General features: G+C 39.3%; 39 protein-coding genes, 3 tRNA genes and 1 rRNA gene. 12 read left to right on the top strand and 31 right to left on the bottom strand.

Annotated elements, in window-relative coordinates; all coding sequences use genetic code 11:
* Positions 1-350: 350 nt before the first annotated feature.
* The gene (locus tag BMX11_RS20125) at positions 351-1,562 is read right to left on the bottom strand and encodes a purple acid phosphatase family protein (protein WP_090887971.1); all 1,212 of its coding nucleotides are present in this window, start codon (positions 1,560-1,562) and stop codon (positions 351-353) included.
* 137 nt (positions 1,563-1,699) lie between these two features.
* Positions 1,700-3,724, bottom strand: coding sequence for an O-antigen ligase family protein (locus BMX11_RS20120; RefSeq protein WP_090887968.1), 2,025 nt, complete (start codon positions 3,722-3,724; stop codon positions 1,700-1,702).
* Positions 3,725-3,864: 140 nt separating this feature from the next.
* Here BMX11_RS20120 and nagA point away from each other — a divergent pair, with 140 nt between their 5' ends.
* From nagA to frr, 3 genes are all read left to right on the top strand, one after another.
* Positions 3,865-4,956, top strand: coding sequence for an N-acetylglucosamine-6-phosphate deacetylase (gene nagA, locus BMX11_RS20115; RefSeq protein WP_090887965.1), 1,092 nt, complete (start codon positions 3,865-3,867; stop codon positions 4,954-4,956).
* Positions 4,957-5,020: 64 nt separating this feature from the next.
* On the top strand, positions 5,021-5,725 hold the full coding sequence (gene pyrH / locus BMX11_RS20110) for a UMP kinase (RefSeq protein ID WP_090887962.1): 705 nt from the start codon (positions 5,021-5,023) through the stop codon (positions 5,723-5,725).
* Positions 5,726-5,766: 41 nt separating this feature from the next.
* On the top strand, positions 5,767-6,330 hold the full coding sequence (gene frr, locus BMX11_RS20105) for a ribosome recycling factor (RefSeq protein WP_090887959.1): 564 nt from the start codon (positions 5,767-5,769) through the stop codon (positions 6,328-6,330).
* A 58-nt stretch (positions 6,331-6,388) separates the two neighbouring features.
* Here the strand turns inward: frr and BMX11_RS20100 are convergent, their stop codons facing one another.
* The 3 genes from BMX11_RS20100 to BMX11_RS24420 form a co-directional block, all read right to left on the bottom strand.
* Complete coding sequence (locus BMX11_RS20100; protein ID WP_090887956.1) at positions 6,389-7,405, bottom strand: LacI family DNA-binding transcriptional regulator; 1,017 nt, start codon at positions 7,403-7,405, stop codon at positions 6,389-6,391.
* Between the two features lie 151 nt (positions 7,406-7,556).
* A tRNA-Asp gene (locus tag BMX11_RS24425) sits at positions 7,557-7,701 on the bottom strand.
* 72 nt (positions 7,702-7,773) lie between these two features.
* Positions 7,774-7,884 (bottom strand) — tRNA-Asp (locus BMX11_RS24420).
* A 160-nt stretch (positions 7,885-8,044) separates the two neighbouring features.
* Between BMX11_RS24420 and BMX11_RS20095 the strand changes: the two genes are divergently transcribed.
* Positions 8,045-8,521 carry an Lrp/AsnC ligand binding domain-containing protein gene (locus tag BMX11_RS20095; RefSeq protein ID WP_025145395.1) on the top strand — a complete coding sequence of 159 codons (477 nt, stop codon included), beginning with the start codon at positions 8,045-8,047 and terminating at the stop codon, positions 8,519-8,521.
* Between the two features lie 602 nt (positions 8,522-9,123).
* Here the strand turns inward: BMX11_RS20095 and feoB are convergent.
* From feoB to BMX11_RS19975, 23 genes are all read right to left on the bottom strand, one after another.
* The gene (feoB, locus tag BMX11_RS20090) at positions 9,124-11,232 is read right to left on the bottom strand and encodes a ferrous iron transport protein B (protein WP_090887953.1); all 2,109 of its coding nucleotides are present in this window, start codon (positions 11,230-11,232) and stop codon (positions 9,124-9,126) included.
* A gap of 10 nt (positions 11,233-11,242) precedes the next feature.
* Positions 11,243-11,458, bottom strand: coding sequence for a FeoA family protein (locus tag BMX11_RS20085; protein WP_090887950.1), 216 nt, complete (start codon positions 11,456-11,458; stop codon positions 11,243-11,245).
* 172 nt (positions 11,459-11,630) lie between these two features.
* The gene (locus BMX11_RS20080) at positions 11,631-14,399 is read right to left on the bottom strand and encodes a TonB-dependent receptor (protein WP_090887947.1); all 2,769 of its coding nucleotides are present in this window, start codon (positions 14,397-14,399) and stop codon (positions 11,631-11,633) included.
* A 168-nt stretch (positions 14,400-14,567) separates the two neighbouring features.
* On the bottom strand, positions 14,568-17,384 hold the full coding sequence (locus BMX11_RS20075) for an outer membrane beta-barrel family protein (protein ID WP_090887945.1): 2,817 nt from the start codon (positions 17,382-17,384) through the stop codon (positions 14,568-14,570).
* Positions 17,385-17,634: 250 nt separating this feature from the next.
* Complete coding sequence (locus BMX11_RS20070; protein ID WP_090887942.1) at positions 17,635-18,036, bottom strand: VanZ family protein; 402 nt, start codon at positions 18,034-18,036, stop codon at positions 17,635-17,637.
* A gap of 14 nt (positions 18,037-18,050) precedes the next feature.
* Positions 18,051-18,431, bottom strand: a complete 381-nt coding sequence (gene gcvH, locus BMX11_RS20065) for a glycine cleavage system protein GcvH (RefSeq protein ID WP_090887940.1) — start codon at positions 18,429-18,431, stop codon at positions 18,051-18,053.
* Positions 18,432-18,629: 198 nt separating this feature from the next.
* On the bottom strand, positions 18,630-25,805 hold the full coding sequence (sov, locus tag BMX11_RS20060) for a T9SS outer membrane translocon Sov/SprA (RefSeq protein WP_090887937.1): 7,176 nt from the start codon (positions 25,803-25,805) through the stop codon (positions 18,630-18,632).
* Between the two features lie 12 nt (positions 25,806-25,817).
* Positions 25,818-26,402, bottom strand: coding sequence for a Holliday junction branch migration protein RuvA (gene ruvA / locus BMX11_RS20055; RefSeq protein WP_090887933.1), 585 nt, complete (start codon positions 26,400-26,402; stop codon positions 25,818-25,820).
* Between the two features lie 6 nt (positions 26,403-26,408).
* Entirely contained in the window at positions 26,409-28,727 is a 2,319-nt protein-coding gene (locus BMX11_RS20050) for an NADP-dependent malic enzyme (RefSeq protein ID WP_090887930.1), read from the bottom strand.
* A gap of 839 nt (positions 28,728-29,566) precedes the next feature.
* Positions 29,567-30,256, bottom strand: coding sequence for a tetratricopeptide repeat protein (locus BMX11_RS20040; RefSeq protein WP_090887924.1), 690 nt, complete (start codon positions 30,254-30,256; stop codon positions 29,567-29,569).
* Positions 30,257-30,974: 718 nt separating this feature from the next.
* Entirely contained in the window at positions 30,975-32,372 is a 1,398-nt protein-coding gene (locus BMX11_RS20035) for a lytic transglycosylase domain-containing protein (protein WP_090887921.1), read from the bottom strand.
* Positions 32,373-32,485: 113 nt separating this feature from the next.
* Positions 32,486-33,904 carry an Asp-tRNA(Asn)/Glu-tRNA(Gln) amidotransferase subunit GatA gene (gatA, locus tag BMX11_RS20030; protein WP_090887918.1) on the bottom strand — a complete coding sequence of 473 codons (1,419 nt, stop codon included), beginning with the start codon at positions 33,902-33,904 and terminating at the stop codon, positions 32,486-32,488.
* 17 nt (positions 33,905-33,921) lie between these two features.
* Positions 33,922-34,122 (bottom strand): Sec-independent protein translocase subunit TatA/TatB, encoded by a 201-nt coding sequence (locus BMX11_RS20025; RefSeq protein WP_217643887.1) that lies wholly within the window; start codon positions 34,120-34,122, stop codon positions 33,922-33,924.
* 11 nt (positions 34,123-34,133) lie between these two features.
* Complete coding sequence (locus BMX11_RS20020) at positions 34,134-34,487, bottom strand: Sec-independent protein translocase subunit TatA/TatB (protein ID WP_090887916.1); 354 nt, start codon at positions 34,485-34,487, stop codon at positions 34,134-34,136.
* A 46-nt stretch (positions 34,488-34,533) separates the two neighbouring features.
* The gene (locus tag BMX11_RS20015) at positions 34,534-35,817 is read right to left on the bottom strand and encodes a murein hydrolase activator EnvC family protein (RefSeq protein ID WP_090887913.1); all 1,284 of its coding nucleotides are present in this window, start codon (positions 35,815-35,817) and stop codon (positions 34,534-34,536) included.
* Positions 35,818-35,943: 126 nt separating this feature from the next.
* On the bottom strand, positions 35,944-36,735 hold the full coding sequence (locus BMX11_RS20010; protein WP_090887910.1) for a lipoprotein insertase outer membrane protein LolB1: 792 nt from the start codon (positions 36,733-36,735) through the stop codon (positions 35,944-35,946).
* Positions 36,713-38,407 (bottom strand): tetratricopeptide repeat protein, encoded by a 1,695-nt coding sequence (locus tag BMX11_RS20005; protein WP_090887907.1) that lies wholly within the window; start codon positions 38,405-38,407, stop codon positions 36,713-36,715. The genes BMX11_RS20010 and BMX11_RS20005 overlap by 23 nt, the downstream gene beginning before the upstream one ends.
* Before the next feature lie 70 nt (positions 38,408-38,477).
* Positions 38,478-38,909: a dUTP diphosphatase gene (gene dut / locus BMX11_RS20000; RefSeq protein ID WP_090887904.1), complete on the bottom strand. Its 432-nt coding sequence runs from the start codon at positions 38,907-38,909 to the stop codon at positions 38,478-38,480.
* A 22-nt stretch (positions 38,910-38,931) separates the two neighbouring features.
* The gene (locus tag BMX11_RS19995) at positions 38,932-40,413 is read right to left on the bottom strand and encodes a lipopolysaccharide biosynthesis protein (protein ID WP_090887901.1); all 1,482 of its coding nucleotides are present in this window, start codon (positions 40,411-40,413) and stop codon (positions 38,932-38,934) included.
* A gap of 82 nt (positions 40,414-40,495) precedes the next feature.
* Positions 40,496-40,816 carry an acylphosphatase gene (locus tag BMX11_RS19990; RefSeq protein ID WP_090887897.1) on the bottom strand — a complete coding sequence of 107 codons (321 nt, stop codon included), beginning with the start codon at positions 40,814-40,816 and terminating at the stop codon, positions 40,496-40,498.
* Positions 40,817-40,899: 83 nt separating this feature from the next.
* Entirely contained in the window at positions 40,900-41,844 is a 945-nt protein-coding gene (locus tag BMX11_RS19985) for an NAD(P)H-dependent flavin oxidoreductase (protein WP_090887894.1), read from the bottom strand.
* 5 nt (positions 41,845-41,849) lie between these two features.
* Entirely contained in the window at positions 41,850-43,016 is a 1,167-nt protein-coding gene (locus tag BMX11_RS19980; protein ID WP_090887891.1) for an amidohydrolase family protein, read from the bottom strand.
* A gap of 107 nt (positions 43,017-43,123) precedes the next feature.
* A tRNA-Thr gene (locus BMX11_RS19975) sits at positions 43,124-43,196 on the bottom strand.
* 861 nt (positions 43,197-44,057) lie between these two features.
* Between BMX11_RS19975 and BMX11_RS19970 the strand changes: the two genes are divergently transcribed.
* The 3 genes from BMX11_RS19970 to BMX11_RS19960 all read left to right on the top strand — a co-directional run bounded on the left by BMX11_RS19970 (position 44,058) and on the right by BMX11_RS19960 (position 46,171).
* A complete protein-coding gene (locus tag BMX11_RS19970; protein WP_090887888.1) occupies positions 44,058-44,372 on the top strand; it encodes a hypothetical protein in 315 nt (104 codons plus the stop codon).
* A gap of 84 nt (positions 44,373-44,456) precedes the next feature.
* Complete coding sequence (locus tag BMX11_RS19965) at positions 44,457-44,771, top strand: hypothetical protein (RefSeq protein WP_090887886.1); 315 nt, start codon at positions 44,457-44,459, stop codon at positions 44,769-44,771.
* Between the two features lie 68 nt (positions 44,772-44,839).
* Positions 44,840-46,171: a sigma-54-dependent transcriptional regulator gene (locus BMX11_RS19960; RefSeq protein WP_090887883.1), complete on the top strand. Its 1,332-nt coding sequence runs from the start codon at positions 44,840-44,842 to the stop codon at positions 46,169-46,171.
* Between the two features lie 9 nt (positions 46,172-46,180).
* Here BMX11_RS19960 and BMX11_RS19955 read toward each other — a convergent pair whose 3' ends face one another.
* The gene (locus tag BMX11_RS19955) at positions 46,181-48,658 is read right to left on the bottom strand and encodes an ATP-binding protein (RefSeq protein ID WP_090887880.1); all 2,478 of its coding nucleotides are present in this window, start codon (positions 48,656-48,658) and stop codon (positions 46,181-46,183) included.
* Between the two features lie 161 nt (positions 48,659-48,819).
* Between BMX11_RS19955 and BMX11_RS19950 the strand changes: the two genes are divergently transcribed.
* From BMX11_RS19950 to rlmN, 5 genes are all read left to right on the top strand, one after another.
* Complete coding sequence (locus BMX11_RS19950) at positions 48,820-49,509, top strand: helix-turn-helix transcriptional regulator (RefSeq protein WP_090887877.1); 690 nt, start codon at positions 48,820-48,822, stop codon at positions 49,507-49,509.
* Positions 49,510-49,629: 120 nt separating this feature from the next.
* A complete protein-coding gene (locus BMX11_RS19945; protein WP_245738725.1) occupies positions 49,630-50,151 on the top strand; it encodes a DinB family protein in 522 nt (173 codons plus the stop codon).
* A gap of 321 nt (positions 50,152-50,472) precedes the next feature.
* On the top strand, positions 50,473-51,450 hold the full coding sequence (gene rluF, locus BMX11_RS19940) for a 23S rRNA pseudouridine(2604) synthase RluF (RefSeq protein ID WP_090887874.1): 978 nt from the start codon (positions 50,473-50,475) through the stop codon (positions 51,448-51,450).
* Positions 51,450-51,857 carry a DUF3995 domain-containing protein gene (locus BMX11_RS19935; protein ID WP_090887871.1) on the top strand — a complete coding sequence of 136 codons (408 nt, stop codon included), beginning with the start codon at positions 51,450-51,452 and terminating at the stop codon, positions 51,855-51,857. The genes rluF and BMX11_RS19935 overlap by 1 nt, the downstream gene beginning before the upstream one ends.
* A 78-nt stretch (positions 51,858-51,935) precedes the next feature.
* Complete coding sequence (rlmN, locus tag BMX11_RS19930; protein WP_090887868.1) at positions 51,936-52,982, top strand: dual-specificity RNA methyltransferase RlmN; 1,047 nt, start codon at positions 51,936-51,938, stop codon at positions 52,980-52,982.
* A 15-nt stretch (positions 52,983-52,997) separates the two neighbouring features.
* Here rlmN and BMX11_RS19925 read toward each other — a convergent pair whose 3' ends face one another.
* The gene (locus tag BMX11_RS19925; protein ID WP_090887864.1) at positions 52,998-54,302 is read right to left on the bottom strand and encodes a leucine-rich repeat-containing protein kinase family protein; all 1,305 of its coding nucleotides are present in this window, start codon (positions 54,300-54,302) and stop codon (positions 52,998-53,000) included.
* A gap of 293 nt (positions 54,303-54,595) precedes the next feature.
* Positions 54,596-54,707: ribosomal RNA gene (gene rrf, locus BMX11_RS19920) — 5S ribosomal RNA — on the bottom strand.
* Positions 54,708-54,904 lie beyond the last annotated feature (197 nt).

Genomic DNA, 54,904 nt, shown 5'->3' with positions numbered 1-54,904 from the left:
TGAGGCGAAAAATAGTGAATTGAAAAATGTTCATGGATATGACAGGGCAAACTCCTATGGCCTTGAAAGCATGAAAATGCAAGGTGCAATAGCGATATTCGTGGTAAATCTAAAAAGAATACTAAAATTCTAAAGCGGGATCACTTTTGCAAAAAAAAACATCTTGAAAAGGGTCCTAAAACGCTATAAATCGGGGAGAGATCTTAATAAATTGGAATCAGTAAAAATATAAAAACACTCAAAAACAAAAAGCGGATGGAGATCTTATGACCTACCCATCCGCTAATCTTTTTATAGACCATTTTAAGCCTACTTTTTCAGTGCCCTCCTTTTAAAGCTAACCGGCTTTTTTATTTTCTTATTGCCGTGTAAGTTCCCACTTCTGTTCCGGAATCGCCTATCATGCTCACTGTAATTTTATGCTGACTAGCTTTAATTGAGGTAATTGTTCTGGTTCCTGCTTTAGGACCACCCCCAATAATTAAAGGATAACGATTTAAATTTTTATCCGGCTGATGAACCATGTATTTATGGGTATGTCCGCTTAAAACCAAATCAACTTTGCCTTGGTTAAGCAAGGGCTCAAACAACTCGGTACAATGTTTTGGTCCATGTGCATCACCTGAAAAACGAGGTGGGATATGCATTAAAACAATCCTGAACGGCGCGTTCTTAAAGGCCTTGGTATTGATCTCATTTTTAAGCCATTCGGCCTGCTGGGCTCTGTAATCGTCAAAATTAACTATGCCTGCGTAAACAGGGTGAGCATCCTCTTTATCTTCTCCCGTATCTAAAATCACAAACCTTACTGGCCCCAGGGTAAATGCTGCATGGCCAACATGCATGTAGTATTGCGAAAACTCACGGGCAAACTTCCCCCTGGTTTCATGGTTACCTCTTACATAAACAAATGGGGTATGCCTGGCAAAACTATCCACACAGGGTTGCAGCATGTGATCTATAATTTGCTTTTCATCGGTTTGATAATCAAATATATCTCCATTAAAGAACACGAAATCCTGCTTTCCTTTCGGAGCAAGGTTTAACAAAAATGGAATAGATTCCGGACGATCATGAATATCGTTCATCATTAAAAAAGAAACCTCTTTCTTACTTACATCTGCATTTTCAAACTGATCTACCCCGCTACTAATGGTTTCACCATAGGTCAGTTTATAAGGCTGAAAATCTTTAATTTCTTTGGAAACAATTTTATAAAAATATTTCACCCCAGGCTTTAAGTTTTGGATCGTTACTGCATTTAACTTGGAATTGGCCTGCATTAAACCCAGTTCCTCCTTTCCATAAGCCTTTCTGTCTAAATTACCAGCTGTTTCTCCAAATTCTACCCAGCCTGCAGCGTTTTTGTTTGTGAGCCAAAGAATGGTTATCGAATTATTAAAGTTGCTTTGAAGATAAGGCCCTACGGCAATCTTAAATTCTTCTTCCTTTACATTTGCCGGCAAGCTCGCCATGGTAGCTGATGGGGCAACTAATGTTGCAGCACCAAGCGTAAGACTTGTTCTTAAAAAACTTCTTCTATTATTCTGATTTTCTGCCATTTATTGATTAGTCTATCTGATTAATCAAATATAAATCGACAATACGCTAATTTATTCGTGTAAGATTAAATTTACTCAAACGTTTGATATACATTCGATCATTATATTGCCAACTTATAAAATCAGTTTTGCGTTAATCATTTCGGCAATAAAGGTCTATAACTTAACATGATTGTATCCTGCGGAAAATATTTGAGCCCCGAATCTACCACTTTTTTAACCTCCGCCCTGTTGGCTTTAGAATAAAACATTGTTAAGGCATAATAAGACCACGACTGCTGGTCGTTACGGTAGGTATGATAGGTTTTAAATAACTTATGCACCCCATCAATATCATTGTTTACCCTGGCCAAATAACTGGCCATTCTGTAATAGTAAAAGTTACGGGGCTTAATAGATGCTGCTTTCTTCCCATACTTAAACGCACTATCCAATTGCTTCGTTTCCAGGTATATATTACACCTCAAGTCGTCGCTATATGGCAGGTACGGGCTTTGGTACTGAACACTATCCAGCAAATGTATAGCCTCTTGATATCGCTTTTCTACCCTCAGGTATTTGGCTTTCTTAAAGGCTATGATTTCAGAATTCTCTGCAATTTGCGGATAGTCGGGAAGCACGCTATTCACCTGAGCATACTTCAAATTAGGTATGGCTCCCGGTAGGTTATCAATACTGTTTAGGTCATTATCAACCACCCATTGCACTTTCATAGATTGAAACGCCAAAGTATGCACGTAAACCGTAACTATTCCGAATAAAATGGTGGGTACAATAAAGATAAGCTTTGATATCGGCCTATGGCTTTCCGAATGTCCGCCTGTTGAGGCAAAATAGTTAGTGAGAATCACACCTAAAATAAAGGCAAATAACACCTGGATATTAGGTCTTTCAGATGGGAAATTGAAAAACGCATCAATAAAATACCCCGCTAAGCTCCCCAAAATAATGATTGCAATCAACTTGATCTCCGGGTCTCGCTTAGACCTTATTATGCTTAGTGCAGAAAAGAATGCGCATATGAAGATGGATAAAAATATAATACTGTTTAAAATACCTGATTCGCCCGCAATCTCAATAAAGTCGTTGTGCGGATGTTTAGAAAACAGATTGTCGTTTATTAACGGCCCCGTGTACAGTGGGGAGTAAAGTTTCCAATTCCCATACCCTACCCCCGTTAAAGGTCGCTTTGAAATTAAATTAAAAGCGCCTTTCCAGTATTTCAAACGGATATTTGTTGCTTCATTATTTGTATCGACTACCGTTCCGAGCCGATCTCCAAACGTTCCATAAACAGTGGTTTGATTGAACAGCTTAGCCTTGTTTAGTGTATTCTGACTAATGAAAAATGCCAAGACATAGATACCCAATATGAGCAATGAATTGAGCTTAAACTGAGCCATCGCCTTGCTTTTAAGTTGCAAATAAATGGTCAGGCCACCTACAATCAGAAAACTTGATATTAATCCTAAATAGGCCGACCTTGCGTTGATAAAAAAAACAGGGAGAACAGCCAGAAAAAGGGTTAATAAGCCAAGGTATCTGAAAATCCCCTGCCGCTTCAGTATGCAATAAATGATCAATGGTATTTTAATCACCAAAGCAGCGGCGAAGATGTTTTTATTACCCGTAGTACTCTGTAGGCTATTAACCAATGTAGACAGGTCGATCTTTCCCAACCCGGCAAAAAACTGCATCACCCCATTAAATGATTGCGCAAGCACAATCAACATCACTACAACCACCAGGTCTTTAAGCAGATTTTTGCGATCATAAAAGAGGATACCAAAAATAAAAACGGTTATACAAATAGTGAGTAACCGAGCATAAATGACCAGGCCTTCGCTCTTATTTAAGGCAAAAAAAATGGAAATGCCTGAGATAGTCACAAAAGCCAGATAAAGCCAGGTAACCTTATTTTTGAATAATGACTTTATTCCGTTTAAGAATTCATTACTCTTCAAAATGAACAAGCCTGCAATCAAATTGAGTAGCGCAATCAATAGCCAGTGGATACCCATCTGATCAATAATTGCTACTTTTGGAACACAGTCTACCAGAAAATACAAACTAACAATAACCAAAATGATGTTATTGGTTATCGTGGATGGCTTGCTCGTTAAAACTTGGGATGATTTAACTTTTTGCTTTTCGCCCTGCATGAATAAAAAATATCTGTTAAAATAAACATTTCTCCTTAATAATTAAACCTCCGATATCTATTTGTATAGAATTGAACGAAATATCTCGTCACATTATCTAATTTTGAGTTTCAACCTATTGATTTAACTAAGTCTGCGATATGCCCGAATTACTCCGTAACATTTCCTATTACCAGAACGATGAATTAAAAACCAATCAAGAAATCGTAATCAGAGATTTTAATATTGCAGAAATAAATGAAGCAACCGGTACGGGCGAATACTTAGCTGTTCCGGGCTTTATTGATTTACAGATTTACGGTGCCGGAGATCGGCTTTTTTCTGCCCATCCTTCTGTTGAATCGCTTCAAATCATGGAAAATGATTTACTTAGAAAAGGTACTACAGGCTTTCTAGCCTGTATGGCAACCAATACGCCAGAAGTTTTCAACAATTGCATACAGGCAGCAAAAGAGCATCGTAAATACGCTAAAAACTGTCTTGGATTGCATTTGGAAGGACCATTTTTAAATCCTAAGCGTTTAGGTGCTCATGTTCCCGAATATGTGAGGAAAGCCAGCCTCGATGAAATCAAAGCATTGCTCGATTTTGGTGATGGGGTGATCAAAATGATGACCATTGCTCCCGAACTGCAGGATGATGAGGTAATTCAATACCTTTTAGATCATGATGTGGTGGTTTCACTGGGCCACAGCAACGCTACTTTCGAGGAAGCTACAGCAGCTTATAATAAAGGGATTCAAACCACTACGCATCTTTTTAATGCCATGAGCCCCATTCATCATCGTGAACCCGGCATTCCGACTGCAGTATTTAATCACGATAAAGCCATGGCGAGCATTATCGCAGATGGCAGGCACGTTGATTTTGAAGTGGTCAAATTTGCGCAAAGGCTTTTAAAGGAACGTCTTTTCTTAATTACTGATGCGGTTACGGCCTGCGATAGCGGTCCTTATCAACATCGCTTAAGCGGAGATAAGTTTGTAATGCCCGATGGAACTTTGTCTGGTTCATCTCTCACTATGCTCCAGGCGGTACAAAATTGTGTCACACATTGTGATATTAACTTAAGTCAGGCGCTGAAAATGGCAACTGTATATCCAGCAAGGCTTTTGGGCTTACCTCATTTACTGGGGGAAATAGCTCCTCGCCAACAGGCCAACCTGGTCATTCTGGATCAAAACCTCCAAATCTTGGAAGTCATTTTCAAGGGAGAAATAGTATCAAACTAAATATTTACATCAATTGTTAAAAAGCATAGTCGGTAAGTAAAAAATTGTTAATATTTTTGAGGTCATGAAATACAAACGCATCCTACTGAAGCTTAGCGGCGAGTCGCTAATGGGCGACAAACAATATGGCATTGATAATGAGCGTGTAAGACAATATGCAGAAGATATTAAAGCTGTACACGATAAAGGACTTGAAATTGCAATCGTTATCGGTGGAGGAAATATATTTAGAGGGTTAAGCGCCGAGAAAAGTGGGATGGATAGAGCCCAGGCAGATTACATGGGGATGTTGGCTACGGTAATTAACTCTATGGCATTGCAGGATGCATTAGAGAAAGTAGGAATTAAAACCCGTTTGTTAACGGCGATCAAGATGGAGCAAATTTGCGAACCATTTATTCGCAGAAGAGCTGTACGTCACTTAGAAAAAGGCCGTGTAGTTATTTTTGGTGCAGGTACAGGAAATCCTTATTTCACTACCGATTCTGCAGCTGCACTTCGTGCGATAGAAATTAAGGCCGATGCAGTGCTGAAAGGAACCCGTGTAGATGGTATTTACACTGCGGATCCGGAGAAAGACCCTTCAGCAACTAAGTTCGAGCAAATCTCATTTAAAGAAGTTTATGCTAAAAACTTAAACGTAATGGATATGACTGCCTTTACCCTTTGTGAAGAAAACCAGGTACCTATTATCGTTTTTGACATGAACAAGCCAGGCAATTTCATGAAAATTGCAGATGGGGAAACCATCGGTACACTCGTTAAATAAGCTTTAAAAATTTTATTATTTTTGTAGAAATACACGCAAATATGAATGACCTCATAAAGTTACAATTATTAGATTCTCAGGCTTCTATGGATAAAGCCATTGATCACTGCGAAGCTGAATTAACTAAAATTAGAGCAGGAAAAGCATCTGCAGGAATGCTTGATGGCATTTTTGTTGATTACTATGGCTCATCTACCGCTTTATCTCAAGTGGCTAGTATCAATACACCTGATGCCAGGACATTGGTGATCCAGCCTTGGGAAAAAACCCTTTTAACACCAATTGAAAAAGCCATCCAGGAAGCAAACATTGGTATCAACCCGCAAAATGATGGTATTGTTATCCGCTTGTTAGTACCTCCTCTTACAGAAGAGCGTCGTAAAGACCTGGTTAAGAAGGTAAAAGAGGAAGCAGAACGCGGAAGAATCACCGTTCGTAACATCCGTAAAGATGCCAACGAGAAGATCAAGAAATTGAAAGGCGAAGGCGTATCTGACGATGATATTAAAACTGGCGAAGGAGAAGTTCAAAAGTTAACTGATGCATATATCATCAAAGTTGATAAACACGCAGAAGCGAAAGAAAAAGATATCATGACTGTTTAATTAGAACAGCAGGAAATAAAAAAGGGGAATAGCTTTAAAACTGTTCCCCTTTTTTATATTATATCTTTTTTAGGCTCGAACCCCTTATCTTCAAATGAGCGGGTAGCTTTACCTGGGTGTTTCCGGTCGCTTGTCCGGCTTTATTTAATCTGGACAATAAAATCTTCATCACATTATCTGCTATGGCGTTCAGGGGCTGTACAATTGCCGTAACAGGTGGATCGCAAAACTCCAGCAACTCAAAATCATCAAAAGAAACAACAGCAATATCCTGATGTATCTTAATTCCCATTTTCTTAAATGTTCTTAAGCCATCCATACAAATATAGTTTGCTGCAAAAATAACAGCATCCAACTTCCGCTCCGTTTTAAAATAGGTAGTCATCTGGGCTATAGAATCTGCACCATTTTTATAATCTACTTCTTTAACAGAGGTAGAAAGGCCTGCTTCGGCCATCGCCACCTGGTAACCGGATAAGCGATCAATCATCTGACTTTGAGAAGTTTCAAGCGTTACAAAGCCAATTTTTTTGTAACCATTATCAATCAAGTGTTTTGTTGCCTGATAAACACTCTCCTGGTTATCAATAATAACGTAATCCGTTTTAACATCCGGCACATAACGATCGAAAAGCACAACTGGTGTTTCTGTTTTAATTAACTTTTTCACCTCCTCTTCTAATCCTTCAGGGAGAGCCATAATATAGCCATCCACGTGCCTGTCTTTCAGGATTTGCAGCAGTTCTATGGCCTTTTGAGTATTGTTTCTGGTACTGCTAAATAGAATCTTGTATCCTAAGTCGGATGCGATTTCATCCAGATGTCTGGCAATTGCAGCAAAAAAGGGCTCAGAAATATCGTCTACTAAAAAACCTAAGATTTGAGTTTTACCCGTACGCAAGCTCTTGGCAAGGGCATTGGGTTGATAATTGAGCTCTGCAACTAAATCCAATACCTTTTTGGTAAGCGACTCACTGATATTCTTTTCTTTGGCTTTGCCATTAATGACAAACGAAACAGTCGTAATAGAAATATTAAGCCGGCTCGCGATATCTTTTATGGAAGGTTTCTTCATTAATATTGATGCAGCATTTAATTAAATATCGTGAAAGATACGATATATCGATTCAATAAAAAAATATGCTTTAAATGGGAAAGGTGTAAAAATAAAAAGAGCAACCTATCCAGGATTGCTCAATTAACTAACTTATTATTCATAAAAAATGCTGTTGGGGAAGGAGTCGAACCTTCAAGGGGTAGTTAGCTACAGTTCAAAAAATTAATTTGTGGTCAACCCAATAAGCTGCGTTTATCCCATTATTCCCCACCACCGAGACAAGGAGGCGTGTCTGCCAATTTCACCACCCAACATTTCAAAAGTTAACAGTTTCAATCATATAGTTTTCAATTTTAAACTGCTAAACCGTACATTGCAAACTGAACTGGCTGTAGGGGAAGGAATCGAACCTTCAAGGAGTGGTTAGCCATTGCTGGTTTTCCATGATCTCCGCCACCGAGACAAGGAGGTGTGTCTGCCTGTTTCACCACCCTACATTATTAATGTTCAGCAATTGTGAAAGAACATTCCCTTTTTGTTAATTGCTTAATACAAATGTAAAAGAACAACCATTGCCTTGCAAATATTTTAAACATTTAATTTTATTTTTATAATATTGATAAATTTTACTAAATTCGCTTATCATAATTCAAAAATATGCTTAAAAAAGACAATTCCAATTTAGAAATTGACAACCTGGACATCGACATATTAAAACAATTGATGCAGGATGCTACAAAGCCTTACACTGAAATTGCTAAGGATTTGATCGTTTCTGGCGGAACTATACACGTTAGAATGAAGAAATTACAAGAAATGGGCATTATTAAGGGATCTCATTTAATCATCGATCCGCAGAAGGCTGGATATGACATTTGTGCTTTCTTAGGGATCTATTTAGAAAAAGGAATTCAATACAAAGATGCAGTAGCCCAGCTAAGTAAAATTAAGGAAGTGGTGGAACTTCATTATACAACAGGGGCCTATAGCATGTTTGCAAAAATAATTTGCAGGGATACTAACCACCTCAGACACGTTCTAAACGAAGAAATACAAGCCGTGAACGGAATCCAGCGTACAGAGACTTTAATCTCCTTAGAAGAGAGCATTAAGCGTCAGATTGAGCTAGGGTAAGTGGTTTGGAGTCTTCAGTCTGGAGTCCTTAGTCTCGAGTGTTGGTGTTAAGTTTGGAGTAGGGAGTTTGGAGTATTAAACGCACAACCCAACTCAGCAGCTCAACACCTCACCAACTAAACAAGCATGGAGTAGGGAGTTCGGAGCTTGGAATATTAAATGCATAACCCAACTCAGCAGCTCAACACCTCACCAAATGAACCAGTTCGGAGTTTGGAGTATTAAATGCAGAACTCAACTCAGCAACTAAACATCTCACCAACTAAACCAGTTGGGAGTTTGGAGCTGGGAATACAACTTACCACCTCACCAACTAAACCAATCGGAGTAGGGAGTTCGGAGCTTGGAGTATTAAACGCACAACCCAACTCAGCACCTCACCACCTTCACCAAATAAACCAGTTGGGAGTTTGGAGCTGGGAATACAACTTACCACCTCACCAACTAAACCAATCCGGAGTCCTGAGTCGGTAGTCATCAGTCCTGAGTCTTCAATGATAATTGAGTTCAGGCTGGAGGCTCTACATGATACGCACTCCATCTTGATACCTGGTACTAAATACTTGCTCCTCGATACTTGATACTAAATACTTGATACTAACTTACCTCAGCAACTGATAAGCTACGAGTGCTGCAACATAAGCCATGGCCGTCATGTATACCAATTGAATGACCGGCCATTTCCAACCTTTGGTTTCACGATATACAATGGCAACGGTACTCATGCATTGCATTGCAAAGGCGTAAAATAGCATCAGGGAAATCCCCGTAGCAAAGGTATAAACCGGCAAGCCTGTTTTATTATTTACCGATGCCGCCATGCGTTCGCGAATGGTTGCACTGTCTTCATCGCCACCATCCACACTGTAAATAGTGGCCATTGTACCTACAAAGGCTTCACGCGCTGCAAATGAAGTAATTAATCCTATCCCAATTTTCCAATCGTAACCCAAGGGGCGGATAGCAGGCTCAATAAAGTGTCCCAGAATCCCTACGTAAGAGTTCTCCAGTTTCTCTGTGGCCACAAGAGTTTCAATATGTGTAGTGTTTTGGGTCGTATCGGCTAATGCAGTGGCGTATTTCTGATCGATTTTCTCAAAGCGATTTCCAGGGCCAAAAGATGCCATTACCCAAAGGATAATTGATATCGCAATAATCACCTTTCCAGCTTCAAAAACAAAAGTCTTCGATTTTTCATACATGGTAAAAAGAACATTCTTCCATCTTGGCATACGATAAATCGGAAGTTCCATAATGAAATACGAACGCTCTTTCGTTTTGATAATGACCTTCATTACCCAGGCTACCGCAACCGCAGCAACTACCCCAACCAGATACATAATCATCAGGGCCAAACCCTGCTTACTAAAAATACCAAAAACTGTTTCTTGCGGAACAATTAATGAAATAATTAAAATATAAACCGGAAGGCGGGCACTACAGCTAATTAATGGCGTTACCATGATGGTAATCATCCTGTCTTTCCAGTTCTCGATGTTTCTCGCCGCCATAATAGAGGGAACGGCGCAAGCCAAACCACCAATCATGGGCACAACAGATTTGCCATTTAGGCCCACCTTACTCATGATTTTATCCATCATAAAGGTTACCCTGGCCATATAACCCGTATCTTCCAAAATGGAAATAAAGGCAAAAAGAATAGCAATTTGCGGGATGAATACGAAGATTCCGCCAAGCCCTGCAATTACACCATCCAACAATAAGTCGGTAAGCATACCCGCTGGCAAATGCTCATGTCCAAGGGCTGTTAACCATCCAAAAGTAGATTCAATTAAATCCATAGGATAGGATGACCAGGCAAATATGGCATTAAAAATGATGAAGAGAATCAATAAGAAAATGGCAAACCCCCAGATTTTATGGGTGAGAATACCGTCTAACTTATCGCTAAAAGAAAACTTTTTAGCTGTTCCTTTATCTACCACGACATCGGAAAGAATGGTGCTTAAATGTTTGTAACGGGCAATAGTTTCTGCCGCCTGAACCTTTGCAGATTCAAATCCATGAGATTGCTCAATCTCTTCAATCTCTTCTTGCTGCTGATCGCTAAAAAAAGTTAAGTGTTCGTGCTGATGCAACACCTGTAATGCATAATAATCATTGTCGGCATTAATATGGCGCTTAATGGCATTAATAGCCGCTGGTGCTAGAAAATTAACGTCTACTTCCAGATTTTGTGTTGCTATTTTATTCGTATTGGCAATCGCTTGTTTTAATTGATCAATACCGATATTATTTCTCGCTGAAATGGATACCACCTGTATTCCCAATTTTTCGGCCAGCCGATCAACATTAACTTCTATACCCTGCTTTGCTGCAACATCGACCATATTCAAAGCCAAAACCATCGGAATACCTAAATCTGCTACCTGCGAATAAAGTAGCATATTTCGTTTCAGATTGGAAGAATCGGTAACGAGTACAATGACATCGGGATGGCTGCTATTTTTTTTATCGGCTAAAACCTGGAAGACAATGCTTTCATCTTTACTTTTTGGATACAAGCTGTAGGTACCCGGCAAATCTATAATCTCAGCTTCTTTATGACTATCTAAACGGCTAAAACCTGTCTTCTTATCGACCGTTATACCCGGAAAGTTTCCAATTTTTTGATTCAACCCCGTTAAGCGGTTAAATAGAGTAGATTTACCTGTATTGGGATTACCAACTAACGCAACTTTAATATCCAAATCAGCCTAATTATTGTATGATAATGACATCAGCTTCGCTTTTTCTTAAGCATAACTGATAACCTGCAACACGAATAGCCATTGGATCGCCAAGAGGAGCAAAACGTTCAACTTCTACCACTTCACCTGGCAAACACCCCATCTCCATTAACTTCACAGATAAATCAAGATCCGTGAAGGCAACAATGGTGCCTGTTTCTCCTACTTTTAGATGCGAAAGTTTCATCTGTTTAATATTATTTTTTTAGTCAGACGAGCTTCAGATTTAAAATAAAAATCCTAAACCCAACTGGTTTCTCATGTGCTGAATTTGGTCGCAAGTTAACCTTTCTTTAGATTTATTCCAAATAACCTGACCCAGAGATTCTGTACAAAGCTAAGGATTACTTTAGTATGATTTAAAATCGTTGTCTGCCACCACCAAAGCCTCCGCCTCCCCTTCCTTCTCTTCCACCCTCACGACCTTCGCCTCCTCTATTCCTATTTTTACCTCCCATTCTGTTTAAGGAATAAGTAAAAGAGAACATAAAGTATCTTTTCAATACATTAAAGCTCACATCCTGTATGGTGTTGTTATTGGCTGTACGGCTTATGCCTTGATTTTCATTCAATAAATCATTCACTGCAGCCTTCAAAGTTCCTCTGTTTTTAAAGAATTGCTTGCTTACATACGAATTTACCAGGGTAAAATATGTATCATATCCCTCCCCTCTACCTGTATTTTGGTTATAATCTGCATCTACAGCAAAACGAATATCTCCCGGAAATAGATAACTCACACTAACATTGGGCGAAAAAGTATAATAACGGGTATTGGATTGTGGTTGAGCAGAATAGGTAGCGCGGTTAATGGTTGCATTAATACCGGCGGTGAGGTCTAATTTATCCAGATTGGATACTAAACGATAGCCATTGGATATAGACCAGCTATTGGTAATATTTTTTAAATCTCTTGTAAAGTTTACATCGCGGTCATAGCTACCTCCAACATTAATATGGAAGTTCAGTTTATTTTCTGCCATAATCGGAAGGCTAATGGATGATGAAATGGAACCTGAATACACGCCGTTAACATTTACCGGAAGTACTGCCAGCTTCCCTTCGTTAACACCCGTATCAATAACACTGGTACTATTGGCAATTCTGTTGGAGGTTTGCGTAAAATTCATATTGATAAACAAGGAACGGTTTTTCCCTACCGTAAAAGTATTGTAAGCCAGGCGCAAAGTATTGTTAAACTCCGGTTTCAGATTTGGGTTTCCAACAGGGATACTTTGTGTATTGGTATTGTTGGGTATAGGCTGCAATTGCTGAATGGTTGGCTGATTGGTACTGCCCCTGTAATTAACTACAAACCGCTTACTATTGCTAAAGTTATACCTGAACATTGCCGATGGGGTGTAGTTAAATATATTTTGCTTCAATACAAATCCACGGGTAATGTTGTTGTTGGTCCGATCGGTATTCTGCACGGCCATGCCGATATTCCAGTTGTATTTTTTGGCCATTTTATTGAAACTGAAACCTGCTGTATTGGTCAGGATCGTATTTTCATAGGCGTTACTATAGGTTTGATCTAGCAAATCATATGCTAATGTTGCCGGATTAAAATTGTAGGTAAAACGATCAGATGTATTATGGTTATATCCATTTTGATAGTTAAATTCTATACTTAAACTATTAGAAAGCGGTTCTGTATAAACTAATCGGGTATTATGATTTAGTGATTCGCTTTCCTGATCGTTAAACTGATTCGTTATCTTCTTCGTCGTAACACTGTCGGTTCGGATATCTTCGATATTGTTATAGTTATCGGCATCGTTATTATTGATATTGGTATTCAGATTTAATGATAAGGTTCGCCCCCTTTTCCTAAACTTTTTTCTCAGTAGAATATTATTACTGAAGGATGGGGCAGTATTGTGATTGGTGATGGTCTGGCTTCCATCAATTTTGTATTGGCTATAACTTCTGGAATATTGACTGTAGTTTAAGCTTTCGTTATCGGTATAACTGAGATTGGGCTGTATTTTTAAAGAAGTTAAAGAATCCAGCTTGGTATCTACCATAAAGTTTAGGCGATGGTTCAATCTATCTGCATTATTATTCTGGTTGTTATTAAAAATCGTGATTTCATCTCCCAGTAAGTTTTGCGTAACACTATTTCTGAGAATTAAATTATCCGATTTATTGACAAAATAACTCAGGTTAATTTCTGTCTCATCAGCATATTCATCGCTGAAGTTGAAACCACCCGCATTGGTATTACTTATCCCCTCTCTTCCGCCATTGCCACCGCCGTTTCCACCACCCAAACCGCCGCCAAAGTTCTGCTTGTTTACATTGTTGAACTGCGCAATAACGCTCAATTTACGGTCTTGATTAAAGTGATTGATGTTTGCTCCGATATCATACCTATTGTCTGACCCATACCCTGCGGTAGTATTCCCAAAATAGCCATTCTTACGGTCTTTACGGGTGGTTATATTGATGATTTTTGTTCTTGATCCATCATCTATTCCTGTAAACTGAGCCTGGTCCGATAGTTCATCAATAATCTGAATCTTATCGATCATATCTGCTGGCAGGTTTTTGGTAGCCAGAAGGGGATCATTTCCAAAAAACTCCTTTCCATCAACCTTTACCTTGGTAATGGTTTCTCCCTGTGCCTTTACTGTTCCGGCTTTATCAACTTCAACTCCCGGTAGCTTTTTCAGTAAATCTTCTACCACGGCATTTTCTACCACCTTAAATGAACTGGCATTAAATTCTAAGGTATCTTTCTTTACCACAATGGGTGGAACCTCTGCTTTAATCTCTACGGTTTGTAAATCAATTGCCCCTCCTTCTAAAACAATATCACCCAGGTTTATATCTGATTTATCTGCAGTAATGGTAAAATCCTTATTTACGTTTTTTAATCCTAAAAATGCAGCATACAAGCGATAGCTTCCTGGTTTAAGATTTTTGAAAGCAAATTTTCCATCCTCACTTGTATTTATTGCCCCCACCACACTAGAATCGCTAGTATTTTTAATGGCTATTGAAGCGTAATCTATAGGCTTTTTATCTTTTGATTGAATAACACGACCGGTAATGGTTCCTGTTTTTTGCGCATAAGCAAAGGTGGTACATAAGACAAATAAGAGAGTAAAGAATTTGTTCATTTGGTTAAATTAATGTGTGTTGATGGTTAAGACTAGGAACCTAACCAAAGGTTTGCTTGGCTTTCGTAACAATTGAAATACATGAATTGTCATTCGCACATTTATTAAAATCTGAGGCAAAAAAAAAGACCCGCTAAACGGGTCTTCTTATGATTTAGGTTTAATGCCTTACATTCTCATGCGCATACCACCGCCACCACCGCCCTGGCCAGGCATCTGCATATCTCCGCTCATATTTCTTCCGCCAATGCGGGTTAAAGAATATGTGAAAGAAAGCATGTAGTAACGTTTTAATACGTTGGTAGTTAAATCAGTAATGGATGTGCCTGTTGCTGTTCTGCTTACGCTGGTATTTTGATTAAGTGCGTCATTTACAGAGAACTTAAAGGTTGCCCTGTTTTTGAAAAACTGGCGGCTAATGTATGGATTAAGAATCGTGTACTCCTGATTGTATTGATCCCCGCCACCAAAGTTTCTGAAATAATCCAGATCTATGGCCAACCTAACGTTTCCAGGCAGTAAATAGCTCATATCAAAACTCGGATTAATAGTGTAAAACTGTGTATTTGACCCAGATCTTGCAGAGAAAGTAGAGTGCGTATAGCTTCCGGTAATTCCTCCGGTTAAATCAAATTTATCTACATTGGTAACCAGTTTATATCCGTTAGAGATGGTGTAAGTGTTGGTGATATTTTTTACTAAATCGCTCGTGTTTCCAACCGTGATGAAGTTAACGTTTCTGTTGTAGGCACCATTACCAGAAATGTTTAAAGTTAGCTTACGCTCTGCCATTAATGGTAAAGACAAAGTAGCATTTGCATTTCCGGCATACACTCCATCCACATTAACATAACTAACCTGTTGAGCACCGTCTGCCAGAGGTATTACGGTATTTCCAATGCTATTAAACGTTTGGGTTAGATTTAACCCGGCAAAGAAAAATCTTCCCGTTTCGATATTAAAGTTATTAAAGTTTACCCTTAACTGGTTGTTAAAAGAAGGCTTTAACAATGGATTACCTACATAAAAGGTTTGTGAATTGGTATTATCGGGTATAGGCTGAATCTGATCTATACTTGGTTGCGTTGTTGAACCACGGTAGTTTATAAATAAGCGTTTACGGTTACTAAAATTATACCTGAACTGTGCAGATGGCGTAAGGTTGATAAAATTCTGTGTACGAACTAAGCCCGTTGTTAAGTTGGTATTTACCCTATTCGTTTGTTGACCAGCGACACCAATATTCCAGTTATATTTTTTTTCTGTTGTGGTAAAGCTAATCCCTACTGCATTCGTAAGCGTTCTGTTGTTATAAATATTTGAAAATGTATTATCAACTAAATCGTATTGTAATGTTACTGGATTAAAATTATATACATCCCGATGAGAATCACTATTGGAATAACCATTCTGATAATTAAACTCGACACTTAAAGTTTTATTAATGGGTTCGGTATAAACTAACCTGGTTGTATTGCTAACCGCATGGCTATTGGTATTATTTAACTGGTTGGTTAAAGAATCTGTAGTTACTCCAGATCTGGTGATTTTATCTTCTCTATAGTTAAGATTAGTACCATCATTATCATTTATACTCGTACTTACGTTGAGTGAAAGTGTACGGCCTCTGCGTTTAAAGCTTTTACGCACCAATAAATTATTGCTGATTGTTGGGGTACCAGCTGTTGTAGTATTGCGCTGTAACCCTTTGGTTAAAGTGGTGATATAGTCACGGGTATAATCCCTAACACTATTGCCATCCGTTTCGGTATAAGCAAAGTTAGGTTGGATTTTGATAGATAGAGATGGATCTATTTTCGTATCCACCATAAAGTTAAAGCGGTGATTTGTACGATCATTGGTACTATTTAAGTTTTCGTTAATATTAGATGTACCTATCCCTGAAAGATTTTGAACATTTGAAGTTTGTATATTATCTGTACTTGCTTTATTAAAGAAATAACTGGCCTGGAACTGAGTTCCGTCTTTGTAGGTATCGGCAAAGTTAAGCCCTGCTGCATTGGTGTTGGTTATTCCGCTGGATCCTGAACTAGCGTTACCACCACCGCCGCCACCGCCAAAACCACCTCGACCGCCTCCGCCGCCGCCAAATCCGTTACCTACACCACCACCCTGACCGAAGTTTTGCTTGTTTACATTGTTAAACTGTCCGATGAAACTAATCTGTCTGTCTTCATCAAATTTATTAACGTTTAAACTGGCATCGTAACGATCGTCTGAACCATACCCAACGGTACTATTTCCAAAATAACCGTGCTTCATTCCACTTTTGGTGGTAATATTTAAAATTTTATTTCTGGTACCATCATCAATTCCGGTAAACTGTGCCTGTTCGGATAGTTCATCAATCACCTGAATTTTATCTACCATATCGGCAGGCAGGTTTTTAGTTGCCAAAAGTGGGTCATTGCCAAAAAACTCCTTCCCATCTACCTTCACTTTGGTGATGGTTTCTCCCTGAGCCTTCACGCTACCATCTTTGGCAACTTCTACTCCAGGTACTTTTTTCAATAAGTCTTCTACAACAGCATTCTCTCTTACCTTAATTGATTTGGCATCAAACTCTAAAGTATCTTTCTTCACCACAATAGGAATTGTAGCAGTTACATTTACGGTGCTTAAATCTACACCATCATCTGCCATTGAAATATCTGGTACTGTAACAGCTGTCTTAGCTACTTCAATATCTTTCGTGGTGGTTTGTAAACCCAGGAAAGCGGCATAAACCCTGTATTTACCCGGAGCAATGCCCTTAAAGGTGTAAGTTCCATCAGGATTAGTTTGGCCGGAGGTTACCACGCTGGAGTCTTTAAGGCTTCTTATGGCTACTGTAGCAAAGTCGATTGGCTTTTTATCCTTAGCGTTAATTACTTTACCTGTAATTGAGCCTGTATTCTGTGCCTGAGCTAGGTATCCACAAAAAATAAGAACAATAAAAATTGCTCTCTGAACGTTTCTCTTCATCAAATTTTTAGATAATATTATAACAAAACTATGCTATCAGACTAAGCAAAGCCGCAAAGGTTTGTTAAGATGTGTTAAATGCTTGGTAACATTTTAAATACAGCCTAAAGGCTATTTACAAATCTTTTGGGATGATTTGTTTGATTAGTGTTGTGCAGGATAGTTGCGGTAATATACTTTAGGGCAGTTGCAATCTTTCTTGAAGATACTGCATCCTGATAAACTTATCATCACGATTAAACCAATTATACTAGTCAGCTTTTTCATTGAAATTCAATTTATGGAGTAAAACGTAACTGAAAACAGCCATCAATGCGCCTAACATGTCGCAGGTAAAATCCCACCACTCTGCAGAACGATAGGTGAAAACTTTCCATTGCAATACCTCAATGCCTCCACCAATTACTGCATTGATCAATAGAATTTTGAATATCGTTAAAGTTCTGAAACCAAAACTATGCTGATATCTTATTTTGCCATAGAACAACAACACACTTAGTACAAAGAAAAAACCAAGGTGTGCCATTTTATCGAAGCCTTCGAAGAAGAAACCATCTCCACCAGCCGAATCTGGCATGTGTATATTACAAAGCACTAAAATAACTGCGGTCCAGAGAATGGCCCATTGTTGTCGTTTTAGTGCTTTGTACAAAATATTAAATATTATTATGCTCCAACTAATGCCTGGTAAGCTTCAGCGCTAAGTAAGCCTTCTACTTCAGCAGCATCTGCTAAAGAAACTTTTACCATCCAGCCTTCACCATAAGGATCAGAATTTACCAATTCAGGGTTATCATTTAAAGCTGCGTTTACTTCCAATACTGTTCCGGCTACAGGCATAAACAAATCAGATACTGTTTTAACGGCTTCAACTGTACCGAAAACTTCGTCTTTCGCTACATCTGAACCTACAGTATTGATATCTACATAAACAATATCACCTAATTCGCGCTGAGCAAAGTCAGTAATACCTACATATGCTTCATTACCTTCAACCTTAACCCATTCGTGGTCCTTCGTGTATTTTAATTCTGATGGAAAATTCATTTGTCTTTATAAATTAGTTTTTCAAAGTTAATTATAATGTTGGAATGATGAAAAGATAAATTACTGAGATTTAATGATTGAATTTTGAGTTTTGAATGAGAGTGTTTGCTAATTTTGAATGAGTGAGTTTTGAATGAGTGAATAGCAATATGCACATTCACTCATTCACTCATTCACTCATTCATTACTTCAATAATTTTAATTCAACGTAAACCTTAAGCTAAATCCAAAATTGCTAAACGAGGTATTAAACGTTTGAGAAGTATAAGGTTTGGTGATATTAGAATCATAGAAAAGTTTGATATTGAATTTCTGATTCAATACATAATCTACGCTTGGTCTGAGGGTAATGTTCTTGGCTCCAGAAGAAACTTCTGCATCCTTCACATCAGCGCGGTGTATAACGGTCTTATTATCACGAATGGCAACATCCAGTTTAAAGTCCATATTGTTATCCATTTTCAGACTTTTAAACATACCAAAAGGAAATCTGAACTTATTGGTACGGTAACCCAAACCAAAAACCATATTGTTTTCTGATAGTTGGGCAAGTTGACTATTGGATAAGCTCAGGGCCAATAATCTAGATCTGTTCAATTCAAATGAAGCCGTTAAATTATTTTTAAAACGGGTATCTACTCCCACCAATGGAGAGAAGTATTCTGATACCGTTACCTGGGCAAATTGAAATTCTGGTAAAAAGTTATTGTTTGCATCTCTGTTACTCGAGAAACCATTTACTTCTGTGTATCTGATTAATGAGTTAAATCCGTTCACATTATAAGCCGAACGATACCCATGCCTGATGTCCACAGAAGAGAATCTGTCTGCTACAAACGGAATGCGTGTTAAGCCACTATAAGTCAGGTTCCAGTTTGGAAGTGGGATTTTAGGAAAAGCATTCATGCTGATCTTATTCGGATCCTTGCCCGCATACGCAGCCATAAAGGCCGATATAATTACATCCTGACTTTCTTTTGAATAGCCATCTGCAAAGCCTCCGTTACTACCAGAAGAGTTCGGGTTTTGCGCCCCCAATCTTCTTGAAATAAGAATTCTATTCGCCATAAACTGCTCAAACAAAGTAGAGATGGTACTCGAGTTACTTTCTTTAAAAGCAGTTCCGATGGCAATGTATGAAATGCTGTAATCACCCTGGGTGGTCGCACTCAGGTTCTCAAAGCCCGACTGGCTTTCTACATACCTAAAGTTTGAAGAGAAATTCTTCGTTTGGGCCTTATTGGCCTTTAAGGTAATTCTTAAGTCCTTAAACGGTTCCAACTGGCCGGTTAAGCTCAAATCTTCTCTAAGAGTGGTAACATAGAATTGTGTTTGCAAGGTGTCGGTAGTTAGCCATCCGCTTCCAAGCGCCATATCTCTAATATCTCTCTGACTTCCAAAAACGAAACCTAAGCCCGGTGCTCCCGTAACATTATCTATTCCGAAGTAAGAAGTTTTAGGTAAATAGCCCGGTAAGAATGTTCCCTTTGTTTGCGTGTAAGCCGCATTAACATTCTTTAAACTGGTAAGTAGGTTGATAAAGAAATTCTTTATTCCCCCACCTTCCTGGCTATTCCCCGACTTTCGGACAAAACCAAACTTATTGTATAAGGTTGTTAAGTTTAAAGTTGGGTTAACCTGTACGGTTCTACTGTTTTGAACCGTATTTCCTAAATTGATATTGGGATCTCTTAAGGTAGCCAATGGCTCCGTTTGCCAGTTGAAATTGGTACCATAACGTGTTTTTACCACTACCCAATTAAGTCCTGGTATTTTATCAATAGGCAGATTATACGTTACGTTTAAGTTATGGTTATAATCTGTAGTTCGTCCTAATCGTTTTAAGTTCTCCCATACGGTATCGCGTTTCAAGCCTTCTATCCTACCGTTTGGTTCATCAATGATAGAGTAGTTGGTAGCATTAAAATCCAGCTGTAATGAACGGGTAAGGTTCCAGGCAATACCATAAATTCTACTCATGGTAAAGTTCTTATTGAAAGTGGTACCATAACCATTTCGAAAAACACCAATGGTATTATTCGGATCGTTATTACGCAAGGTATTTTCTGAATATAAACGGTCTACATCAATTCTAAAATTAATGGCACTTGGGAATATACTGAAATTAAAATCCTTCAAAATAGCCAGCATATTCGACTTGATAATCTTTTCGAAAGGCGCAATTGTTTTAGCTTCCTTTGAATAATTATACTGTAAGGATGCCCGGTAAGTATTTTGGATACTGCTTTGGTTAATAAAATCGCGGTGATTGTATTGCGTATACGCATAACTCGCCGAGAAGTTTTCTATATCCCAAAGATGTACGGGTTTAGCGGTATTGGTTCGCTCTTTACGCACATTGGTAAAGTTAATCCCTCTTCTTATGGTATAATCCTGAGCAAAATTCAGTATCGAGTCTTTTTGTTCTTTAGTTGAGTTATCGAGTGCGTTCTTCAGTTCAATATCCGGTGTGCGTGGATTGAATTGAGGCGTTGATACTTGTTTAGAGTAACTCACAAACATTGGAATCTTCACCCCTGATTTTTGAGGCAGGAACTTGCCCAATTCTACTGAAGAAGATACATCCAGCAATACATTGTCGGCACGGTTACGCTCACTTACTTTAGAATCTATGGTACCAAATCCAATGGTCGATTTACTTCCTGAAATATTAACATCAGCAAAATCGGCCAGTTTCAAATTTAAACGTGCCGTAGCTGCCCATCCACCTCTTTCATCAAACTCTGTTAATCGCAACTCATTAAACCAAACTAAAACTGTTTTATCCAGACCATCATCACCTTCTCCCTGCGCCAGGTTCCTTACCGGGTTTTTAACCCCCAGCATGTACACGCGAACTTTACTCATATCGGGCTGTCCCTTTACCACAATAGTTTTGGTTCCATCCGAATAGGTAAAAGGTACGTTTATTGGCCAAGGTTGACCATTGGCCTGGCGGGCATTATTTCTGGCTAACTTAGCGTTTTGGAATAAGGTTAAATCAATATCCATGCGGTTAGCTTCCGGCCAGATTGCATCCGGATCACTTGTGCCCGGATTGGTGATCTTTAAAGGCATTACATACTCATAATAGTTATCCAGGTTATCTGTTCCTATTCTTAAGAAAGCCGACACATCCTTATCATATACCGGCTGATTATTAACCGCCTCTGCATGGACGTACATCTCCAGGTGTTTATAAGAGCGGAAATCACTGTAAGCAGTTTTGAACGCAGCCCTTCCGTACCCATCTCTTAAGTTTTTAACCGTTACCGAAAGCGATTGCTCATTTAGGCGCGTATCTCCACGGTAGTTGCTGTAATCGCGTTCTCTTAAAATTCCCGGAGGGGTAACATAAGGAATTGGCGAACGCTTACCGTTCTCTTCGATGTTAACCGTAGAAACTTCAATCGTTGAATTGTCTGGGGTTAAGGCTGGTAAAGATGGATCAACGATAACCTGAGCAGCCTCATTTAAGGAGTTAAATGCCCTCCACTCTCCTCTGATCAATTGCAATTTTGCGAAACGCATTACAGCGGTATCGGTGAAATTGGTCATAAACATCCTGATGAAACGAATGGATTTAAAATCCTGAATCCCACCCACTTTTTGCTGATAGTTTCCGATCGGAATTCTGAACTGGTACCAGGAAACTGCTTGCGTATTTCCATTGGCCAATTTCACCTGTGAGGTAACTTTATCGGTAATGAAGTTTTGGCCGACAACTAAATCCGCAGGGCGCATCGAAACTTTGTATTGAAAATACTCATCACTTTGCGTCATGTTGTTGTCGCGGTTGATGTCTTCCCCGTCTGGTAAAGAAGTAGAGGCTGAGTTTTCTAAGCCCAGTTCTTCCTGAGATTGTTGCGAGGTTTTAGAGTTACCCTCCGGGCCATTGTATTTTTCATAACGTTTTAAGATACCCGCATTGATCTGGTCTAAGGCCGGGCCTCTGAAATAGGTATAGTTATCTGATGACGGATCGGCCTCTAAAGCTGCTGCTGCCGCAGGACTTAACTGTGATTTAATGATATTGAGATCGGCAGCAAACTTTGCGCGCTCATTGGCATCAGATAAACCATCTAAACCAACATCCTGAGCACGCCTGGCATTCGGATCATTATCAAAAGCCTGTATTACCGGTTGCAATTTGGGTACCCTTCCCCATTTGGTTTCGTCGTATTTACTCGGATCGTCAGTTGCAGGCAAGCCATTTTCAAGTGATTTTCTGCCATCCTTTAAGATGTCCTCTGAGATGTTACCCAGGTTAAAATAAACATCTCCCCCGGTCGAATTAGGTTTATAGATAAATGGATCCAATACCCAAAACTCAATAAAGCCTACGTTTAAAGCTTCAAAGTCATTCGTCTCAATTTTACGTTGAAAACCACCCCAGTTATTTTGAGGCATAAGCAACGAACCATCCTGTTTAAATCCACTGGTACGGAAGTTATAAGGACCGCGTACTGTTGGATAGTAGGCAACATCTAAAGTGTTAATGTTTAATGCCTGCCCTGTTGCCGTTTCTTTAAAAGGGAAAACCTCTTGTTCGATAATTTCCCTTACGTAATGATTAGAAAGTTCGTTTCGGTTATTCCGGATGTTAGCCGGCGTAGTAGAAGCTGCTGAATTGTAAAAGGTAGGATCGATATTATAAAAAGCTACCCTGGCCCTGTTGTAACCATAAGCTAAATCATCTACCAATTGTGATTCGCTGAACATTTGAGGTGTTCCGGAAAGCTGCCAGGCTATGGCGCTTTTTAAATCGATAACAGATCTGGATGCTTCAAAATCGTCCAGGTAACTCACACCATTTTCACTTCCTGCAAAGTTTAATGCCCGTGGGTGTCCTGGAACCAGCTGGGCAAACTCTCCATAAAAAGTAACGCTGGAAGGTACTTTAGTAGAAATAAATGGAAGCTTATCTACCAACTTGGTTAAAAATCTTGATGGCGAACTGTAGTTGATATCTGCGCCCCATATGGTGTTGGAAATAGGTTCATCGCCAATATTCACTTTTTGCGTCAATGGCTTCTCCGTTAAATTCATAAACGTACCCCCCAGATTCAACTTATTATTAACCCGATAATCTAAACGGGTTCCAAAAAGTGATTTCTGTTGAAGTCCGAAAAGTTCATTGTTTTCAGTGGTAATTCTAATGGGCTGACCAGATACTAAAAGTGCCTGATTGATGATACTTACCCGGCCTCCCTGATAATCTACTGTAAAATCTACCCCTTCTGTTAGTGGCATGGTTCCGGCAAAAACCTTTACCGATCCTTCCGGAACATTGATTGCATTTAAGCTAAATTCAGATGAAATTTCAGATTGGTAGTTAACTTTTATAATGTATCTGTTCTTATCTTGAAAAAGCTGCTTGGCTATAGTTTGAGTAGAATCATACAGGGCAGTAAAAGTATATTTATCAACTAAAGCCTGCTCACTCGGTAAAAATCTGGCGGCAAGATCCTTTCCAAAAGGTTCGATGATGGGAAAGATAATCCTTCCATTGGCCGGATCTATGGTAATATATCCCTTATTCGTATTGGTTACCAAAGAAGATAAACCCGAAGCCGAAAGATTAGAACCAAAAGGCGTGTTAGTAGCATTGGCGCTGGTAGAATAAGCTCCAAAAGCATTATTTGAAGCCACAAAATCGAAAATCCCGTCTGGCTGGCGCTCGTTTTGCTGGTTCAACCGGTCAAATTCTGTTAAGGCTATCCATTGTTTGTTTGCCGTATTCTGCCCCTCTGTCATTACTGGATTTTCAACCCCCGTACCATTGTCGATACGATAGATATCCAATCTGAAGTTTTGGGTGCTGATCTGATATCCGCCAATAGAATAGATGTTTTTCATCATTAAATCCCAGGTTGGCAAAGCAATCTTTGTCGTTTCGTTTTTCAACAACTTGGCATACAACATTTTCGGATTACCAGAATCAAAAGAAACGTCGGTAGAAAATTCTCCTACCTGATACTCTACGCCATTATAGGTGTAACGATATGCTACTGCTAATACCTCATCAGCATTTAAGGGGTTATTAAGGGAGATGTACCCCAGCTGTGGCTGAAAAGTAAATTCCCTTTCTGTAAGTTTACGGGCATAGATTAGCTTGGCAAAGTTATCTGTACCCCCAGAGCTCTGGAAATAGTTAATAACGGCGTTGTCATTAGTAAACCTTGCTGCAGCGGGAAGTGAAGCCAATAAATTATTAGATTGTTGCGGGAAACCTGTAGCGGTAGTACCGCCTGGTAAGGCAGAACCATTACCTGCGAACAGTGGGTTATAAGGTTGATTTTCCCCCAAATCCAAAAGCCCCAACACATCCCTTGAATCGGTAGTACTTCCGGCTTTATTGGTAATCCAAACTTCTATTTTTGTAATTTGAATGGGTGAGGTAATAATGGGAGCATTGGCGAGGTATTTATTGTAGTTATTTCTAAAGTACTGTGCCAAGAAATAATGCTTGTTGGCTTCGTAGTTATCAATACTTACCGTGGTGGTATTTTGTTGAGCGCCATTGGTAATCCGCAATTCTCGCGATTCAGATTTTTGCTGAGTGTAAACACTGGTCACATTCAATTTACCAAACTTAAGCTGGGTTTTAACCCCAAAAAGCGCCTGTGTTCCGGTAATTAAACTGGTATTAAGAGGTAAACTAACGTTACCTGCCTCAATTTTCTGGATAATATCATCAGGACCGCCGGTATAATCGAGTTTGATCTGATTTTCAAAATCAAATTGTGCTTCTGTATTGTAGTTACTCTTAATTTTTAACTTGGTTCCAATGTTCCCCACAAGGTCCATCTGAATGCGCTGGTTAAAATCAAAATTAGTTTGTACGCGCTGGCGCTCGTTAAAAAGTGGGTTTTCGTTTTTATTAATTCGGCCTAAGAAGGTTAACTCGGCCTCTCCTCTGGGCTGAATATCAATGGTTGATCCACCAAACAGCTTTTCAAAGGATTTACTATTAATTTGTATCGGTGGAATAATGCCTGTACTTCTGTAATCGCTAACCTCTGCATTAGAAATACTTCTCCAATTCCCTCTTTTAATTTCGCTGTTCATTAAACGCTGGTACTCATCCACCGTTAAGTATTGGGTTTGGGTGACATATTTATCCCCAATCAGTTCTTTTACAATGTACCTTTTATTCTTGGCATCGTATTCTACAAGCCTTTTGGAGCTGCTGGGCAGAGGATAAAAAGGGTTTGTAGATGGACTAAGCCCCAATAACTGCTTTTCACGTAAGCTAAAATTATTTTTAGACGTGGCAGTATCAGTTTTGCTCGGAACAACTTGAGAAAAGGCGTTTTTAGAAGCAAGCAGGAAGATTGGGATGAGAAATAGGAGTGTAGAAATTCTCTTCAAAGGCGTTACGATCTATAATTTTTTTAAAGCTTGTTTAATTAGTTGCTCTACCGAAAGTGTCCCCTCTGTCACTTTTAAAATCTGATCTATAGTTTTTTCGGCGGTTTGTTTGGCGAATCCGAGCATTACCAATGCTGATAACGCTTCATCTTTAATTGTATTGTGTTGAGGGATAAAAATTAATGAATCTGATCCTTCTTTTTTCAATTTATCTTGTAATTCCAGTACTAAACGTTGGGCTGTCTTTGCTCCTAACCCTTTAATACGCTGTATTAAAGGCAGATCAGCTTTCACAATTGCAGTTTGGATTTCCTCGGGAGTGATGGAGGATAAAATCATTCTCCCGGTATTTGGCCCAATGCCAGATACCGAGATCAGATGTAAAAATAAACGGCGTTCGCCTTCATCAGCGAAGCCGTATAAGGTGTGTGCATCTTCTTTAACATGTAACCAGGTGTATAATTTACACCTTTCGCCATCGCTAAGATTGCTATATGTATTGAGAGAGATGTTAATATGATAACCTATACCTCCAGCTTCAACCACAACATAGGCCGGGTTTTTAAATGTAAGTTTACCATCAATATAGGCGTACATGTAATTCTACTTTTTAGTTGTTTTTCCAAATATACCTTTTCGTTTTGATGTTCCTGCAATTTCTTCTTTAGCTTGAACATCTACTACTGCAATAGTAACCATATTTACGATCTCCCGCACTGAACTTCCTAACTGAACAATATGAACAGGTTTATTTAATCCTAATAAGATTGGACCAACGGCTTCTGCGCCACCCAGCTCCTGTAACAATTTGTAAGCAATGTTACCAGATTCTAAGTTAGGGAAGATTAATGTATTTGCAGGTGCATCTGCCAGGGTACTGAATGGAAAATTATCTTTTAACAATTCGTTGTTAATGGCGAAGTTACCTTGCATTTCTCCGTCAACTACAATTTCAGGATAGTTTTTATGCAATAATTTAACTGTTTCGCGAACTTTATTTGGAGTTACGCCATCATTTGAACCGAAGTTGGAGTAAGACAATAAAGCAATACGCGGTTTAATATTAAACTGCTTTACAGATTTATCTACCAAAAGAGTAATGTCTACCAATTCTTCTGCGGTAGGATCTACGTTTACAGTAGTATCACCAAAGAAAACAGGTCCTTTTTTGGTCATCATCATGTACATACCCGCAACACGTTTAACGCCTGGCTCTACACCAATAACATGAAGCGCAGGCTTAATAGTAGAGCCATAGTTCTTCGTTAAACCCGAAATTAAAGCATCTGCTTCGCCAAATTCTACCATTGAAGCACCGAAATAGTTACGATCTCTCAATAATTTAACCGCATCACTGGCTGAAACCCCTTTACGCTGACGTTTTTTATAAAGCGCATCTGCATACTTCTTGGTTTTTTCCGGCTCCTGCATCTGATCAATGATCTGCACGCCATCCAGTTCTAATCCATGCTCATCTATAATGGCCTGAATTTTCTCTTTATTTCCTAAAAGGATAGGAATGGCGATATTTTCATCATTTACAATTTGAGCTGCTTTTAAGATTTTGTAGTTATCGGCCTCCGCAAAAACAACACGTTTCGGATCAGTCTTTGCCTTGGTGGTAATGGCGCGCATAATCGCATCATCCAAACCTAAACGTTTTCTAAGTTCCTCGGTATAAGCATCCCAATCGGTAATAACTTTGCGGGCAACACCACTTACAATCGCTGCCTTGGCTACTGCTGTAGAAACTTCGGTAATTAACCTGAAATCTACAGGCTTAGGGATGATATAATCTTTACCAAACTTAAGATTACGGGCATTGTAAGCCAGGTTAACCGCCTCAGGAACAGATTTTTTAGCGAGTTCGGCAATTGCTTTAACCGCAGCAATTTTCATCGGTTCGTTAATGGCAGTCGCTCTAACATCTAGCGCACCACGGAAAATGTAAGGGAAACCCAATACGTTATTAACCTGGTTAGGATAATCAGAACGGCCAGTAGCCATAATGATATCTTTACGGGTTTTGATTGCTAATTCGTAGTTAATCTCCGGATTAGGATTCGACATGGCAAAAACAATAGGGTTTTTCGCCATCGAATTTAACATCTCAGCACTAACACAATCAGCAGAAGAAAGTCCGATGAATACATCAGAATCAACCATTGCCTCGTCTAGTGTATTGATTTTTCTATCAGTAGCAAATTCAGCTTTTATCGCATCTAAATTCTCACGGTCTTTACGGATAACACCCGAACGATCGCACATCACGATATTTTCTTTCTTTGCACCTAAAGAAACATATAATTTGGTACAAGAAATTGCAGCAGCTCCGGCGCCATTTACTACAATCTTAATCTTGTCCATTTTTTTCTTTTGGATTTCACAAGCATTTATCAACGCCGCAGCAGAGATAATTGCTGTTCCGTGCTGATCATCGTGCATAACCGGAATGTTCATTTCTTCCTTCAAGCGACGCTCGATTTCGAAACATTCTGGTGCTTTGATATCTTCTAAGTTTACACCGCCAAAAGTTGGCTCTAATGCTTTAACAATCTTTACAAAATCGTCTACATTCTTGGTATCCAATTCTAAATCGAATACATCAATATCAGCAAAAATCTTGAAAAGTAAACCTTTACCTTCCATTACTGGCTTACCAGCCTCAGGGCCAATATCACCTAATCCTAAAACGGCTGTACCGTTACTAATTACCGCTACAAGGTTTCCCTTAGCCGTATATTTATAAACATCTTCAGTATTTTCTGCAATTTGCAAGCAAGGTTCAGCAACACCAGGAGAATAGGCTAAAGTTAAATCTCTTTGCGAATTCGTAGGTTTCGTAGGTACTACTTGTATCTTCCCCGGACGACCCTGTGAGTGGTAATCAAGTGCATCTTGCTTTCTATTCGTTTTACTCATTACGTAACTTATTAGTGACCGGGGCAAAGGTACAATTCTTTTACTAGGCAGAAAATAAATATTCCCGGCAAATGAGTGAATTGACATCCCTGCTACTCTTTATTTCAGTTAGTTAATCGCTAATAGGCAACATTGGGTGGATCTACTGCCGATCTTTTGTTCAGTTTATGGAATAGATGGTTAAAATAATGGAAGAAGACAAGAAACAGGAGGTCTAGTCAAACACAACTTATAAAAGATGAAAAAGGGAGACAGCTGAGATTAATGTGATAAAGATTATACCTCTAAAATGTAGTCATTTCATCTAATTTGAGTTTGGTTTACAATGCTTGCCAAGGATAGTTTTAATTAAAAAAGAATAAGCAAATAATAGTGTTATCAGCACCACCCTCCTGTACGGTTCATTTATAAAGCCCAAAAGATTTTCTACACTAAAAAAAAACATAAAAAAAGAAATACCGAATATTAACATGGTTAAGAATTTACTTCTTTTAAAAAATTCAAATTTTTCCTTTTTTACAACATACGTAATTAAGATTAATGGCAACAGACTAGCAACGTAATATATTTTAATATCAAACAGCTTTACTATGATAGAAAGTGCGACTAAAAGCAACCAAATTATCAGGTGGAGTAACGGTGAAGAAATTCTCATTATATATTTTATTATCAGTCTCCTAATTATTCAGCATTATCACCCAAAGGAATAAACTCATTTATCTCTGGTGACAGGCGAAACATCTCCATGAGCAGCTATACCGGAAATATCAGGTTATAAATTGGAGGGGCAATACAAACCTATGGTCGTTTACATGGGTTTTTAATTTCAATTAAACCATTCATAAACGAACCATATACTTTTGTTCTACCTTTATCCCTTTCGCCTTTAACCATTGGAATGCTTCATCTGAATGTGTATAATCCTTATCGGCATAGTATGCTTTGCCCAACCAGTAATAAGCACAATAAATAGAATCATCATTTGTACTCTTGTAGCGTTCAACAGCCTTCTCACCATTTTCAATGGCTGACTTAAAGTGACCGTGATTGAAATAAACGAGCATAAAGGTAAAGTAACCATCGGGATCATCATCATAAGACCTCATGTATGCCCTGGCTTTTGAGCAGGCTGTTTTATAATCTCTTTTAGAGGAATAACACATAATGAGGTTTTGTTGTGCAAAACGATCGTCAGGGTTGAGCTTAAGTGCTGTATTAAAATAGGAAATAGCGGAATCAAAATCCCCGATCTTAAGATAAGCCCAGGCTATAGCGGCTTTGATCAGGGGATTATTTTCCTCCATAGCATTAACCTTTTTAAGTAGGCTAAGACCATCATTATATTGAGATTTAGCATAATAAGCCTTTGCTTTCCTGCATAAACTATCTACCTGCGGAGATGCTGATAGTTTTTCTCCTTTAGGCCCAATCAACTTATTATTGGGATTAAAATCTTCGTGATTTAATTGCTGCGAAAAAGTATTTGCATAAATTAATATCAGGATTAAAGAAATGATTAGCTTTTTCATGGGTTTTAGCTTTTGGTATCAGGGCGCTAGGAATATCCAGGTGTACAGCATAATAACTATTAAACAATATCTGGAACAGATTTGTGTTGCGCTTTGCAAGGAGCGATTGTTTTCTATAACAGATTTGGCATAGGTACAGAGGAGGATCAGTACCATCACTATGATCGTTATACCAAAGTAGGATGATACATGCCGGAAAGGCTGGTTAATGCCTCGGTAGAAAAAGAGGTAAACTTCTATTAGAAACGCCAGTATGCTTACCAAAATGAATCGGATAACAAATCCAGAAAAAAATGTGCTCCCCATGCCTAAAGAATAATGCTGCTTAAATTATTTCAGCAAGCCGGGTCCTAAAAACAGTTTCGATCAGGCTTGCTGTAAAGGCTAACCATAAAATAAATGTGCCAATTAATTTTTACGGACTATATAGGGGGAGAATAGCGCGTAAGACATCAGATAAACCTTTCTTAGGCAGGAGGAACTAATTCTTACCGCCACAACAACGGGGAAATTTGTCACGGTTTTATCGATTGTTGTGGAAGAATATCTACAATTATCTAATAATGTCTGGCATCAGCAATACTTATTGGGGATAGAGAGCGCACAATAAACTGATCTCTCCACACCGGGGAACAGTCTTCCTTATTCAATAAATACACTGACTTAACGACAATAGATTGCTTCAGCTCAGGCCTCGCCGCTCAATAGAGATGGTTTCTTACCCTTTACTGATTTTTAATACCATGCCAGGCTGTAAAGATGCTTTGTTTAAGCCATTATCCCGTCTAATGCTTTGCACGGTTACGCCATCAAACTTTTCGGCAATACCAGATAGCGTATCGCCAGCCTTTACAGTATAACTTAAGAAAGATGCAGGTGCCTTTAAAATATTGCGGTTCTTGGTATATATTTTCAGCTTTTGCCCGGGCACAATGGTTTTGCTTTTTAAGCCGTTCCAAACTTTTAAATCCTGCACTTCTACACCATATTTAATAGCTACCGCAGCAAGGTTTTGCCCCGAAGTAACTTTATGGTAAACCATATTTTTACCAACCGTTGCCGTTCGCTTCTTTCTCAGTTCACGAACATCATCAGTGCTGGCCTGAATAATTCTCATATCCACTTCAGCATCATTGTTCAGCACTTCATATACACCAGCATAGTCAATCCCTTTTAGCTTAGGCATTACAATACGCTTGGGATCATCCTCTGTACCGTTTACTATTTTCTTTTTATATGAAGGGTTTAAAGCAAAGAGTGCGGCTTCATCTACATTTAATGCTTTAGCCAGCATTTCCAATGACACAAAACGATTGGTTTGCACCGTATCTGTTTTTAAGAACATGTTGCAGGCCTGCGCAGTAATCTGATGTTTACCTGAATAGTTCATTACATACATGGCCGCAATAAATGCCGGCACATAGTTTCGGGTTTCTTTAGGTAAAAACTGCCTGATCTCCCAGAAATCTCTTGATCCCGCTTTATCTATAGCACGGGTTACATTGCCCTTGCCGCAATTGTATGCAGCAATAGCCAATAACCAATCGCCCAGTTCTTCAAAAGCATCTCTAAAATAGGCTGCCGCAGCATAGCTGGCCTGAATAGGGTCTTTGCGTTCATCTACAAAGTTATCCATCTTTAAGCCATAAGCTTTTCCGGTACCGAACATAAACTGCCAGATTCCTGTTGCGCCCACCCGAGATATGGCATGTGGGTTCATCTGCGACTCTACAATGGTTAAGTATTTAATCTCCGTTGGGATGTTGTACTCTCTTAAAGCCTTATCGAAAATAGGAAAATAGTAGCTGGAAAGGCCCAGCATTTTGCCAAACATATCTTTGCGCTTGGCATAAATATCTATATACTGTTGAACGTATTCGTTGTAAGGAAGGGGAACTGATTTAGAGATAGAATCGAGCCTGAGCTTATAAATATAATTCTGGCCCATCATCAATGGATTTTCGATCACCTGCGGCATGGCAATGGTATCGGTATTGATGAAAATGTTGTTCTGCCCTTTTGGAAGGCTATCGAGTTTGAGGGTTTGTTGCGCTGAAGTGTAAGTTACAAGTCCTAATAATGCACAGATAGAGGTAAAAAGTAATTTTTTAATCATGGGCTATTTGTTTAATTCAGCAATGCTAATACCAACCCGCTGAACCTCCCTTTTGGGGAATTACAGCTGTTCGACATAGGCAAATGCTGGGCGTAACTTTATAAAAGTTACGCTTATTTTAAAAAAGCCTGAGAAAAAGCCAGGAGCTTATCTTCCTCAAAATGTTTGGCTATAAACTGCATACTTAACGGCAAACCATCCGTATTATTGCCTAAAGGCAGTGCAATGGCTGGATTCCCGCTCAACGAAGGTAACACGGTAAAAATATCGGCCATATACATCACCAAAGGATCCTGCATATTATCGCCAATTTTAAATGGTGTTGTAGGTGCTACCGGAGATAAGATCAAATCATATTGAGCAAATAGCTCATCTAATTTTTCTCTGATCAATCTTCTTACTTTTTGTGCCTTTTGATAATAAGCATCGTAATATCCGGCGCTTAACACAAATGTTCCCAGTAAGATTCTGCGTTTCACTTCTTCTCCGAATCCTTCTGCACGAGATTTTTTATACAGCTCGTTTAGCGATTTGGCTTCCATATTACGGTGCCCATAATGAACGCCATCATAGCGGGAAAGGTTAGAAGAGGCTTCTGCCGCAGTTAAAATATAATAAGCCGGAACGAGATAATCTAACAAGTCGAAAGAAACATAATCAACAGTATGTCCATCGGCTTTCAAATCATCAATAGCGGTTAAAATGGCCGCTTTAATTTCCGGGTCTAAGGCATCATTTTCAATGGTTTCCTTTAATACAGCGATTTTCTTTTTGCCATCCTGCTGAAGTAAGGCTGAATATTCGGGTACTTCGATAGGCGAAACGGTAGAATCGTTATCATCGGCACCTGCCAAAACCTGTAAAAGAAGCGCAGCATCGTCTACAGAAGAGGTAATTGGCCCTACCTGGTCAAATGATGAAGCATAGGCTATAACACCATACCGGGAAATACGTCCATATGTAGGTTTTAAACCAATCTGACCGCAAAAGGCAGCTGGTTGCCTAACCGAACCTCCAGTATCTGTTCCCAAAGCCGATAAACACATATCTGCCTGTACAGCAACAGCCGACCCTCCCGATGAACCACCGGGAACGAGTGCATGATCTACAGCATTTTTTACTGCCCCGAAATAAGACGTTTCATTAGAGCCACCCATTGCAAATTCATCACAATTTAAGCGGCCTATAATTACAGCATCTTCTTCCAGCAAGCGCTGAACCACTGTAGCAGAGTAAGGCGATACAAAGCCTTCGAGCATTTTGGAAGAGGCGGTAACTACATGATCTTTATAACAGATGTTATCTTTAATACCGATAACCATACCCGCAAGCTTACCTGCCGTACCTGCATTTATCTTTTCCTGTACCGCTTTGGCTTGAACTTCGGCCGAATAAAAAAACACCTCGTTGAATGCATTGAGGTGTTGATGTTCTTCAATTTGCTTAAAGTAATAAGCCAATAAATCCGGTAAAGTTAAAGCTCCTTGCGAAATGAGTGCTTGTATCTCTTTAAGAGAGCTGTATTTCTTCAAAACTGAAATGATTGAAATTAAACGGTTTTATCGCGGTTTGATGGATCAACCTGATCGCCATCTACACCATCTTTACCTTCTTTAAATTCTTTAACACCTTTACCTAAACCACGCATAAGTTCAGGAATTTTTTTACCACCGAACAATAAGAGAACCACTACTCCGATAATGATCAGTTCTGGTGTGCCAAGCATTGCTGCTATTGTTGTATTTAACATAACTTTTTTGTTTAAACTTTTTGGTTGTCAGTTTCAATTTTTTGGTCAACTGGAGTACTTGAAGGGGATGGTACATCTGAACCGACTTTTTCATCAACCGGCGCTTCGTCTGTTGGGTGATAACGCTGATTATTTCTAGCTATATTTTCTTCTTCCTCTTTATCTAAATCCATCGCATTGATGTTTCTATGGATTTCACGTTTAACACCATCAGAGGCATCTTTAAACTCTCTGATTCCTTTTCCTAAGCCTCTTGCCAATTCAGGTAATTTTTTACCTCCAAATAACAAAAGTACTACCACTAAGATGAGCACAATCTCCGATCCGCCCATGTTTAAAAACTCTAATAACGTGCCTTGATACATCACTAATATAATTTATACAAATATAGACAATAAATATGTCTAATGTTTACTTACTAATCCAAGCTTCGGGGTTTAACTTGGTTTGTCCCCGCATAATTTCGAAGTGTAATTCTGCCACATCTCCGGTATTGGCCAACACGCCAATGGTCTGTCTAGTAGATACTTTATCTCCTTTACTCACACTTGCAGACCTTAAATTCTGATAAATGGTGAAGTAATTTCCATGCATAATGATCACAACATATTTACCATAAATCGAACTTACTGCCAACACTTCCCCATCAAATACTGCTCTTACAGCTGCTCCTTCTGAAGCGGTAATATTTACCCCTTCGTTATTCATAGAGGCTTGATCTACCTTGTGTACACCAAAATGTTCGGTAATGGTACCTGCCACTGGGTAAGGTAAGCGCCCTCTGTTATTTTCAAATCCTGCGGCCAGCTTTGCCGATCCGGCATCGTTGGTTAATAATTCATTGGTTGTTTTCTCCCTTACCGGCGTTGCAGCTGGTGCAGGTTTATTTGCTGCTTTAGCATTTGCTGCTGCAATTCTGGCTTCTTCTGCGGCTTTTCTTCTCGCTTCTTCTGCTGCCTTTCTTCTGGCTTCTTCAATGGCGCGTTGAATGGCTGCACGAATAGCTTTATCAATCTGAACCTGTTGTTTCTTACGGGTAGCGATATCCTGTTTAAACTGACTTTCCTGTTTACTTAATTTTTTTAAGGTTACCGCTTGCTCACTTTTATCTTTACCTAATTTTTCCTTTTCTCTTTCCTGCTCCTTTAAAAGGTTACTTTTCTCTTTTAGGGTTCTATCTAATATTTTAATCTTACCGTTTAGTTCCTGTTGGGTATTTTCAATATAACCGGCCTGTTTTTTACGGTACTGGCTAAACTGTTGTAAATATTTTATCCTTTTGTAAGCCTGGTTAAAATCTCTTGCGGCAAAAATAAACATCATCTTATCGTATGCGTTTCTGTTTCGTTGCGCAAAACGGATCATCGCAGCATACTCTTTTTTAAGGTCGCCAAGCTGACCTTGTAACGTATGTACGGTATTGGTGTTCTGAGAGATTTGACCATCCAGGTTTTTTATTTCAGAATTGATGGTTCCGATCTTATCCTGACGCAATCGAATTTGCGCATTAATGGCATTGATTTGCTGCAAGGTTAGTTTTTTACCGCTCGCTGCTTTATTTAAATTCTTTTGAAGTTGTTCAATTTCACGTTGGATCGCTTCTTTTTTACGCCTAAGCTGACTCTCGGTTTGTGCATTAGCCGAAAGGGCACATACGCTTAAAAACAGGATAAATACAAGTTTGTGTAGCTTCATTAAGCCAAAAGTATAAAAATTTTACAGTAAAAAGTATTAAAATTGAGATACTCAAGCCATAATCCACATTGTGGAAGCCCTCTTCATCTATTCTTCATTCAAACGGCGGAAAAACTGAATCGCTTATTAGTTAGCCAAAGTAAATCTCTTTGGTACTGTAAACGGAAAATCTACAGGAACATTGCCGTCTATTTTGGTAAACTGCATGCTGATGTTGATTTTCTTCGCTTTGGAAAGGGTATTGATTTCCAGTGTACTTGGAAATAACGAATCGTTTAATTTTTGATATTCACCATAGGTCACTTTAAGTGCCTGGCCATTTTTAGCATCATTCAGATTGGTTTCAGTTACTTTAAATAAGGTATTAAATAATAAACGGTAATCCAGGTCTTCTTTTGTTCCCGAAAGCGTCCAAACTCCTGCATTCTGCTTAAGATCAGATTTCTCGGTCATAAAACAATCTATGGCATTTCCGGTAAGAATACTTTGCAGCGTATTGAAGTTAACCTGTTTGTTGGTGAATTTATAGATATAGCTAAATGGCTTATTTAAATAGGTGCTGGATAATCTATTGATAATTTTGATGCTATCAGGCGTAATTAATGCTCTTGCTACCTCGGCCATGCCGCCCAAAGCTGTAATGCTCACCCAAATGGTTTCCTTATCTTTGATGCGTAAATTCATCGTCACATCGTTTGATTTTCCATCCAAATCTAAAGTAGCCTTGGCCTTTGCAGAAAGGGTATTGAATTTGAGTTGCTTACTATTAAGCAGGGTTAATGTTTCTGCTTTGGTATTGTCTACTTTAGTTTCCGGTTGTTTTGGCGGGGCAACTACAATTTCTTTTTTAGGTTTACAGGCCGAGAAAAAAGCTACGGCAGTTAATATTAAAACGCTATTTAAAATACTTCTTTTCATTTATTTTCTTAATTAATAACTCAGAGTAGTTTCCTGCTTCTTTGGCTTTATTCCATTGGATGATTGCGGCCTCCTTTTCACCTTTCATGAAAAGAATATCTCCATATCGCTCCAAATAAACACCATTCTTACTGCTATTGTTTTGCAGCGCCTTTTCTATCCATGTTTTGGCCAGCTCATACTTTTGCTGTTTAAAAAGTATATACGCATAAGTATCGGTTACGGATGGATTATTGGGCATTGCATTTGCGGCAGTTTCGGCATATTTTGCGGCCTTTGTTAAATCATCGTTTCTTAAGGCCAAATAGTAGGCGTAATTATTCATGATTAAATAATTATCGGGTTCTGCCGCAATTGCTTTCTCAAATGATGTTTTGGCTGCGCCAAAGTTATTCTGATTGATGTAGATATCTCCTTGAAGGGCATATACCTGCGCCTGTAAACTTTTATTATCTACATCTAATTGCAACGCCGTTTTCAGGTTACTTTGTGCCGCATCCAGCTTATTGGTTTTAAATAAGGCATAAGCCATATAGTAATAAAGGCCGGCCTGGTTGGGGTAAATGGTTAATGCCTCATCGCCTACTTTTACCGCCTCGCTGTAATGCCCCAGTAAAGTTTGAATATTGATAATCTGCTCCCAAACGGCATAAATCTGCTCGTTTAACTTTAATGCAGCCTGATATTGAGGAAGTGCTTCTTTAAGCTTGTTCTGCTGATAAAGTACATCGCCATACAGGGCTAGGGCTTTAGCATCATTGGGGTTTTTTTCTGCTACCAGCTTGCTTAATTCTAAAGCATGTTTGGCTACGGCAGGCTGGTTCATTTTAGGAAAAAGGCCGGCAATAATCTTAACTTTTTCTGTTATCGGCATCTGGTCACTTTGAAAAGCCAGTTCCAAGGATTTAAATGCTTCTTCGTCCTTTTGCTGTTTGCGGTAAATATCTGCCAGACCCAGGTTAACTTCAAAATTCTGAGGCTCTAGTTCGTGCGCTTTTACCAATACTTTTAATGCTTCCGGATGATTGCCTTTCTGAAGCAGTAGGCCCGCCGCATAGAGGTAGTTCTTTACATCGGCCTGGTTACCTTCCAGTAGCTTAACAATATCGCTTTCTGTGGATGTACCTTGCTGCAGAAAACGTTTCCGGGCTTGGGTTAGCTCCCTGCTTTCTCCAAACCGGGATTCAATTTCACTATAGGTTTTCCTGGCTGCCTCTGGCTGGTTGGCTAAATATTGTGCATTGGCTTTATCAAAGTAATAGGCATCGTTATCTGGCTCTAAGCGAATAAGTTGATTAAACACTTCTACCAGCTCAGTCATTTTATTTGTACGCTTATGCAGCTCGCCTAAAAAGCGCCAATACCATTTGTTATCTGCATTTAGCTTGATGGCCTTCTGAATATTAAGTTCTGCTTCGGGCAGCTTATCGAGCTTCAGGTTAGCGTTGGCCAGCTCGAAGTAAGCCGCATGGTTTCTGGGATCGAGGGTAATGATTTTATTAAAGCTGGTAGATGCTGAAACATAATTCTCTGACATTTTCTCGCGCAAGCCGGCAAAAAACAATTGTTTTACCATATTGCTATCCCTATTGGTAGCAGGTAAAGTGGCTTCCTGCCCATAAAGCTGAGCGCTTAAGCAACTTATTGCAAGAAATAAATATCCTTTAAACATAGCAACATTCAAAAATTCAACCCTTCATTCAATCATTCAAAATTCACTCCTTCAAAATTAATCATTTCAGCTACTTCCCCGTATGTCCGTACCCACCTTCACCACGAGCTGTTTCCCCAAGTTCTGCTACCGCCTGCCAGGTAACCGTTTCATGTTTCGCTATCACCATCTGGGCAATCCGGTCACCATCATTAATACTGAAATCTGTATCAGATAAATTTACGAGTAAAACTTTTAATTCTCCCCGATAATCTGCATCGATAGTTCCGGGGGCATTTACAATACTGATTCCATGTTTGTAAGCCAAACCACTCCGGGGCCTGATCTGTGCTTCATAGCCAACAGGCAACTCGATAAAAAGTCCTGTGGGAACCAACATCCGCTGTAAGGGCTTAAGTATAATTTCTTCGGCAATAGAGGCCCTTAAATCCATGCCAGCAGCATGAGCAGTTTCATATTGCGGTAAGGCATGTGCCGATTTATTGATGATTTTGATTTGCATGGTAAACTGATATATACTAATCCTAATTGCCCTTTAATAGTTTTTTAACTTCGTTTTTCTCCAACAAGAATATGCTTACCATAAACAGGAGAAGTAACCCATTTCCGATATAAATGTTCCTTTCAAATACCCAGAAAGATAAATAAACCAACACCAGCGAAGCCAATAAGTAAGACCCCATCTTTTTAAGATTATAGGGAATGGGATAATACTTTTGTCCTAAAACGTAGGAAATAATCATAATGATGAAATAAGCCAGCATAGAAACAATGGCAGAGCCTATATAACTGTATTTTGGGATAAGAATAATGTTCATGATGATGGTGAAAACAGCACCTACCATAGATATGTAAAGTCCAAAACGGGTTTGATCAGAGAGCCGGTACCAAACAGACAAATTCATATAAATACCTAAGCAAACATAGCCAAACAAAAGATATGGAACGGCATTTAAACCTACCCAATATCTTGAATTGATAAAATGCTTAATGATTTCGATATTGGCAGTAAGTCCTACAAATAGAATAGCTAAAGCCAATACAAAATAATACAGAATAGTTGCGTAAGTTTTCCTGGCATTTTCATTCTTGGCGTGACTAAAGAAAAAAGGTTCGGCTCCAAGTCTGAAAGCCGTATTAAAAATGCTTATAAAAACAGCCAGTTTACAAACGGCACCATAAATACCGGTATCGTGATCGGCTATAGACTGCGGCAAATACTTACCCAGTAAGATTTTATCTAGATTTTCATTAATAATAAAGGAAAGATTCGCCACCAGAACTGGCCAGCTATATCCAAACATATTACTAAAAAGCGCTTTGCTGAATTTAATTTTTATTTGCAAAAACTGAGGAATAAGCAAGATTAGTGTAAGAACACTTGCTGCGAAATTAGATATAAACACATAACCCACCCAATTTGGGCGATACCACGATGAAAGCCATGCTGCACCGTATCCCTTTTGAATGAGGAAAGGAATAACATAAATAAAAACCAGATTAAGGCCAACAAAACATCCGATATTAATGAATTTCAAAAGGCTGTATCGAAAAGGCTTTCCGTCTGCACGGAGTTTAGCAAATGGGATAACTGATATAGCATCGATAAACAATACACCAACCAGGAGCTGGATGTACATTTTTTGATCGGTCAGGTTTGACAAATCGCTATTTAAAGTAAACTTGGCAAAATAAGTAGAAAAGGTTAAACCCGTAATTAAAAATAAGGAAGATAGAAATGCGATAACTAAAAAGCAATTGTTATAAACCTCTTGCTTTTTATCTTCATGCTTATTTAAGTACCTGAAAAAAGTGGTCTCCATTCCGAAGGTGAGTACAACATTGATCATCGATGCGTACGCAAACAACGTTGTAAAAATCCCATAAACACCGGTTGCAAAAACGCCGGTATAAATGGGAGTCAAAATAAAATTGAACAACCTGGAGAATATGGTACTTAAACCGTAAACGAGTGTTTGGCCAGCAAACTTTTTATATACAGACAATGGATTTAAATTTTACGCTTATCTACCAGATGCGCCAGTAGCATAAATCAGTTTTACAGTATTTTATTTAGCTCAACAGGAATTACCACAGCAGGTTTTTCTTTACTACATCAAAGTTTTTAAAGTCTTTAAGTTCGGCTTCGGTAACCGTTACTTCTTCTACTTTAGCTTTTTCAGGTCCTTCCTTGCACCAATCCAGAAATGCATCTAACATTAACGGTTTACCCTCTGCTTCGATATAAACGGTACCATCCTTTTGGTTTTTCACTAAACCTTTAATACCCATTTGATCGGCAACAGCCTTTGTACTCGCCCTAAAAAATACACCTTGCACTTTCCCGGTAACCACAATATTGAGATGTTTGAGTCCTGATGAAGCGGGATGTTCTCTTTGTTTACTCATAGATTTAAGCCTGAATGCTGCGTTCAAAAGTAAAACTAATTTCTGATTTTATCTTTTAAGGCGAATAGATTTGCTTTGGGTGTTTAAAACGCCAGTTTGGTAACCCGATCCTTTTCGGCCAGAAATTCTTGCCAGATGTCTTGTAAAATCTCTCCCGCCGGTTTAATTTCATTTAGCATGGCCGATACCTGGCCAATTTCTAACTCGCCATTTTCCATATCGCCTTCAAACATCCCTAGTTTAGCTCTAGCCCTACCCAACAGCGCGATCAATACTTCTCTGTTTGCGCCATCAGCCTCTGCGGTTGCCACAGCCTCAGCGAACTCATTTTTTAACAGCCTCACCGGAACCAGCTTCTTCATGGCCAGTCTGGTATCTCCTTCTGTTGCTGAAATGATCTTATTTTTGAATGCCGGGTGTGCAGAAGATTCTTCGGCAACAGCAAATGCAGAGCCTACCTGAACGGCATCGGCTCCAAGCGCGAAAGCGGCAAGCATGGCTTTACCACTGCCTATCCCCCCTGCTGCTATTACAGGAATTTTTATCGCAGATTTAATTATTGGGATAAGACACAGGGTTGTGGTTTCTTCTCTCCCGTTGTGCCCTCCTGCTTCAAAACCCTCGGCAACAATCGCATCTACCCCGGCTTCCTGTGCCTTTAAGGCAAATTTGGTGTTGGCCACCACATGCACCACCGTAATTCCCTTTTCTTTGAGGAAGCTTGTCCAGGTGGCAGGATTACCGGCTGAGGAAAAAACTATTTTAACCTCTTCCTCAACAACAATATCAATGATTTCTTTAATATTGGGATAGAGTAATGGGATATTAACTGCAAAGGGTTTTGCTGTTGCAGCTTTGCATTTCTGAATATGTGCTCGAAGTACTTCAGGGTACATGGAACCTGCCCCGATGATACCTAAGCCGCCTGTATTAGAAACTGCGGAGGCCAGGCGCCAGCCACTACACCAAACCATTCCGGCCTGGATAATGGGATATTTTATATGGAAAAGGTTGCAGATGGGATTCATAAATCTTAAATTATCTTTTCTACCTGGTCATTCAGAATTTCCCAGTCGGTACTTAACTGAATTAAATTTAAACCCGGCTTTTTACCAACTTCTATACTTCCCAACTGATGATCAAGCCCTAAGAAAGCGCCTCCATTTTGGGTGGCCCACTGGAGCAGTTCTTCAAAAGGAACTTGTTTATGTTGCTGAAGGGTCTTCATTTCTGCCAGGATATTCAATTGATGATTACTCGCCAAACTGTCTGTGCCGAGCGTGATCTTGACGTTAGCCTTTCGCAATAAATCTACATCAGGCAAGGCATGCTCTATATAAAGGTTAGCTTGCGGACAAAGGCACCAATATACATTGGGGTTCTGGGCTTTTGCAAATGCGATATCTGCCTCTTGGGTAAATGTATTGTGTACCAACAAGGTTTTCTGTTGGTTTATGCGAGGTAACCAGCTTTCCAACGAACTTTTGCCTGAAGGTTGATAAAAATCTATATCTAAGCCCAGAAATTTATACAGTTTCAGAAAATCACCTGTTTGATCGACAAAAAAAGCATCTTCGGCGGCTGATTCCTGGTTATGGACACTAAGTAAGTCGTGATTCTTTTGAGCTTCTTGTTCAATTAAATTAAACAATTCAGCGGAAACTGAATAAGGTGCATGGGGAACAATGGATGTAGGAAGCGGGTCAAACTGCGCTTTTGTCGACCTGGCATAATCCATAATCGCAGTTGCTCTTTCGGGGTTAAAGCCCATTGCTTCTATAAAGGTATGGTAGTAAATGTTGCTATCACTTTTAATCTTTCTGGAAACCACCTGATTGGAAATATCGCCTACAGCAACGATTCCATTTTGGTGCATTTCTGCATCTGCAGTGAACATGGCCGTTTCTATTTCAGCAGCATCGTGTTGCCTGTTTTTAATGATATGCTGAACAAAATCAACCAAACCTGTATGTTCGGGAATCTGTTTCAACATATGTGAAAGTTCTAAGTGACAATGGGTATTGATGAAGCCAGGAACTATTGCACCTTTATAGAAATTGATTTCCTCATTAAGATTTGCTGCATCTTCTGCCCTTAAAACCTCCCTGATCTCTCCATCATTATTAAAGCCAATAACACCATTTTTGATTGGACTACTATTTACAGGAAAAATCCAATCGGCTGAAATATACTTAAGCATGTGTGCAAATTAAGCGGAATACGCTGATGCAAAAGAATTATTTTGTACTGATTTTTTTAAAGAATTGTAAAAAATGGGGGAAAAGATACCAGATCAGGTAAAAAAAGAGCCTCCTATCGGAATCGAACCAATGACCTACTGATTACAAGTCAGTTGCTCTACCAGCTGAGCTAAGGAGGCTTTCTTTCGGGCTGCAAGTATAGAAAAAAAGCTTCTTTTCTGAAAAAGGAATTTTATTTTTTTTGGTGTTACATCTTCGTTTAGATCATCTTAATTTTTTTAAACACAAAGGGCACCAAGTTTTTCACAGAGAAAAAGAGAGGTTAGCGCTCCCAAAACCGTGATATACATATTAACCACCTTAGGCACCTAAGACGTTCAGTTTGCAGTTGCAACTCCCCAACTTTTTAAGGAGGGGGTGTGAGAGGCTGTGCATAGGCAGGGGTGGTTGTTTCAACCGGAACTGGTTCTTGCGCCATGAACCAGGGGATTATATCATGCAAGGCATCGTAAATCTAACTCCCCTACTTTTCAAGGAGGGGGTGTGAGAGGCTGCGCATAGGCAGGGGTGGTAATTTTTCAAACGAACTGGTTCGCCCGCCACGAACCAGGGGGCATATCATGCAAGGCATCGTAAATCTAACTCCCCTACTTTTTAAGGAGGGGGTGTGAGAGGCTGCGCATAGGCAGGGGTGGTAATTTTTCAAACGAACTGGTTCGCGCGCCACGAACCAGGGGGCATATCATGCAAGGCATCGTAAATCTAACTCCCCTACTTTTTAAGGAGGGGGTGTTTGAGGCTGCGCATAGGCAGGGTGGTTATTTTTCAATCGGAGCTGGTTCTTGCGCCACGAATCATGGATCATTCTACCTTTTTTGTAGCCGATACCCACAATGTGTGGAGAAATTCCACAGTGGATTTTTTTCTGGCACACATACAATATCCTCATTATCAATTAATTAAACAAAAATCGTTGCTTTGGCATCATTATGAAACCTTAGCAAGTATTGTTACACAAATTAATTTTAAAAATTATATCTATGAAAAAGTTCATTTTATCAGCTACCTTTTTAGCTCTAGCCGGATTAACAGCAGCAAACGCAAGTGAAGTAAAAGATTTAAAAACTACAGCTATCGTAGCTGTTCAAGATAGTGCGGTTAAAACCCCAGTGAAATTAGAAGAATTGCCAGAGCCGGTAACAACAGCATTAAAATCTGATGCTTACAAAGGATGGACTGCAACAGAAGCATGGTCAGTTAAAGAAGGTGCTAAAGAGTACTTCTTGATCAATGTGAAAAAAGAGGCTGAAACTGGTTCAGTGAAAATTGACAAAGACGGTAAGCCAGTTCAATAAGCCTTACTAAAGTAGCGCTCTGCAATAATTAAATAAGTATTAATCACAGCAATGTTAAGCATTGCGAACTAAAATAAAAACATCATGAAAAAGTTCATTTTATCAGCTACCTTTTTAGCTTTAGCAGGATTAACAGCAGCAAATGCATGTGAAGTAAAAGATTTCAAAACTACAGCAATCGTTGCTGTTCAAGATAGTGCGGTAAAAACTCCAGTAAAATTGGAAGAATTACCTGAGCCAGTAACTACAGCATTGAAATCTGATGCTTACAAAGGCTGGACTCCAACCGAAGCCTGGTCGGTTAAAGAAGGTACAAAAGAATATTACCTGATTAATGTTAAGAAAGAAGCTGAAACAGGTTCAGTGAAAATTGACAAAGACGGTAAACCGGTACAATAAACCTAAATATTACATCTACCTAGTATAAGAAAGGCCAGTTTTTAACTGGCTTTTCTTATTTTTGTTGTATGGCGAGAATCCTGATTTTAGAAGACGATACCACTTTTGCTCAATTACTTGAAGGTTTTTTAACGAAAAACGGTCACAACATTACCCTTGTAACACACATTAAACAATCATTTAAGGCTATTGAGCGTCAGGATTTTGATCTCCTTTTAATTGATTACCGCCTACCTGATGGTGTAGGTTTGGATGTACTCTCCCACATCCGCGAATTGGGCTTAGCTATTCCGCTTATTATCATGACCAGTTTTAATGATGTAAGAACTGCTGTAAAATCTATGCAGATGGGTGCCTTTGACTATATCACCAAGCCTGTAAACCCAGACGAGCTTTTAATGGTGATTAAAAACTCCCTTACCAAAAAAGATGCTGCCACAGCTGAAATACAAGTTACTGAATCTGACTTAATTAGGGGTAAAAGTGCCATTGCTGATCGATTATATGAACACATTGCCCTGGTTGCGCCAACAGATATGTCGGTCATCATTCAAGGGGAAAGTGGTACAGGAAAAGAATTTGCGGCAAGAACATTACATCAGGAAAGCAAGCGTGCAGACAAACCTTTTGTAGCGATAGATTGTGGTGCCCTTTCTAAAGATTTGGCTGCCAGCGAACTGTTCGGACATATTAAGGGAGCCTTTACAGGAGCGCTTAACGATAAAAAAGGGCAATTTGAAGCGGCAGATGGCGGAACGTTATTTTTAGATGAGGTTGGAAATTTAAGTTATGAGGTTCAGATAAAATTGCTTCGTGCGCTTCAAGAGCGGGTAATTCAGCCTTTGGGAAGTACCAAGCAAATTCCGGTAAACGTAAGAATTATTACAGCAACCAATGATGATTTAGCAGGCAGCATGCAACATGGCGAGTTCAGGGAAGATTTGTACCATCGTTTAAATGAATTTAAAATACAGTTGCCGCCCTTAAGAGACCGTGGTAGCGATATCGAATTATTCATCAATCACTTCATCCAGCTTTCTAACCGCGACTTAGGCAGAAACGTCAAAAATATTTCTGCTGAGGCGAAATCTCTCTTGTTAAATTATGATTGGCCAGGCAATTTAAGGGAGCTGAGTAATGTAATTAAAAGAATGGTTTTACTCACGCCTGGCGAAACTGCTCAAATTACGGCCTTGCCAGATGAAATGACTATTGCGGTACAGCAACAAACTTCTGCAGGTAATCCTTCTGATCTGAAAGCGCTGAATGAGCAAAATGAAAAAGCTTTGATTGCTGAAACGCTGATTAAGGTAAAACACAATAAATCTAAGGCAGCAAAAATTCTGAATATCGATCGTAAAACGCTTTATGCCAAAATGGAACGTTATGGCATAGAGTAATATGCCCTACTAGCTTGATGCGTAATCCATTTCTTGCATAAAAGCAATTAGCGCCGCTAACTTTTTCAGTTCTGCTTGAACGGCATTCATCACCTGTGCGTTCAGGCCTCTTTTGGCAATTTCGATTTCTAAATGTCTAAGGGCTGATGCCAATGTTTTAGCCCCCATCTGTGCGGTTCTGCCAGCAAGGCGATGGACAATCAACCTGCTTTTATCCTGATCTTGCTGATTTAGTGCTTCACGAAGTACGGCGGCATCATCAATACAATCTTGCTTAAAACGATTCAATATTTTTTCCAGCATCTGCTGATCGCCGAAGGTCATTTTCTCTATGGAAGAGAAATCGAATTCAGGTTGTGGTGCATTAACAATTGCAGCTTTATCAAAAATTGACAACAAATCTACCGCTCTAAATGGTTTCAAAATCAGGCCATCAAAACCCTCACTCAACACCATTTCACGTTCTTCAGGCAGTACCTGCGCGGTAATGGCATAAAATTTAACACTTTCCGGAAGCCTCTTTTTAAGCAGATGGCAAAGTTCCATACCCGTCATTTCAGGCATACGCATATCGATCAGCACGTATTTCAGGTCTTCATTGGGTTCCTCATGTAAAATATCAGCCACATGGCTAAACCGCTTAAAAGGAATATTGTTCTTTTCGAAGATTAATCCGCAGAGGTCTAAAATTAGCCGATCGTCATCAATAACCCACACGGTGCCGGAGTTTACTATAGCATAATGCTCTAAATCAAAAGTATCTGAAATCTGTGCATCAGAGGCTTCATATTTTAAGTATATATTAAAGGTTGTTCCTTTACTCGGCTTACTTTTCACGTAGATTCTTCCTCCCTGGCTTTCAATTAACGCTTTAACAATTGGCAATCCCAGGCCAGTTCCGGTTTGGTTAATCACGTATTTTTCCGGGGATTCAATTTGTTCAAATTCATTGAAAATCCGATCTACATCAACCTCGGCAAATCCTATTCCTGTATCCTTAATGCTAAAGTTAAAGTGGAGATCGTTGCCCTGCTTTTTACAGGAAACCAATAAACTAACCTCACCCTTCAGGGTAAATTTTACCGCATTACCTAATAGATTAAACAAAATTTGTTTTAAGCGGAAAGCATCGCCTTTTACAAATTCAATATCATCAATATCTAACTGGGTAATTAATTGTAACGATTTCTGCTCTGCCAGCGGCCGCATAACGGACACCACCTCATCTAAAATTTTGCGGATACTAAAGTCCTGATTGTGAAAGCTAAATTCTCCGGAAATAATCCGATTGTAATCGAGTACTTCATTTACGATCTGCAATAAATGTACAGCCGATTGATAAATGGCATCCACATCTTTCTTTTTGGGATTATCTTGTTGCGAAATCAGTTCTGCATAGCCCAAGATGGATTGTAGTGGGGTTCTGATTTCGTGACTCATATTCGATAAAAACCGTTGTTTGGCCTTACCATGGTATTCGGCCTCATCTTTTGCCTGCTCCAGTTCGCGCCGATAACGATTACTTTTGGTGATATCTGTCAAAATCAGATACAATAAGATCACCGTAATTAAAAAGAAAGCTATAATAATGGTGGTAATTTGCGTAATACCATCGTTTACAACCTGTTTGGCCTGTATACCGTTTAAATCTACCTGCGCTACGGCTTCACTCTCTACTTCCCTTAAAATTTGAAGCATTTGCCCGGTAAGGGCATTACTGGCAATAGATAGGTCTGATTCACGCTTAAGGAATTTCTCACTTTTTTGTCGTTGTTCTTTTTCAATATTCCTTAAAGAACCGGTCATACTTTTCATGATACTGTCTTCTGCTTTGGCATTAAGCGTATCTCGTTTTACCTTAAATTCTTCATTGATGATTTTATAAACATCGTTCTTTTTCTTACCGAAAAGTTTACTGAGGAAGCTTCTTGATTTCTGCTCTTCGTCTGGTGCAACGGTTGTGGTAGAGGTAGTGGTTTCGGTGGTTAAAACGGCACTATCGGTTTGCTTTGCTCTTGTGGTAACCAGATCATTTAGCTTTTGTACTTCTTCTGAGAACGATTTGGTGTTGACTAAGGTTTCCCTTACTTTGAGGTACATGATAAATTGCTTATCGCGATCGGTTAATAAATTCTTGATCGATTTAATTCTGGCCAACTGGGCAGAATCACCAACATACAACTTTCTTAAGGTATCTAAACTGGCCCGTAGCTTTCGAGATTCTTTCAAAAAACTCTGATTACCTTGTTTATTGATGGCCTCATCGCGTTGCAACTGATCCAGACGTGCAATTTTGTGAGAGAGATCATTAACGAGGCGCAGGCGATCGTTAGGTGCCGAAATTTCCTCTACGGTATCCAGCATCCTGGTAAAGGCAAACTTACTGATGCCCCAGGCCATAAGCAGCGCAAAACAGGCAAAAAGAAACCCTATAATTACTTTACCTTTTACTGCCCTTAAGAAACGTTTCTGAATTTCTACTGCCATGTATTGCCTTTTGACTGCGCTAATCTTTAATAAACGTATTTTTAGAGAAAAGCATACCTCTTCTTCACAAATAACATACCAAGGCGGTTTTAGTTTGATATAAATAGATTGGATGCTGATCGGATTAAATTATTTCTTTAATTTAGCGTAAGCCCTAACCTATGAACCGCATCGACCGCCTATTCGGAATACTTACGCTTTTACAGTCTAAGAAATATATTTCAGCAGATAAGATCGCGGAACGCTTTGATATGAGTGTTCGTACCGTTTATCGCGATGTGAAGGCACTACAAGAGCAGGGCATCCCTGTTGGTTTTGAGCAGCATAAGGGATATTTTCTGGTGCAAGGCTATTTTTTGCCGCCGGTATCTTTTAATATGGAGGAAGCCAACGCCCTACTTCTGGTAGAAAGCCTGGTGGATGGGTTTGCCGATCTTTCTATTCGCAATCATTATTCCTCTGCATTAACGAAAGTAAAGGCAGTACTTAAATCGGCACAAAAAGAAAAGCTGGAAAAACTGAACCAGCACATTCGCTTACAAGTTCCTGAAAGGTTAACCTATAATTTTGATTTCCTGTCGTTAATCCAACATGCCATTTCGGAGCGGTTAATGGTGAGCTTAGATTATAAGAATGCAAAAGAAGAAGTAAGCAAACGCGAGGTAGAACCTATTGGACTAATTTTTTACGCCTTTAGCTGGCATTTAATTGCCTGGTGTCATATGCGTCAGCAGTATCGGGATTTTAACTTAACCCGCATTATCTGTTTAAAATCGCTCGACAAGCCCTTCCTTAAAGTTGATCACATGCCGTTAAACGATTATATGAGTATGCTTCCTGTTAATTTTTAATTTTTTTTATTTCATTTTTTACACTGCCATAGGGTTGTCACTCCGGGTTATTTTCTTTGTGTTAACAAAACCCAAAAGACCATGAGCATGCCCGATTTATTACTAATGGAACTAAACTTAATGGAAAAAACAAAACATAAAACTATGGACATTATTCAACTATTACTCGCCGAGTATCAGCATGAGGCAGAAACTACCCGTAAATTTTTAGCATTGGTACCAGAAGACAAGTATGACTGGGCACCGCATGAAAAAAGCATGAAAATGGAGCATTTAGCCACTCATTTAGCCGATATCCCTTCCTGGGTAAATTTAGCCTTAAAAACAGATGAATTGGATTTTGCCGTTGCAGGTTTTGGACCAACATCGGTTAGCAACACCGCTGAATTGCTATCTATTTTAGATAAAAGTGTTTCAGCGGGCAAAGCCGCATTAGAAAATGCTAAAGAAGAAGATTTAAATGGCCGCTGGGTACTTAGAAATGGAGATCAGGTTTTGGCAGATTATTCTAAGTATGAAACGATTCGCCATTCTTTGAGCCAAACGTCGCATCATCGCGCACAATTGGGAGTTTACTTAAGACTTTTGAATATTCCTCTGCCAGGAAGTTACGGTCCAAGCGCCGATAGTCAAAGCTTTTAGCCGTTTGCTTACTCGGCCGGGATGGTGTTCCTGGTCGAGTTTTTTTATTTAATCGATTTTGACCTGACGGAGCACCACAGAAAATAATCGATTTTCGATCAGCCATTGACAATTCGGATAATCTATCCTTAATCCTTTTTGAAGTAAGCACTGTTGCCGAGCTTATTTCCTTTGCCCACGCCAAAGTGATGCTGAAAATCAAATTACTGATGAGGACACTTTGCAAACCTTAATAAGCAATATGATCAAATGGCTTGATCAAACAGAAAGTACTGCCTCAATTTAGGCTTTTAGTTTATATTTGTCTCAACATTAAAAACTATGCAACATACTTCTGCCACCCGTTTAAATAAATTCATCAGTGAAAGTGGCTTATGCTCGCGCCGAGAGGCCGACAAGTTTATTGAACGTGGCACTGTTTTCATCAATGGAAAGAAAGCGAAGGTTGGTGATCAGGTCTATGCCGGAGATCGGGTTACTGTAAATGGTAATCATATTGAGCCTAAAGAGGAAGAAAACTTTGTTCTTTTAGCTTTCAACAAACCTGTGGGCATTACCAGTACCACCGAGGCGAATGTAAGAGACAATATTGTTGATTATGTAAATTACAGCCAACGTATTTTCCCTATTGGTCGTTTAGATAAAGATTCGCAAGGCCTTATTTTCCTAACCAATAATGGAGATATTGTTAATAAGATTCTAAGGGCAGGAAATAATCATGAAAAAGAATATATTGTTACTGTAAATAAGCCAGTAACAGATGATTTTGTTCAGGGTATGGCTAATGGTGTACCCATTTTAGGTGTGAACACTAAAAAATGTAAGGTACGACAGGTTAACGCAAATGTTTTCAATATTACGTTAATACAGGGTTTAAACAGACAAATCCGCCGGATGACCGAATATTTTGGATATGAGGTGACGAAGCTGGAGCGTGTTAGGATTATGAATATCAGCTTAAAGGGAATCCCCTTGGGCGAGTGGCGTGAGCTTGACGAACAGGAAATGGGGTCGATCATGAAAATGGTTGAGAAATCGTCTTCAGAAACCAAGACAAAGCCAGCTAAGCCTGCAAAAAAGAAGGTTAATAGTTGGGAAGAGGTTCCGGAATTTAAAGCCGCTCCTGCTAAAAAATCGACTTCGAATGCTAAAGGCCCAGGGGCTAAATCTGCAGGTAAAAAGTATTCTGTACAAGGGGCTACAAAAAGTAATAGCAAGAGGAACTCAGGAAATCGAAATGCCAGACCTTCAAAGCCGAAATCAACAGACAGATCACAGAGCAGAAAAAGAGGAAGATAATGAACAGCATCATCTATTTTAACACGGCTATTTTTCTATTCCTGGCGGGTGTACATTTCTATTGGATGGCAGGTGGGAAATGGGGCATTGATGCTGCACTCCCTGCTACGGCAAAACACGATCTGGTTTTTAATCCCGGCAAAACCGGCACCCTTGTTGTGGCCCTGGGATTAGTTGCCTTTGCAGCCATTACCTTTGCGCATAACTTTCATTTCGAAATAGATGTCCCCCATTACCTCCGCTATGGCATTGCCTTTGTTTTCTTCATCAGAGTTATTGGTGATTTTCGATATGTAGGCCTTTTCAGAAAGATAAATAACACTGTATTTGCCAGATACGACCGGCAGTATTATATTCCTTTGTGTGCCTATCTTGCCATATCAGAGTTTTTTCTTGCCGCCTATTAATGTAAAATTTAGTCAATTATAGCGAGTTAAAGCTGCAATCTTTCTACCTTACCGCTTTTTTAAGTACCTTTGTAACAAATGGTAACAGCAAAAAAGACAGATATTCGTGCACTAGATTTGCCTCAATTACAGCAGCATCTCGTTGCTATGCAGCAACCTGCGTTCAGAGCCAAACAGATTTATCAGTGGCTTTGGGAGAAATCGGCCACGAGCTTTGAGGAGATGAGTAATCTATCTAAAGACCTGCGCAAAGCCTTATCTGATGGCTTTACCATTAATGCCGTACAGGTTAACAATTCGCAATTCAGTAGCGATCAAACGATTAAAAATACTTTTCGTTTAGTAGATGGCAACATTGTTGAAGGCGTGTTGATTCCGATGGATGACCGCATGACTGCCTGTGTGAGCTCGCAAGTAGGATGCAGTTTAACCTGTAAATTCTGTGCAACAGGCTACATGGATAGAAAACGGAATCTGAACGCAGATGAAATTTATGATCAGGTGGTATTGATTGACAAGCAAGCCAAGCAAAACTACAACTATCCCTTAACCAATATTGTGTATATGGGTATGGGAGAACCCCTGCTTAACTATGCCAATGTATTGAAATCTATTGAGCGGATTACGGCTCCAGACGGACTCAATATGAGCTACAAGCGGATTACTGTCTCTACAGCTGGTATTGCTAAGATGATTAAGAAGCTTGGTGATGATGGGGTTAAATTTAACCTTGCCCTTTCCCTTCATGCGGCTAACGATAAAAAGAGAAATGAAATTATGCCTATCAATGAGGCTAACTCTTTAAAGGCACTTTCTGAAGCGTTAAAATATTATTTTGCTAAAACTAAAAATCCTGTAACCTACGAATACATAGTTTTCAATCACTTTAACGATGAGATTTCTGATGCCATGGAATTAGCCAAATTCTGTAAGCATATTCCATGTAAAGTAAACCTGATTGAATATAATCCGATTTCTTTTGCAGATTTCACCAATGCTGAAGGTGACAAAATTGATGCATTTGCCAATTACCTGAAGAGCCAGGGAATCACAACAAATATTCGCCGCAGTAGAGGGAAGGATATCGATGCAGCATGCGGTCAACTTGCCGTAAAAGAAGCTTAATTGTTATTGGATGATTTAATCCACCTGGCTCAACTCATCTACAATTTCTTTGAAACTCGGGCGGCTTTCCAAATCCATAGCTAAGCATCTTGTTCTAATAGTTGAAAGTTTATTCAAAGTGATTGTTTCGCCTGTGGTTTTGGCAATAGATAATAAATCGTCTAAAAGATATCCATATGCACGTACTTCAATCCTTTCGATGAAGAATGCCTGGTTTGCATTTCTCTGATCATAAAAGGAAGCTGCTCCAAAATCACTGAATAAAGTATTTCCTTCCTCATCTACCAGGATATTATGTGCATATAAATCGCCATGTTTAATTCCATTTTGATGTAATTGTGCCGCTACTGATGCTATCGTGGAAGCGATCTTCAGCATCTGCTCCGTGGATAAGCTATTCTCTGGATTAAATACATCTCTAGTACAGCTGATTAAACTAGGCGGATTACCCAGGTTGTAATAATCTGCCGGAATTAAATCCATCACTAAGCCTTTTCTATTTTCACTGATCAAATTGATTTCCCCCTGGAGCTTAACTAATCCTGGATGATTCCCGGCAGCGATAAAGGCTTTCATTTCGTCTTCCGGGAAACCATCACTTGTTACAGTCCCTTTAAATACCTTCACTGCAACATCTAATTGATCATTTTCAATTAGTCGCTTTGCCCGATAGATAGTGCCTGATGCGCCCTCACCCAATTGATGACTGAGTTCAATATCTTCACTAATAATTTCAGGGATACTATTAATATTTGGGCTATTGTTAAATTGATTACCAGAAAAAGCCAGCCAAGCCAATTTTGGCAATTGAAGTAACCATTCTGGGAGTATTTTTATCTGATTAGCTGAAATACGGAGTAAGCCCATGTTCATGCAGTTACCGAGCTCCTGTGGCAATTCGGAAATCCGATTGCCAGCCAACATCAGTTTTTGCATCCTGATACAATTACCAATCTCTTTGGGCAATACTGAAATCTGATTATTGGTTAAAATAAGCCACCTTAAATTAGGGTTTAGCGCACGTGGCGGTATAAACGTTATTTGATTAGATTTAAAACCTACAATATCTAACAATGGGCATTCTGCCATAACTTCTGGCAATACTGTAAACAAGTTATCTGAACAGAAAAAAATCCGAAGTTTCTTGAGCCTGCCAAAATCTACCGGTAATTTAGATAGCTGATTGGAAGACAAATCTAACACCTCTAAAGTTTCTGCTAAATCGAAAATGGCTTCAGGGAATTCGGTGAGATTTTCAGAAAGCTTTATTGATGTTGCTCCTTTTAGTTCTCCGTTTAGTAATTGCTTTAAAGTCTGCAAAATATTGGATTTTTATTTGGCGAAGATAAGGGATTTCTTTGGAAAGGGGAAAATTAGTCTGGAGTCTGAAGTACTTAGTCCTGAGTCTCCTCAAAGTACGTGCTTAACCTATCTTAACTAAGGTTCGAGGTATAGTGTGTAAGGTAGGAGGTGTAGGGCGCAATGGCTGGGTGTGGATGGTGCAGAAATACTTATATTTTTTTAGGACCGATTTGGGCCATGGCATCCACCTTTAATAGCCTCCTTTAAAACAAGAAAACCCCTCAGTGTTAACTGAAGGGTTCCTCTTTAAGATCTGGCACCGACCTACTCTCCCACGTGTTACCGCAGTACCATCGGCTCTGGCGGGCTTAACTTCTCTGTTCGGAATGGGAAGAGGTGGACACCGCCGATATAGGCACCTGAAGATTTTTATTTAAGTGATAAGTGTTAAGTACCAAGTGATAAGTAAACTTACTTAAAACCTGTAACCTGTAACTTTCAACCTAAATGACATATTATTGAAAGAAGTTAAGTTTCGAAGAGCAAACAACGTGTTGTTGCTTTGAAAGCTTCGGGTGATTAGTATTACTCGACTGTGATGTCGCCATCTTTACATCTGT

Source organism: Pedobacter rhizosphaerae (assembly GCF_900111155.1).
GTDB lineage: Bacteria > Bacteroidota > Bacteroidia > Sphingobacteriales > Sphingobacteriaceae > Pedobacter > Pedobacter rhizosphaerae.
Note: the sequence above shows the minus strand (reverse complement) of the source record. Positions and strands in the feature narration are given on the sequence as shown.

Coding starts and splice junctions, on each gene's coding strand:
- BMX11_RS20085 (WP_090887950.1), bottom strand. CDS start 11,458: ATGAAACTTTCGCATCTAAAAGTAGGAGAAACAGGCACCATTGTTGCC.
- BMX11_RS19950 (WP_090887877.1), top strand. CDS start 48,820: ATGAACCGCATCGACCGCCTATTCGGAATACTTACGCTTTTACAGTCT.
- BMX11_RS20010 (WP_090887910.1), bottom strand. CDS start 36,735: ATGAAAAGAAGTATTTTAAATAGCGTTTTAATATTAACTGCCGTAGCT.
- BMX11_RS19990 (WP_090887897.1), bottom strand. CDS start 40,816: ATGAGTAAACAAAGAGAACATCCCGCTTCATCAGGACTCAAACATCTC.
- BMX11_RS20005 (WP_090887907.1), bottom strand. CDS start 38,407: ATGTTTAAAGGATATTTATTTCTTGCAATAAGTTGCTTAAGCGCTCAG.
- BMX11_RS20080 (WP_090887947.1), bottom strand. CDS start 14,399: ATGAACAAATTCTTTACTCTCTTATTTGTCTTATGTACCACCTTTGCT.
- rluF (WP_090887874.1), top strand. CDS start 50,473: ATGCAACATACTTCTGCCACCCGTTTAAATAAATTCATCAGTGAAAGT.
- BMX11_RS19960 (WP_090887883.1), top strand. CDS start 44,840: ATGGCGAGAATCCTGATTTTAGAAGACGATACCACTTTTGCTCAATTA.
- BMX11_RS20020 (WP_090887916.1), bottom strand. CDS start 34,487: ATGTATCAAGGCACGTTATTAGAGTTTTTAAACATGGGCGGATCGGAG.
- BMX11_RS20015 (WP_090887913.1), bottom strand. CDS start 35,817: ATGAAGCTACACAAACTTGTATTTATCCTGTTTTTAAGCGTATGTGCC.
- BMX11_RS19955 (WP_090887880.1), bottom strand. CDS start 48,658: ATGGCAGTAGAAATTCAGAAACGTTTCTTAAGGGCAGTAAAAGGTAAA.
- BMX11_RS20025 (WP_217643887.1), bottom strand. CDS start 34,122: ATGTTAAATACAACAATAGCAGCAATGCTTGGCACACCAGAACTGATC.
- BMX11_RS20035 (WP_090887921.1), bottom strand. CDS start 32,372: ATGATTAAAAAATTACTTTTTACCTCTATCTGTGCATTATTAGGACTT.
- dut (WP_090887904.1), bottom strand. CDS start 38,909: ATGCAAATCAAAATCATCAATAAATCGGCACATGCCTTACCGCAATAT.
- BMX11_RS20095 (WP_025145395.1), top strand. CDS start 8,045: ATGCTTAAAAAAGACAATTCCAATTTAGAAATTGACAACCTGGACATC.
- BMX11_RS19935 (WP_090887871.1), top strand. CDS start 51,450: ATGAACAGCATCATCTATTTTAACACGGCTATTTTTCTATTCCTGGCG.
- ruvA (WP_090887933.1), bottom strand. CDS start 26,402: ATGTACGCCTATATTGATGGTAAACTTACATTTAAAAACCCGGCCTAT.
- BMX11_RS19945 (WP_245738725.1), top strand. CDS start 49,630: ATGGAAAAAACAAAACATAAAACTATGGACATTATTCAACTATTACTC.
- BMX11_RS20120 (WP_090887968.1), bottom strand. CDS start 3,724: ATGCAGGGCGAAAAGCAAAAAGTTAAATCATCCCAAGTTTTAACGAGC.
- BMX11_RS19965 (WP_090887886.1), top strand. CDS start 44,457: ATGAAAAAGTTCATTTTATCAGCTACCTTTTTAGCTTTAGCAGGATTA.
- pyrH (WP_090887962.1), top strand. CDS start 5,021: ATGAAATACAAACGCATCCTACTGAAGCTTAGCGGCGAGTCGCTAATG.
- BMX11_RS19970 (WP_090887888.1), top strand. CDS start 44,058: ATGAAAAAGTTCATTTTATCAGCTACCTTTTTAGCTCTAGCCGGATTA.
- BMX11_RS19980 (WP_090887891.1), bottom strand. CDS start 43,016: ATGCTTAAGTATATTTCAGCCGATTGGATTTTTCCTGTAAATAGTAGT.
- gcvH (WP_090887940.1), bottom strand. CDS start 18,431: ATGAATTTTCCATCAGAATTAAAATACACGAAGGACCACGAATGGGTT.
- BMX11_RS20125 (WP_090887971.1), bottom strand. CDS start 1,562: ATGGCAGAAAATCAGAATAATAGAAGAAGTTTTTTAAGAACAAGTCTT.
- BMX11_RS20040 (WP_090887924.1), bottom strand. CDS start 30,256: ATGAAAAAGCTAATCATTTCTTTAATCCTGATATTAATTTATGCAAAT.
- rlmN (WP_090887868.1), top strand. CDS start 51,936: ATGGTAACAGCAAAAAAGACAGATATTCGTGCACTAGATTTGCCTCAA.
- BMX11_RS19985 (WP_090887894.1), bottom strand. CDS start 41,844: ATGAATCCCATCTGCAACCTTTTCCATATAAAATATCCCATTATCCAG.
- BMX11_RS20100 (WP_090887956.1), bottom strand. CDS start 7,405: ATGAAGAAACCTTCCATAAAAGATATCGCGAGCCGGCTTAATATTTCT.
- BMX11_RS20050 (WP_090887930.1), bottom strand. CDS start 28,727: ATGAGTAAAACGAATAGAAAGCAAGATGCACTTGATTACCACTCACAG.
- frr (WP_090887959.1), top strand. CDS start 5,767: ATGAATGACCTCATAAAGTTACAATTATTAGATTCTCAGGCTTCTATG.
- BMX11_RS20075 (WP_090887945.1), bottom strand. CDS start 17,384: ATGAAGAGAAACGTTCAGAGAGCAATTTTTATTGTTCTTATTTTTTGT.
- nagA (WP_090887965.1), top strand. CDS start 3,865: ATGCCCGAATTACTCCGTAACATTTCCTATTACCAGAACGATGAATTA.